48 protein-coding genes (2 of these 48 only partly in view) are annotated in these 55,816 nt (G+C 67.8%); 23 read left to right on the top strand and 25 right to left on the bottom strand.

Going from position 1 to position 55,816, the window contains the following annotated elements; translation table 11 throughout:
* Both pvdN and pvdM read right to left on the bottom strand, forming a co-directional pair.
* Positions 1-994: the 5' portion of a pyoverdine-tailoring periplasmic protein PvdN gene (pvdN, locus tag LJF27_RS25330; RefSeq protein WP_003122677.1), read on the bottom strand. The gene continues 290 nt to the left of window position 1, outside the view; only the first 994 of its 1,284 coding nucleotides appear in the window; its start codon is at positions 992-994; its stop codon lies off the left edge, out of view.
* Positions 995-1,016: 22 nt separating this feature from the next.
* Positions 1,017-2,363, bottom strand: a complete 1,347-nt coding sequence (gene pvdM, locus LJF27_RS25325; protein ID WP_009876477.1) for a pyoverdine-tailoring dipeptidase-like protein PvdM — start codon at positions 2,361-2,363, stop codon at positions 1,017-1,019.
* A gap of 213 nt (positions 2,364-2,576) precedes the next feature.
* Between pvdM and pvdP the strand changes: the two genes are divergently transcribed.
* Positions 2,577-4,223: a pyoverdine maturation tyrosinase PvdP gene (gene pvdP / locus LJF27_RS25320; RefSeq protein ID WP_023116887.1), complete on the top strand. Its 1,647-nt coding sequence runs from the start codon at positions 2,577-2,579 to the stop codon at positions 4,221-4,223.
* 48 nt (positions 4,224-4,271) lie between these two features.
* On the opposite strand, the gene ompQ is transcribed toward pvdP, so the two are convergent.
* The 4 genes from ompQ to LJF27_RS25300 form a co-directional block, all read right to left on the bottom strand.
* Positions 4,272-5,696 (bottom strand): pyoverdine export/recycling transporter outer membrane subunit OmpQ, encoded by a 1,425-nt coding sequence (gene ompQ / locus LJF27_RS25315; RefSeq protein WP_003120134.1) that lies wholly within the window; start codon positions 5,694-5,696, stop codon positions 4,272-4,274.
* 5 nt (positions 5,697-5,701) lie between these two features.
* Positions 5,702-7,693: a pyoverdine export/recycling transporter ATP-binding/permease subunit PvdT gene (pvdT, locus tag LJF27_RS25310; protein WP_003131508.1), complete on the bottom strand. Its 1,992-nt coding sequence runs from the start codon at positions 7,691-7,693 to the stop codon at positions 5,702-5,704.
* Positions 7,693-8,868: a pyoverdine export/recycling transporter periplasmic adaptor subunit PvdR gene (gene pvdR / locus LJF27_RS25305; protein WP_003089547.1), complete on the bottom strand. Its 1,176-nt coding sequence runs from the start codon at positions 8,866-8,868 to the stop codon at positions 7,693-7,695. Before pvdR ends, pvdT begins: the two co-directional genes overlap by 1 nt.
* 99 nt (positions 8,869-8,967) lie before the next feature.
* Positions 8,968-9,963: a FecR family protein gene (locus LJF27_RS25300; RefSeq protein ID WP_003144014.1), complete on the bottom strand. Its 996-nt coding sequence runs from the start codon at positions 9,961-9,963 to the stop codon at positions 8,968-8,970.
* A gap of 160 nt (positions 9,964-10,123) precedes the next feature.
* On the opposite strand from LJF27_RS25300, the gene LJF27_RS25295 reads away from it, so the two are divergent.
* From LJF27_RS25295 to lldA, 6 genes are all read left to right on the top strand, one after another.
* Complete coding sequence (locus LJF27_RS25295; RefSeq protein ID WP_003122684.1) at positions 10,124-10,603, top strand: sigma-70 family RNA polymerase sigma factor; 480 nt, start codon at positions 10,124-10,126, stop codon at positions 10,601-10,603.
* A 116-nt stretch (positions 10,604-10,719) separates the two neighbouring features.
* Complete coding sequence (locus LJF27_RS25290; protein ID WP_003144017.1) at positions 10,720-12,051, top strand: lysine N(6)-hydroxylase/L-ornithine N(5)-oxygenase family protein; 1,332 nt, start codon at positions 10,720-10,722, stop codon at positions 12,049-12,051.
* 122 nt (positions 12,052-12,173) lie between these two features.
* Positions 12,174-14,462 carry an acyl-homoserine lactone acylase PvdQ gene (gene pvdQ / locus LJF27_RS25285; RefSeq protein WP_023116886.1) on the top strand — a complete coding sequence of 763 codons (2,289 nt, stop codon included), beginning with the start codon at positions 12,174-12,176 and terminating at the stop codon, positions 14,460-14,462.
* 180 nt (positions 14,463-14,642) lie between these two features.
* Entirely contained in the window at positions 14,643-14,966 is a 324-nt protein-coding gene (locus LJF27_RS25280) for a transcriptional repressor (RefSeq protein WP_003089535.1), read from the top strand.
* Positions 14,967-15,007: 41 nt separating this feature from the next.
* Positions 15,008-15,928 carry a LysR substrate-binding domain-containing protein gene (locus LJF27_RS25275; protein ID WP_003114511.1) on the top strand — a complete coding sequence of 307 codons (921 nt, stop codon included), beginning with the start codon at positions 15,008-15,010 and terminating at the stop codon, positions 15,926-15,928.
* 96 nt (positions 15,929-16,024) lie between these two features.
* Complete coding sequence (gene lldA, locus LJF27_RS25270) at positions 16,025-17,176, top strand: L-lactate dehydrogenase LldA (protein WP_003104946.1); 1,152 nt, start codon at positions 16,025-16,027, stop codon at positions 17,174-17,176.
* A gap of 66 nt (positions 17,177-17,242) precedes the next feature.
* On the opposite strand, the gene LJF27_RS25265 is transcribed toward lldA, so the two are convergent.
* On the bottom strand, positions 17,243-17,485 hold the full coding sequence (locus LJF27_RS25265) for a DUF1654 domain-containing protein (RefSeq protein ID WP_003089526.1): 243 nt from the start codon (positions 17,483-17,485) through the stop codon (positions 17,243-17,245).
* 294 nt (positions 17,486-17,779) lie between these two features.
* On the opposite strand from LJF27_RS25265, the gene LJF27_RS25260 reads away from it, so the two are divergent.
* The 3 genes from LJF27_RS25260 to LJF27_RS25250 all read left to right on the top strand — a co-directional run bounded on the left by LJF27_RS25260 (position 17,780) and on the right by LJF27_RS25250 (position 21,063).
* Entirely contained in the window at positions 17,780-18,016 is a 237-nt protein-coding gene (locus LJF27_RS25260) for a hypothetical protein (protein ID WP_003104944.1), read from the top strand.
* A gap of 264 nt (positions 18,017-18,280) precedes the next feature.
* Entirely contained in the window at positions 18,281-18,751 is a 471-nt protein-coding gene (locus LJF27_RS25255) for a (2Fe-2S)-binding protein (protein WP_003089521.1), read from the top strand.
* Positions 18,748-21,063 carry a xanthine dehydrogenase family protein molybdopterin-binding subunit gene (locus LJF27_RS25250; RefSeq protein WP_003114512.1) on the top strand — a complete coding sequence of 772 codons (2,316 nt, stop codon included), beginning with the start codon at positions 18,748-18,750 and terminating at the stop codon, positions 21,061-21,063. Before LJF27_RS25255 ends, LJF27_RS25250 begins: the two co-directional genes overlap by 4 nt.
* Before the next feature lie 416 nt (positions 21,064-21,479).
* Here the strand turns inward: LJF27_RS25250 and LJF27_RS25245 are convergent, their stop codons facing one another.
* Positions 21,480-22,685 carry an ABC transporter substrate-binding protein gene (locus tag LJF27_RS25245; protein ID WP_023104368.1) on the bottom strand — a complete coding sequence of 402 codons (1,206 nt, stop codon included), beginning with the start codon at positions 22,683-22,685 and terminating at the stop codon, positions 21,480-21,482.
* 200 nt (positions 22,686-22,885) lie between these two features.
* Positions 22,886-23,527 (bottom strand): LuxR C-terminal-related transcriptional regulator, encoded by a 642-nt coding sequence (locus LJF27_RS25240; protein ID WP_023116885.1) that lies wholly within the window; start codon positions 23,525-23,527, stop codon positions 22,886-22,888.
* Between the two features lie 276 nt (positions 23,528-23,803).
* Here LJF27_RS25240 and LJF27_RS25235 point away from each other — a divergent pair, with 276 nt between their 5' ends.
* Positions 23,804-24,199 (top strand): DUF4280 domain-containing protein, encoded by a 396-nt coding sequence (locus tag LJF27_RS25235; protein WP_003089513.1) that lies wholly within the window; start codon positions 23,804-23,806, stop codon positions 24,197-24,199.
* Positions 24,200-24,221: 22 nt separating this feature from the next.
* Here the strand turns inward: LJF27_RS25235 and LJF27_RS25230 are convergent, their stop codons facing one another.
* The 11 genes from LJF27_RS25230 to tssB all read right to left on the bottom strand — a co-directional run bounded on the left by LJF27_RS25230 (position 24,222) and on the right by tssB (position 36,086).
* Positions 24,222-24,758 (bottom strand): toxin-antitoxin system YwqK family antitoxin, encoded by a 537-nt coding sequence (locus LJF27_RS25230; protein ID WP_003114514.1) that lies wholly within the window; start codon positions 24,756-24,758, stop codon positions 24,222-24,224.
* 10 nt (positions 24,759-24,768) lie between these two features.
* A complete protein-coding gene (gene tssI / locus LJF27_RS25225; protein WP_023116884.1) occupies positions 24,769-26,775 on the bottom strand; it encodes a type VI secretion system tip protein VgrG in 2,007 nt (668 codons plus the stop codon).
* Complete coding sequence (locus LJF27_RS25220) at positions 26,775-26,963, bottom strand: hypothetical protein (protein WP_003104930.1); 189 nt, start codon at positions 26,961-26,963, stop codon at positions 26,775-26,777. Before LJF27_RS25220 ends, tssI begins: the two co-directional genes overlap by 1 nt.
* Before the next feature lie 159 nt (positions 26,964-27,122).
* Complete coding sequence (locus tag LJF27_RS25215; RefSeq protein WP_003122693.1) at positions 27,123-27,695, bottom strand: hypothetical protein; 573 nt, start codon at positions 27,693-27,695, stop codon at positions 27,123-27,125.
* 21 nt (positions 27,696-27,716) lie between these two features.
* Positions 27,717-30,266 carry a type VI secretion system ATPase TssH gene (tssH, locus tag LJF27_RS25210; RefSeq protein WP_023116883.1) on the bottom strand — a complete coding sequence of 850 codons (2,550 nt, stop codon included), beginning with the start codon at positions 30,264-30,266 and terminating at the stop codon, positions 27,717-27,719.
* Between the two features lies 1 nt (position 30,267).
* On the bottom strand, positions 30,268-31,284 hold the full coding sequence (gene tssG, locus LJF27_RS25205; RefSeq protein ID WP_003114517.1) for a type VI secretion system baseplate subunit TssG: 1,017 nt from the start codon (positions 31,282-31,284) through the stop codon (positions 30,268-30,270).
* The gene (tssF, locus tag LJF27_RS25200; protein WP_003104926.1) at positions 31,248-33,041 is read right to left on the bottom strand and encodes a type VI secretion system baseplate subunit TssF; all 1,794 of its coding nucleotides are present in this window, start codon (positions 33,039-33,041) and stop codon (positions 31,248-31,250) included. The genes tssG and tssF overlap by 37 nt, the downstream gene beginning before the upstream one ends.
* The gene (gene tssE, locus LJF27_RS25195) at positions 33,025-33,450 is read right to left on the bottom strand and encodes a type VI secretion system baseplate subunit TssE (RefSeq protein WP_003450950.1); all 426 of its coding nucleotides are present in this window, start codon (positions 33,448-33,450) and stop codon (positions 33,025-33,027) included. Before tssE ends, tssF begins: the two co-directional genes overlap by 17 nt.
* A 12-nt stretch (positions 33,451-33,462) precedes the next feature.
* Positions 33,463-33,960 (bottom strand): Hcp family type VI secretion system effector, encoded by a 498-nt coding sequence (locus tag LJF27_RS25190; protein WP_003089495.1) that lies wholly within the window; start codon positions 33,958-33,960, stop codon positions 33,463-33,465.
* A gap of 73 nt (positions 33,961-34,033) precedes the next feature.
* Positions 34,034-35,518 carry a type VI secretion system contractile sheath large subunit gene (gene tssC / locus LJF27_RS25185; RefSeq protein WP_003089494.1) on the bottom strand — a complete coding sequence of 495 codons (1,485 nt, stop codon included), beginning with the start codon at positions 35,516-35,518 and terminating at the stop codon, positions 34,034-34,036.
* A gap of 22 nt (positions 35,519-35,540) precedes the next feature.
* Positions 35,541-36,086 carry a type VI secretion system contractile sheath small subunit gene (gene tssB, locus LJF27_RS25180; protein WP_003089493.1) on the bottom strand — a complete coding sequence of 182 codons (546 nt, stop codon included), beginning with the start codon at positions 36,084-36,086 and terminating at the stop codon, positions 35,541-35,543.
* 208 nt (positions 36,087-36,294) lie between these two features.
* Between tssB and LJF27_RS25175 the strand changes: the two genes are divergently transcribed.
* The 12 genes from LJF27_RS25175 to zapE all read left to right on the top strand — a co-directional run bounded on the left by LJF27_RS25175 (position 36,295) and on the right by zapE (position 51,075).
* A complete protein-coding gene (locus LJF27_RS25175; protein WP_023116882.1) occupies positions 36,295-36,771 on the top strand; it encodes a hypothetical protein in 477 nt (158 codons plus the stop codon).
* Positions 36,772-36,830: 59 nt separating this feature from the next.
* Positions 36,831-38,162, top strand: a complete 1,332-nt coding sequence (gene tssK / locus LJF27_RS25170) for a type VI secretion system baseplate subunit TssK (protein ID WP_020750612.1) — start codon at positions 36,831-36,833, stop codon at positions 38,160-38,162.
* Positions 38,163-38,179: 17 nt separating this feature from the next.
* On the top strand, positions 38,180-38,938 hold the full coding sequence (locus LJF27_RS25165; protein ID WP_023116881.1) for a DotU family type IV/VI secretion system protein: 759 nt from the start codon (positions 38,180-38,182) through the stop codon (positions 38,936-38,938).
* Positions 38,935-42,750 (top strand): type VI secretion system protein, encoded by a 3,816-nt coding sequence (locus LJF27_RS25160; protein WP_023086222.1) that lies wholly within the window; start codon positions 38,935-38,937, stop codon positions 42,748-42,750. Before LJF27_RS25165 ends, LJF27_RS25160 begins: the two co-directional genes overlap by 4 nt.
* A complete protein-coding gene (tssA, locus tag LJF27_RS25155) occupies positions 42,747-43,847 on the top strand; it encodes a type VI secretion system protein TssA (protein ID WP_003122699.1) in 1,101 nt (366 codons plus the stop codon). The genes LJF27_RS25160 and tssA overlap by 4 nt, the downstream gene beginning before the upstream one ends.
* A 109-nt stretch (positions 43,848-43,956) precedes the next feature.
* Positions 43,957-45,042, top strand: coding sequence for a sigma-54 interaction domain-containing protein (locus tag LJF27_RS25150; RefSeq protein WP_012614153.1), 1,086 nt, complete (start codon positions 43,957-43,959; stop codon positions 45,040-45,042).
* Between the two features lie 235 nt (positions 45,043-45,277).
* Complete coding sequence (locus tag LJF27_RS25145) at positions 45,278-45,544, top strand: hypothetical protein (RefSeq protein ID WP_023116880.1); 267 nt, start codon at positions 45,278-45,280, stop codon at positions 45,542-45,544.
* A 159-nt stretch (positions 45,545-45,703) separates the two neighbouring features.
* Entirely contained in the window at positions 45,704-46,264 is a 561-nt protein-coding gene (msuE, locus tag LJF27_RS25140) for an FMN reductase (protein ID WP_003089470.1), read from the top strand.
* Between the two features lie 9 nt (positions 46,265-46,273).
* Positions 46,274-47,419, top strand: a complete 1,146-nt coding sequence (gene ssuD, locus LJF27_RS25135; protein ID WP_003104713.1) for an FMNH2-dependent alkanesulfonate monooxygenase — start codon at positions 46,274-46,276, stop codon at positions 47,417-47,419.
* Between the two features lie 29 nt (positions 47,420-47,448).
* Positions 47,449-48,633, top strand: a complete 1,185-nt coding sequence (locus LJF27_RS25130) for an acyl-CoA dehydrogenase family protein (RefSeq protein WP_003144042.1) — start codon at positions 47,449-47,451, stop codon at positions 48,631-48,633.
* Positions 48,630-49,760 carry a sigma-54 interaction domain-containing protein gene (locus LJF27_RS25125; protein ID WP_003111445.1) on the top strand — a complete coding sequence of 377 codons (1,131 nt, stop codon included), beginning with the start codon at positions 48,630-48,632 and terminating at the stop codon, positions 49,758-49,760. The genes LJF27_RS25130 and LJF27_RS25125 overlap by 4 nt, the downstream gene beginning before the upstream one ends.
* Before the next feature lie 160 nt (positions 49,761-49,920).
* Entirely contained in the window at positions 49,921-51,075 is a 1,155-nt protein-coding gene (gene zapE, locus LJF27_RS25120; RefSeq protein ID WP_023116879.1) for a cell division protein ZapE, read from the top strand.
* Positions 51,076-51,140: 65 nt separating this feature from the next.
* Here the strand turns inward: zapE and LJF27_RS25115 are convergent, their stop codons facing one another.
* The 5 genes from LJF27_RS25115 to LJF27_RS25095 all read right to left on the bottom strand — a co-directional run.
* Positions 51,141-52,268, bottom strand: coding sequence for a glycerophosphodiester phosphodiesterase (locus LJF27_RS25115; RefSeq protein ID WP_003131579.1), 1,128 nt, complete (start codon positions 52,266-52,268; stop codon positions 51,141-51,143).
* A gap of 177 nt (positions 52,269-52,445) precedes the next feature.
* Positions 52,446-53,099 (bottom strand): methionine ABC transporter permease, encoded by a 654-nt coding sequence (locus LJF27_RS25110; RefSeq protein ID WP_003111646.1) that lies wholly within the window; start codon positions 53,097-53,099, stop codon positions 52,446-52,448.
* Positions 53,083-54,192: a methionine ABC transporter ATP-binding protein gene (locus tag LJF27_RS25105; RefSeq protein ID WP_078465424.1), complete on the bottom strand. Its 1,110-nt coding sequence runs from the start codon at positions 54,190-54,192 to the stop codon at positions 53,083-53,085. Before LJF27_RS25105 ends, LJF27_RS25110 begins: the two co-directional genes overlap by 17 nt.
* The gene (locus LJF27_RS25100) at positions 54,189-54,983 is read right to left on the bottom strand and encodes a MetQ/NlpA family ABC transporter substrate-binding protein (RefSeq protein WP_003115004.1); all 795 of its coding nucleotides are present in this window, start codon (positions 54,981-54,983) and stop codon (positions 54,189-54,191) included. Before LJF27_RS25100 ends, LJF27_RS25105 begins: the two co-directional genes overlap by 4 nt.
* A 31-nt stretch (positions 54,984-55,014) precedes the next feature.
* A protein-coding gene (locus tag LJF27_RS25095; protein ID WP_023116877.1) for an LLM class flavin-dependent oxidoreductase crosses the window boundary here: on the bottom strand, positions 55,015-55,816 show its 3' portion. It continues 587 nt past the right edge of the window; the window shows 802 of its 1,389 coding nt (coding positions 588-1,389); the start codon falls outside the window, past its right edge; it ends in the stop codon at positions 55,015-55,017.

Raw genomic sequence — 55,816 nt, 5'->3', positions numbered from 1 at the left:
CCTCGGCCTTGCCCAACTGCAGGTGCAGCTCGAAGGCCGTGCCCAGGGCCAGGCGATGTTCGAAGGCGTGGTAGCCGCCAGGGGTCATCAGGGTGCCGAAGTTGTCGGCGCGGGAGAAGGTCGGGATGCTCGGCACCAGGTGCTCCTGGAGCTGTTCCGAGCGGGCGATGATGACCCCGGTGCCACGCGGACCGAACAGCCACTTGTGGGTGCCGGCGATGAAGTAGTCGCAGTCGAAGTCGGCGAAGCTGACGTCTTCCACGCCGAAACCATGCACGCCGTCGACCACGTAGATGATCCGGTCCTGCTCGTCGCGCTTCTGGTTGAGTTCGCGCACCAGCTTGCCGATCTCGCGGATCGGCAGCTTCACGCCGCTGCCCGACTGCACCCAGGTCATGCCCAGCACCCGGGTCTGCGGGCGGATCTGAGCGGCGATGCTGGACAGGATCTCGTCGGCGGAAACCCGATGCGGGTCCTTGAACAGCGGGAACTCGCGGACCTGGGTACCCATGCGCTTGTGCCGGTATTCCAGGGTGGTGTAGGTGGAGTAGTGCTCGTGGGAGGAGGTCAGGATCTCCTTGCCCGGCTGCACCAGCAGGCCGCCGTAGATCGCCGCCAGGCCGTCGGTGGTGCTGCCGGTGAGCGCCACCTGGCCAGGTTGCACGGCGAAGTAGCGACCTGCCCAGGCGCGAGCCTCGTCCTCGTATTTCCAGATTTCCTCGCGATGCCAGTCCACCGCTTCGCCCGGGTTGCGGTCGAAGCGGACCCGCAGGCGCTCGATGGCCTCCCGCACCGGCCGAGGGTGTGAGGTGAGGAGGAAGTTTGCGAAGTGCAGATACTGCGGGTCGAGATCGAATTGCTGGCGCAGCGCTTTCCACTTATTGCCGGCGTCGCTCGGTGCGCCTTCGGCGCGGAGCGACTGGGCAGCGGAAAGCAGCGGCAGGCCGGCGGCGAGAATGCCGGCCTGCTTGAGAAAGGTACGACGGTCGTTCATCGGGAGGTCCGTTGCGGCGTGGTCAGGGGGTAGCTGTCGGCTTGGCGCGTTTTTGCACTTCGCCCCAGGCGCGCAGGAAGTTGCCTCCCCAGAGCTTGGCGATGTCGGCATCGGAATAACCGCGGGTGATCAGTTCGGCAGTGACGTTGCGGATTTCGCTGACATCCTTCCAGCCGTCCACGCCGCCACCGTCGTTGAAGTCCGAGCTGATGCCCACGTGGTCGATGCCGACCTTCTTCACCGTGTAGTCGATGGCGTCCACCAGTTCCTTGAGGCCGGCCTTGGGCTCCTCCTCCAGGATGCCGTAGAGGGCGCTGGCGTATTCACCGAAGCGTTGTTCCGGCCAGATGGTGATGATCGGATCGCCCGGCATCAGCGCATAGTCCAGGCCTTCCAGGGGTGGCAGGTCGAAGCGCGCGCGCAGGGCGTTGAGCTTGTCCAGGGTCGGTTTGCTCAGCGGACGCAGGTAGGCGGGGAAACCGACCACCTGGATCACGCCGCCGCTGTCCTTGATCAGTTGCATCTCGTGGTCGCTGAGGTTGCGCTTGATGTCCACCAGGGCACGCGGCGCGGAGTGCGAGGCGACGATGGGCGCGCGGCTGAGGGCGGCGACCTGTTCCAGGGCCTTGGTCGACATCTGCGAGACGTCGATGATCACCCCGAGATCGTTGAGCCGTTCGACCGCCTGCTTGCCTAGCGGGGAGAGGCCGCCCAGGGCATCCGCCGTGTCGTTGAAGAACGGCAAGGGACGGGAAGAGTCGGACCAGTCGTTGTTGCCGACATAATTGAAGCCGAACATGCGCACGCCGCGGGCGGCCCATTTGTCCAGCTGGGACAGGTCGTCGCCCAGCGGGTAGGCGTTGAGCATGCTCATGACGATGGCGAACTTGCCTTCCATGGCCAGGCGGCGGAAGTCCTCGGGGGAGTAGGCGATGCCGACCTGGTTGGGGAAGTCGCGGACCATGCCGGTGAGAATCTTGTAACGAATTTCCTGCTGGTGACGAGCCTCGTCGACGAATCCCGGGGTCGGCTTGTGTGGCGCGTTCGGGCCGTTCCACATCTCCGGCCAGCCGAAGATCGCCAGGGCAGCGCCGGACAGGCGCCCGCGGCCAGCCTTGACCAGATCCAACTGGCCCGGTCCGTCCTTGTCCACCTCGTTGCCGGTGGTGCCGAAGTCCAGCGGCACGGTGATCCGGCTGTCGAAGGAGAGGATGCGTTCGTGCAACTCCTCTGCGTGTTGCATGACCTTGCGCGGGTAGCCGGCGCTGCCCAGCCACTGGGTCCAGGCCAGCCAGCCGCCGGCGGCCAGCAGGACGATGAGCAGTGGCAGGCCGAGGTAAAGCGCCGTTCTTTTGCGAGTTCTAGTCATTGCCGTCCCAGTCAGGTTCGAAATCGGTGGACGCCGGTCGTTCCGCATTGCAGAGCGGGGCACCTGTCAGGGTGGGACGAGGGCAGGGACGGAAAATTTAGCGGGCCGACGAATTCGCCGGGTGCCGCCAGCGACGCCGGCTCCGGTAAATTTGCCGATGGACGGAACGTTCTAGCTGGATAAAGCGAGCTTCATGGCTGAACAGGTAGGACGATGACGGTTTCTCGACGCGGATTCATGGCGGGTTTGGCGCTCACCGGAGCGGCTGCCCTGCCGGTGGCTTACTACACACATCGTCATCTGGCCCGCCTGCGCGAAGACGAGGAGCACCCGGCCACGCCCGGCGAAGCGACGCTGGACCTGGCCGCCACCGAGGCCATGCGCCTGGGCGACCGCCTGCGCGGTATCTGGGACCTGCGCCTGCTCGGCACCGACGCCGGCCTGCCGGGGTTACCGCTGGAGGGGTTGGAGCTGGTGCTCGACGTGGCGCCCAGGGGGCTGGGCCTGATCGGATACCTGGATACTCCGGAGCGCCTGAGAGGGCCGCAGGAACCGCGCTTCCGCCTGCTTGGCGACCTGGTCGGTGCGCGCTCCGCGCGCATCCGCTGGCGCCTGGTGGACGGCAACACCGCCTCGATGACCCCGAGCTACGATTGCTCGGCGGTCTTCGACGAGGTCTGGGACAATCTGGCCAATGCCGGCGATGGCACCCTCAGCGGTCGCATCGAGCGCCTCGTGCGCTCGCCACTGCAAGCGCAGGAGGATTTCCGCTTCGTGGCGGTCAAGCGCCCGTTTCCGCTGGCTCGCGAGCGCATCGGCCTCAACGAACGCTTGCTCGCCTGGCTGATCTCGCCGCAGCATCGCCTCTTCCACCAGCTCTGGCATGCCTCGCGGGACAAGTGGCATCGACTTTCCGAGAAGCAGCGCAACGCCCTGCGCGGCGTCGGCTGGCAGCCTGGCCCACTGGACCGCGAGCGTGACGCCCGTGGTCGTCACAAGGACCGCAATGCTTCCGGTATCGACTTCTTCTTCATGCACCGGCACATGCTGCATACCGCGCGCTCGATGCAGGACCTGCCGTCCTGGCGGCGCCTGCCGCTGCCGGGCGTACCGCTGGCCCACGACCGGGTCGGCTTCCTGCGCTACTTCGACAACCCTGACGGCTGTTCCGTCCCGCCGGCCTGGGTCGCGGTGGACGACGACGAATACACCGAGTGGCTGCGTGGGCTGAAAAGCGCCGAGGGCTATCACGCCAATTTCCTGGTCTGGGAGTCGCAATACCAGGACCCGGAATACCTGGCGAAACTGACGCTCGGTCAGTTCGGCTCGGAGATGGAGCTGGGCATGCACGACTGGCTGCATATGCGCTGGGCTTCGGTGACTCGCGATCCTTCCAACGGCGCGCCGGTGATGAGCGACCGGGTACCATCGGATTTTTCCCCGCGCTGGTTCCGCCCGGAGAACGACTTCCTCGGCGACCCGTTTTCCTCCCATGTGAATCCGGTGTTCTGGTCGTTCCACGGCTGGATCGACGACCGCATCGAGGACTGGTATCGCGCCCACGAGCGTTTCCATCCTGGCGAAGTGCAGCGTCGCGAAGTGGAGGGCATCCAATGGTTCGCGCCTGGTCGATGGGTCGAGGTCGGCGATCCCTGGCTGGGCCCGGCGACCCATGGATGCGGGCTTTCGGATGTCCAGGCGAGCAGCAACTCGGTGGAGCTGGACGTGGAAACCATGAAGCTGGCTTTGCGCATCATCTTCAGCGAAGAAGACCAGTTGAGCGGCTGGCTCAAGCGTGCGCCGCGGCGGCCCTGGTACGCGCGCAACCTGAAGCTGGCGCGCGACCAGCTCAGGCGCTGAACGGCGAAAGAGCGAGTAAGGATGGAGGAGGCCCGCGCAACGCGGGCCTCAGTCTTTCCGCGCGAGACCCTGGCGGTCGCTCTGCCAGCCGCCGCCGAGGGCCTTGTACAGGCCGACCGAGGCCTGCAGGCGGGCCAGTCGCAGTTGCACGGCGGCATCCTGCGCCGCGTACAGCGTGCGTTGCGTTTCGAGGACCGTCAGCAGGGTTTCCGCGCCGGCCTGGTAGCGGCTGTCGGAGAGATCGAAGGCGCGCTGCGCCTGCTCCAGCTCCTGCTGCTGCCAGTGCAACTGGCGGTCGAGGCCGTCGATGCTGTTCAGCGAGCGTTCGGTGTCGGCAAAGGCGGTGAGGATCGCCTTGCGGTAGGTTTCCAGCAGTTCTTCCTGGCGCGCCAGGCTGCGGTCGCGCTCGGCGCGCAGGCGGCCGTGGTTGAAGATCGGGGCGAGCAGGTTGGCGCCCAGGTTGTAATAGGGGTTGCGGAAAGTGTCGGCGGCGCGGTTGGCGCCGGACGACAGCGAGGCGCTCAGGGTCAGCTTGGGGAACAGCGCCGCGCGCGCCACCTGCACGTCGGCCTGGGCCGCGGCCAGTTGCGCTTCGGCGTTGGCGATATCGGGACGGCGGCTGAGCAGTTCGCTCGGCAGGCCCGCTCCGGTCTCCGGCCAGCGCAGGCTGTCGAAAGGCCGCTCGGCCACCTGTAGCGCCTGCACCGGCTCGCCGATCAGGGTGGCCAGGGTAATCAGCGCCTCATGGGCCTGCTGCTCGAGCAGCGGCAGCTGCTTGCGCTGGCTGGCGACCAGGCTGCTCTGCTGGGCGACCTCCAGGGCGGTGGCCGAGCCCGCGGCATGGCGGGTCTCCACCAGGCGCAGGACGTGCTCGGCGTTGTCCAGGTTGAGCCTGGCGATGCGCTGCTGTTCGCGCAGCGCCAATACCTGCAGGTAGCTGTTGGCGACGCCGGAGAGCAGGGTCAGCTCTACCGTTGCGCGGTCGTACTCGCTGGCCTTGAGGCTTTCCAGGGCACTGCGGTAGGCAGCCCGGCGACCGCCCCAGAAGTCCACTTCGTAGCTGGCGCTGAGGCCGGCGGAGAAGGAGTCGACGGCATCGTTGTCGGAGGTCGCGTCGGTACCGCTGTAGCCCGAGTCGCGCAGGAGTTTCTGCCGGCTGGCGCCGAGCGTCGCATTCAGCTCCGGCAGCAACGGCGCGCCGGCGATCACCGCCGAGGCCTGGGCCTGGCGTACGCGGGCCACCGCCGCGCCGAGGTCCTGGCTGTTCAGCAGGGCGCGTTGCAGCAGGCTGTCCAGTTCCGGCGCGCCGAAGGCCTTCCACCACTGGCGGATGTCGCTGGCATCGCTGCGCCCGGCCGCCAGGTAGCGCCACTGGCTGGGCGCGGCCAGGCCGCTGTCGAGGGGCGCCGGCGTGCTGCCGCAGGCGCCGAGCAGCAGGCAGGCGGAAATCAGGGAGAGATTCTTCATGGACATATCCGTCATTGGCTGGCCAGGGCGGCCACCGGGTCCAGCTGGGCGGCCTTGCGCGCCGGCATGAAGCCGAACACCAGGCCGGTGACCAGCGCGCAACTGAAGGCGCCGACGATGGCCGACAGGGAAAAGGCCACCGCGACCTGGCCGAGCAGCAGCACGCCGCCGATGCACAGGGCCAGGGCGATCCCGGCCAGGCCGCCGACCACCGAGAGCATCGCCGCCTCGGTGAGGAACTGGCGGAGGATATCGCCCTGGCGGGCGCCAGTGGCCATGCGGATGCCGATCTCGCGGGTGCGTTCGCGCACGGTCATGAGCATGATGTTCATCACGCCGATCCCGCCTACCAGCAGGGAGATCGCGGCGATCGAGCCGAGCATCAGCGACAGGGTGTTCTGGGTCTTCGCCTCGGCCTGGATCATCGCCGCGTTGTTGGTCAGCTCGTAGTCGCGCTGGCCGCGGTGCAGGCGCAGCATCAACTGGTCGATGGCGCGTTCGGCCTGGTGCACGCGCTGGGCGTCGGCGGCGGCGATGATCACGTACTCGGGGTTGCGCGTGCCGAACAGGCGGATGCTGGCAGCGGAGTAGGGGATGGCGATGCGGTTGTCGGCATCCTTGTCGCCGGAGCTGGAGCCTTTCTCGGCGAGCACGCCGATGACCTGGAACGGCACGTTCTCGATGAGGATGTAGCGGCCGATCGGGTTGGCGCTGCCGAACAGCTTCTTGCGCACCTTGTAGCCGATCACCGCGACCGTGGTGGCGGCGTCTTCGTCGCGCTCGGTGAAGTAGCTGCCCTCGGCCACCGGCCAGTTGAGGATTTCCGGGAAGTCGGTGTTGTTGCCGCCGACGTAGGCGTGGTAGTCGATGTTCCCGTAGCGCACCACCAGCTCGCCGCCGTTCACCGGCATGACCTTCTTCACCTGGGGCAGGGTGGCGATGGCGGCGACGTCGTCGCTGCTGACGATGCCCATCGGCGCGCGCGGGTTCGGCGAGTAGCCGCTGAGATAGATGATGTTCGAGCCGAACGCGCCCATCTGCGCCATCACCTGGCGCTTGCTGCCCTCGCCGACGGCGAGCATGACCACCACCGAGGCGACGCCGATGATGATCCCGAGCAGGGTCAGCGCGGTGCGGAACCGATTGATCCACATCACCCGCCAGGCGGCGCGCACCGCCTCCAGCAGTTCGGCGCGCCAGGCCCCCGAGGGTTCGCTGCTGCCCTCGGCGAGGCGCTGGCTGAGATCGTCGGCCTGCAGGTGGCGCTCGACGCCGGCGCTCGGGTGCGCCGGGCGCTCGTCGTTGGCGCTGTCGCTGACGATCTCGCCGTCACGCACCTCGATGATGCGCTTGGCGCGGGCGGCGACGTCGCGGTCGTGGGTGATCAGGATCACCACGTGGCCCTGGCTGGCCAGCTCGTCGAGCAGCGCCATGACTTCCGCGCCGCTGTGGCTGTCGAGGGCGCCGGTGGGTTCGTCGGCGAGGATGATATGGCCGCCGTTCATCAGCGCGCGGGCGATCGATACCCGCTGCTGCTGGCCGCCGGACAACTGGTGCGGACGGTTGGCAGTGCGCTCTGCCAGGCCCAGGCGCTCGAGCAGGGCCCGCGCGCGGGTGTGCCGCTCGCTCGCCGGGGTGCCGGCGTAGATCGCCGGCATCTCGACGTTTTCCTGGGCCGAGGCGGAGGGGATCAGGTGATAGCCCTGGAACACGAAGCCGAATGCCTCGCGGCGCAGCCAGGCCTGCTCGTCGCTGTCCAGTTCGGCGACGTCGTGGCCGGCGAAGTGGTAGCTGCCGGAGCTGGGCCGGTCGAGGCAGCCGAGGATGTTCATCAGGGTCGACTTGCCGGAGCCGGAGGCGCCGACGATGGCGACGAACTCGCCGGCGTGGATCGACAGCGATACGCCCTTGAGTACCTCGACTTCCGGAGTGCCATTGCCGCCGTAGCGCTTGCGGATGTCGCGCAGTTCGATCAGGGGGACGGGTTGCGTGGCGTTTTCCATCAGCTGTCGCTGCCGTCGGGAGCGGCCATCAACAGGCGGTCGCCTTCCTCCAGGCCGGCAAGCACCTGTACCCGCAGGCGGTCGCTGATGCCGGTCCTGATCTGGCGGCTCTGCGGCTTGCCATTGCTGCCGACCACCCAGGCGACCTGGCCGCCCTTGCCGTCGTCGTGGATGGCGGCGACCGGCGCGGTGAGGATGTTTTCCGCGGTGGCGGCGACGAAGAACACCTGGGCGGTCATTTCCGCCATCAGTTGGTGGTCGCCGTTGTCCACGTCGACCAGCACGGTATACAGCACCACCCGGCCGCTGCCGCTCTGCCCGCCGCTGCCGCTGGTGGGGCTGCCGCCGCCCTGGTTGCTCTGGTCCAGCGGCTTGGGCGGCACCGGGAGGATCTGCCGGACCTTGCCGGTCCAGCGCCGGCCTTCGCCGCTGAGGGTCGTGAAGTAGGCCGGCATGCCGGGCTTGACCCGGCCGATGTCGGCTTCCGAAACCTGGGCCCAGACGGTCATCGGCGACAATTTGGCGATCCTCAGGATCAACGGGGTCTGCTGCTGGGCATTGAGGGTCTGGCCTTCGCGCGCATCGACCGCCACCACCGTGCCGGACATCGGCGCGTAGATGCGGGTATAGCCGAGTTCGGCTTCGTCGCTGCGCAACGAGGCCTGGGCCTGGCGGATCTGCGCCTGGTACATCTCGATCCGTGCCTGGGTGGCGAGCATCTGCGCCTGGGCGCTCTGCACGTCCTCGGTACGCGTCGCGCCGCCGGCGGCCAGCCGCTGCTGGCGCTGGTACTGCTGGCGGGCGAGGGTGTACTGGGCACGTTGCTCGGCCAGCTGGGCCTTGAGCATCTCGATCGAATAGCGGCCGGCATCGACCTTGGCCTGCTGGGTGGAGGGGTCGATCTCGACCAGCAACTGGCCTTCCGTCACATCGTCCCCGGCCTCGACGTGCAACTTGCGGATCTGCCCGGAGGCCTGGGCGCCGACGTCGACGTAGCGCCGCGGTTGCAGGGTGCCGAGCGCCGAGACGCTGCTCTCGATGCTGCCGCGGCTGACGCTCACGGTATCGAAGCTGTTGCTGCGGAACGGATAGGCCTGCCAGGCGGCCAGGGCGATCAGGGGGCTGAGGCAGACTGCGACGAGCAGTGCGCGACGAGTACTACGGGTTCGTCTCATTCGGGAATCCGGCCGGTGCGTGGAGAGACCGCCGCTGTATGTCGGGCGGGCTGGCGCTCCCAGGTATACGAAGGCGGAAGCGGATAATTTAGCGTCGGATCAGAGCTGGGCGTAACGGCTGCTGATGCGGATGCTGCCGTCGTCGCGGTGCTCGAGATCCACCGGCAGGACCTTCGGCAGGGCCTCCACCAGGTTGCGTATCTCGCGGGTGCTGTAGATGCCGCCGATGCGCAGTTCGGCGCTGGTCTTGTCGGTGAGGACCAGCGGATGCTCCAGGTAGCGGTTGATCAGCGGTAGGGCCTGAGCCAGCGGCAGGTCGTCGAGAATCAGGCGGCCTTCGCGCCAGGCCAGTGCCTGACGGGTATCGACCGCCTCGACCAGCGGTTGCAGCAGCCCGGGGTAGTAGCTGGCCTGCATGCCCGGGGTCAGGCTGCTGTCGTTGCCCGAGCCTTCGCTGCGGACCTTCACCGAGCCTTCGGTCACGGTGACGACGACGTTGTCCTGGTACTTCCAGACGTTGAAGCGGGTCCCGGTGACGGTGATCGAACCCTTGCCGGCCCTGACCACGAAGGGGTGGGCCGTATCGTGGGTGACATGGAAATAGGCCTCGCCGTTGTCCAGTACGACGCGGCGGATGTCCCTGAAGTTGGCGAAGCTGAGGTGGGTCTTGAGATCCAGTTCTACCTCGCTGCCGTCGGGGAGGGTGACGTGGCGGATATTGTCCTGCGCCGTGTAGCGTTGATAGCTGGAGGGAATCCAGCCCTGCAACCAGCCCAGGTAGGCCGAGGCGGGGAGCAGGAACAGAGCGAGCGCGGCAGCTCGCGCCTGGTTTCTCCAGTGGCGCCTGCGGGTAGTACGCGGGCGCGGCCAGGCCGGGGCGGCCGCCGGGGTGTCGGAGCGGCGGGGCAGCAATTCGCTGAGTTGCCAGATTTCTTCCATTGCTGCGTATTCGTCGGCGTGCCTCGGATCGCTCGCCAGCCAGCGACGGAACTCGGCACGCTCTTCCTCGCTACAGTCCTCGGCATGCAGGCGCATGCACCAGTGTGCGGCGTCCTGGACCAAGGTGTCGCTGTCGGCGGGGAGGGGTGTCTTCATCGAGGGTTCCGTTTGCGCCCTGTCGTCTCTGTTCGATGGCAAGGCTTTAAAGCTGGATGAGAATTATTATAAATTTAATGATTTCAGGCTGCCAACATCGCCTGTGGGGTTTCCCATTCTGTCAAGGATAGCGCTCACGCGGTAGCGAGCAGGAGTTGTCTTGGAAAACCATTATCGGGAGCTGTTGCGCTTTCTCAGCGCCAGGCTCGGAGACCGACAGGCGGCGGCCGACGTTGCTCACGACGCGTATTTGCGCGTGCTGGAACGCTCCAGTCAAGCGCGAATCGAGCATCCGCGGGCGTTCCTGTACCGGACGGCGCTCAATCTCGCGGTCGACGAGCATCGCCGCAGCCGGGTGCGCAAGGCCGAGCCCTTGCACGTCCTCGACGAGGAGGAGGGTATGTCCGAGCCTTCCCCCCAGGTACTCGAGGACCAGCGCCAGCGCCTCGACCTCTTGACCCTGGCGCTGAACGAACTGCCGCCGCTGTGCCGCGAGTCCTTCCTCCTGCGCAAGCTGGAAGGTCTTTCCCACAACGAGATAGCGGCGCACCTGAATATCTCCCGCAGTCTCGTGGAAAAGCACATCGTCAATGCGATGAGGCACTGCCGCCTGCGCATGCAAGCCTGGGAGTCCAGTTGATCCAGCGCGGTTAAATTTCGTTTCCCGGTCCTCGTTCCTAGTCAACAGACGCCCTTACGGGCCGCTCTTGACCTATCGCTCCCCGGTTTCGGGAGCCTATCCAGAGGACACTGGAAATGACCCAGGCTACAGCAACCGCCGTCGTTCACGACCTTATCGGTATCGGCTTCGGCCCCTCGAACATCGCCCTGGCGATCGCCCTTGAGGAACGCGCGAGGACCCAGGGGGAACTGCAAGTCCTGTTCCTCGACAAACAGGCCGACTATCGCTGGCACGGCAATACCCTGGTCAGCCAGAGCGAGTTGCAGATTTCCTTCCTCAAGGACCTGGTATCCCTGCGCAATCCAACCAGTCCCTATTCCTTCGTCAACTACCTGCACAAACATGGGCGCCTGGTGGACTTCATCAACCTGGGCACCTTCTACCCCTGCCGCATGGAGTTCAACGACTATCTGCGCTGGGTCGCCGGCCACTTCGCCGAGCAGAGCCGTTACGGCGAGGAAGTGCTGTCGGTCGAGCCGATGCTGGTCGAGCGCAAGGTCGAGGCGCTGCGGGTGACTTCGCGCAACGCCGAAGGCGAGGAGCTTGTGCGGACCACTCGCTCGGTGGTGGTCAGCGCCGGCGGTACGCCGCGAATTCCCCTGGCGTTCCGCCACCTGAAGGACGATGGCAGGGTCTTCCACCATTCGCAGTATCTGGAACGCATGCTCAAGCAGCCCTGTGTCAACGGCCAGCCGATGAAAGTCGCGATCATCGGCGGCGGACAGAGTGCCGCCGAAGCCTTCATCGATCTCAACGACAGCTATCCATCGGTACAGGTCGACCTGATCCTGCGCGGTTCGGCGCTGAAGCCGGCGGACGACAGTCCGTTCGTCAACGAAGTATTCGCGCCCGAGTTCACCGACCTGATCTACAACCAGGAAGGCGCGGAGCGTGAGCGCCTGGTGCGCGAGTACCACAACACCAACTATTCAGTGGTGGATATCGACCTGATCGAGCGTATTTACGGCATCTTCTATCGCCAGAAGGTTTCCGGAGTCCCGCGCCACGCCTTCCGTAGCCTGCGCTCGGTTGAGAAGGCCACGGCAGGCGCCGAGGGTATCGAGCTGGCGCTGCGTAATACCGCCAATGGCGAACTGAGCGTGCAGCGCTACGACCTGGTAATCCTCGCCACCGGTTATGAGCGGCAGTTGCATCGTCAACTGCTGGAGCCGATGGCCGACTACCTCGGGGACTTCGAGGTCGACCGCAACTATCGTCTGATCACCGACCAGCGTTGCCAGGCGTCGATCTACATGCAGGGCTTCTGCCAGGCCAGCCATGGCCTCAGCGACACCCTGCTGTCGGTGCTGCCGGTGCGTGCCGAGGAAATCTCCGGCTCCCTGTACCAGCACCTGAAGCCCGGCGCTCCGGCCCGCGCCCTGCACGAGCACGCCCTGGCCAGCTGATCGGCGCTACGCCGCCACGCCCTGTGTTGCCCGTTTCCCCGCCAGGGGATGCCCGGCACGCAGGGCGTTTTCGTTGCATGTCCCGGCCGTTCCGGCCACCACTTTGCAGAGAAACGACATCGATGGGGATGCGTACCGTACTGACCGGCCTGGCCGGCATGCTGTTGGGTTCGATGATGCCGGTCCAGGCCGATATGCCGCGGCCGACCGGGCTGGCCGCGGACATCCGCTGGACCGCCTATGGCGTGCCGCACATCCGGGCCAAGGATGAGCGCGGCCTGGGCTATGGCATCGGCTACGCCTACGCGCGCGACAACGCCTGCCTGCTGGCCGAGGAGATCGTCACCGCGCGCGGCGAGCGGGCGCGCTATTTCGGCAGCGAGGGCAAGTCGTCGGCCGAGCTGGACAACCTGCCGTCCGACATCTTCTACGCCTGGCTCAACCAACCCGAGGCGCTGCAAGCCTTCTGGCAGGCGCAGACGCCCGCGGTACGCCAGTTGCTCGAAGGCTACGCCGCCGGTTTCAACCGCTTCCTCCGCGAGGCCGACGGCAAGACCACCAGTTGCCTTGGCCAGCCCTGGCTGCGGGCCATCGCGACCGATGACCTGCTGCGCCTGACCCGGCGCCTGCTGGTCGAAGGCGGGGTCGGCCAATTCGCCGACGCGCTGGTGGCCGCCGCGCCGCCCGGCACGGAGAAGGTCGCCCTGAGCGGCGAGCAGGCGTTCCAGGTCGCCGAGCAGCGGCGCCAGCGCTTCCGCCTGGAGCGCGGCAGCAACGCCATTGCCGTTGGCAGCGAACGTTCGGCGGACGGCAAGGGCATGCTCCTGGCCAACCCGCACTTCCCCTGGAACGGCGCGATGCGTTTCTACCAGATGCACCTGACCATTCCCGGCCGGCTCGACGTGATGGGGGCCTCGCTGCCCGGTCTGCCGGTGGTCAACATCGGCTTCAGCCGCCACCTGGCCTGGACCCACACGGTGGATACCTCCAGCCACTTCACCCTGTATCGCCTGGCGCTGGACCCGAAGGACCCGCGGCGCTACCTGGTCGACGGTCGTTCGCTGCCGCTGGAGGAGAAGTCCGTCGCGATTGAGGTGCGCGGCGCCGACGGCAAGCTGTCGCGCGTCGAGCACAAGGTCTACCAGTCGATCTACGGCCCGCTGGTGGTCTGGCCCGGCAAGCTGGACTGGAACCGCAGCGAGGCCTATGCGCTGCGTGACGCCAACCTGGAGAACACCCGGGTACTGCAACAGTGGTACTCGATCAACCAGGCCAGCGACGTCGCCGACCTGCGCCGGCGCGTCGAGGCGCTACAGGGGATCCCCTGGGTCAACACCCTGGCCGCGGACGAGCAGGGCAACGCCCTGTACATGAACCAGTCGGTGGTGCCCTACCTGAAGCCGGAACTGATTCCCGCCTGCGCCATTCCGCAACTGGTCGCCGAAGGCCTGCCGGCCCTCCAGGGGCAGGACAGCCGCTGTGCCTGGAGTCGCGACCCGGCCGCGGCCCAGGCTGGCATCACCCCGGCGGCGCAACTGCCGGTGCTGTTGCGCAGGGACTTCGTGCAGAACTCCAACGACAGCGCCTGGCTGACCAACCCGGCGAGCCCGCTGCAGGGCTTCTCGCCCCTGGTCAGCCAGGAGAAACCCATCGGTCCGCGGGCGCGCTACGCCCTGAGCCGGCTACAGGGCAAGCAGCCGCTGGAGGCGAAGACGCTCGAGGAAATGGTCACCGCCAACCATGTCTTCAGCGCCGACCAGGTGCTGCCGGACCTGCTCCGCCTGTGCCGCGACAACCAGGGCGAGAAGTCCCTTGCCCGCGCCTGCGCGGCCCTGGCGCAGTGGGACCGTGGCGCCAACCTCGACAGCGGCAGCGGCTTCGTCTACTTCCAGCGCTTCATGCAACGCTTCGCCGAACTCGACGGCGCGTGGAAGGAACCGTTCGATGCGCAACGTCCCCTGGATACGCCGCAAGGCATCGCCCTCGACCGGCCGCAGGTGGCGACCCAGGTGCGCCAGGCGCTGGCGGACGCGGCGGCGGAGGTGGAGAAGAGCGGGATTCCCGACGGCGCGCGCTGGGGCGACCTGCAAGTGAGCACCCGTGGCCAGGAACGCATTGCGATTCCCGGCGGCGATGGCCATTTCGGGGTCTACAACGCGATCCAGAGCGTCCGCAAGGGCGACCACCTGGAGGTGGTCGGCGGCACCAGCTACATCCAGCTGGTGACCTTCCCCGAGGAAGGGCCCAAGGCTCGCGGGTTGCTGGCTTTCTCCCAGTCCAGCGATCCGCGCTCGCCGCACTACCGCGACCAGACCGAGCTGTTTTCCCGCCAGCAATGGCAGACCTTGCCGTTCAGCGACAGGCAGATCGACGCCGACTCGCAACTGCAACGGCTAAGCATTCGCGAATGATAAGCAATGCCTATCAGATCTGATGGGAAAAAAACTGACGGTTTTTCCGCGCTCGTTCGTCTTTAACCATAGAGGCGGCCCACAGCCGCCCGGTTCCAGGGAACACGTGCAGGCAGCGAGCAGGGATGCTCGGCTTCGGCGGGGACCCGCTACCCACTCGTCCACGAAAGGAGCGTCACGATGACCCATTCGCCCGTCAAACAGATGTTGAAGGAGGCCGGCCTGAAGATGAGCCTGGCCCGGCTGAAAGTGATCGATGCGCTCTGGGAAGCCTCGGGGGAGCAGGGCCGGGTGCCGATCCGCACCCTGCACCGGCGTCTCTCCGAAACCGGTACGCCGCTGTCCCTGGTGAGCATCCGCCAGGTCCTCGGGCGCCTGGTGGAAAGCGGCCTGGTGACCCTCGACGAACAGGATGTCTACAGCCCCGGCAAGGCTTCCTGGGGCGGTGCCGCCGGTTCCGCGGCGCCCGAGCGCCGCGCCGCGGCCAACGAGCAGCGGCTCTGACGCGGTATCCCTGATCTCGGGCAGCGGGTAAAGTCTGCCCCATGCTCAATCCCGACGATTTCCGTTTTCCTTCCATCGAAGCGTTGCAGGCGTTCGAAGCGGCTGCCCGGCTGGGTACCTTCGAGCGCGCCGCCGAACTCCTGTCGATCACCGGCAGCGCCGCCAGCAAGCGGGTTTCCGGTCTCGAGGGGATGCTCGGGGTGAGCCTGTTGCAGCGCGACGGCCGCTCGCTGGCGCTGACCTCCCACGGCCGCGAGTACCTCGAACAGATCGCGCCGATCCTCGCCCAGCTCGCGGCGGTTCCGCTGCATCGTCGCCAGGTCCAGCGCCAGCAGCGGCTGACCCTGCGCACGCCGCCGACCTTCGCCCGGCAGATCCTGATTCCGCGCCTGGCGTCCTTCGCCGAGGCCTGTCCGGAAATCGAGCTGGAGATTCTCCTGTCGAGTCCTTCGGACGGCCAGGACCTGCCGCTGGCCGACGTCGAGGTGCGCGGCGACAGCCATGGCGTGGCGGCCGGCGAGCGGCTGCTGGAGGAGCGCGTGCTACCGATGGCCGCGCCGGGGCTGCTGCTCGGCCTGCCGCGGCCCTGGACGCCAGCCATGCTCGCCGGCCTGCCGTTGCTGCGCTCGCCGCTGGAGCCCTGGCAGCCGTGGTTCCGCGTGGCCGGGCTGGACTGGCCGGAGCCCTGCGCCGGGCCGCGCCTGCTCGATTTGGGCATGACCCTGGAAGCCGCCGCCAACGGCCAGGGCGTGGCCCTCGCGCGACCCTCGCTGGCGCGCGCCTGGCTTGCCGAGGGGCGGCTGGTGGTGCTGTTCCCGCTGCGTTCGGCGCCCACCCACCATTACCACCTGCGCAGCCACCAGGCCTCGCCGGCCAGCCAGCGTTTCGCCGCCTGGCTGGCGGCGATCTGCCGCGAGGCGGTGGTCCAGGGCAGGGAATTCCTTCCGGCGGCGGACGACTGAAACGGCGGAATTTCCTTCCGCCGATGCCGACAATTATTCCGCCTGCGGCGGTACGTCGCGCTCTACCATCCAGCCACCCCCGAAGGAGTGGACTGCATGAGCGTCATCACCGATATCGAAGACCTGCGCCGCCTGGCGCGCAAGCGCGTGCCGCGGATGTTCTACGACTACGCCGACTCCGGTTCCTGGAGCGAAGGCACCTACCGCGCCAACCAGGACGACTTCGCCGCGATCAAGCTGCGCCAGCGGGTCGCGCGGAATATCGAGAACCGCTCGCTGCGCACCCGCATGCTCGGCCAGGAGATGGCCATGCCGGTGGCCATCGCGCCCACCGGGCTGGCCGGCATGCAGCATGCCGACGGCGAGATCCTCGCCGCCCGCGCCGCCGCCGAGTTCGGCGTGCGCTACACCCTCTCGACCATGAGCATCTGTTCCCTGGAGGACATCGCCACGGAAGTCGGCCAGCCGTTCTGGTTCCAGCTCTACGTGATGCGCGACCGCGATTTCATCGAACGCCTGATCGACCGTGCCAAGGCCGCCGGCTGCGACGCGCTGGTGCTGACCCTCGACCTGCAGATCATCGGCCAGCGCCACAAGGACCTGAAGAACGGTCTCTCGGCGCCGCCGCGGCCGACCCTGGCCAACCTGCTGAACATCGCCACCAAGCCGCGCTGGGCGCTGGGCATGCTCGGCACCCGGCGTCGCGGTTTCGGCAACATCGTCGGGCACGTCAAGGGCGTCGACGACATGGGCTCACTGTCCGAGTGGACCGCCCGCCAGTTCGACCCGCGGCTGAACTGGGGCGACGTCGAATGGATCAAGCGGCGCTGGGGCGGCAAGCTGGTACTCAAGGGCATTCTCGATGCCGAGGATGCGCGGTTGGCCGCCGACTCCGGCGCCGATGCGCTGGTCGTCAGCAACCATGGCGGACGCCAACTGGACGGCGCGCCCTCGACCATCAGCGCGCTGCCGGCGATCGTCGAGGCGGTGGGCGAGCGCATCGAGGTCTGGCTCGACAGCGGCATCCGTTCCGGGCAGGACGTGCTCAAGGCCATCGCCCTCGGTGCGCGCGGGACCATGATCGGCCGTCCCTATCTCTACGGGCTGGGCGCGCTGGGGCAGGCCGGAGTGACGCGGGCGCTGGAGATCATAGCCCGCGAGCTGGACCTGACCATGGCCTTCTGCGGCCATACCGACATCCGCGAGGTCGGCCGGGACATCCTGTTGCCGGGAAGCTATCCGCGATAGCTGCGAACGGCGAATGGAAGGGAAGAGCGCAAGCCGCGCGGCTCGACGGCCGCGCGGCAAACAGGATCAGGCGGCGGAACTCCAGCGCAGGACGATGCTGCCGTCGCGCTGCGGGTCGAGCAGCCACTGGTTGGAACGGTCGAAGCTTTCCAGCAGGTGGGCCCAGTCGCCCTCGTCTTCGCCGGGCAATCGGGAAATGCAGGCCTGGCAGGCCTGTTGCGCGGCCGGGGCGTGGATGATGCGCTGGATGCGGGTGTTCAGCAGGTCATAGGCCGTGGGCAGGGCGGGGATCGATGCAGTGTGGTTCATGGGTGCCTCCGCTTGCTTTCTCGGTTATGGGTGGGTGGATAAAGGAACCCTCGGTTCCGGCGAGATACCTTTGTAGCGGAACTCGTGTGAAGAAAGTATTGCAACGTTGTCGCAGGGGCACGCCGCAGGGATGTACGGCTCTTGGCAACGGCTCTGGCGGTAGGCGACACTGCGTCGCGAGGAAAATCGTTGCGCATTGTTTCAATGCGCGGAAAGGCGTTTTTCCAGGGATGGGCTTTGACCGGCACCCAGTGCAAGGCAAGGTGACCGGTACTTCTCGACGGATACGACTGCATGGCGTTAGAACCTTCCGATGTTTTGCTCGAATCGGTGTTTTGTCAGCTGGATGCCGACACCCCGCGTTCCCTCCATGATCTCAAGGGCGACCCCAGGGCCAACCTGCTGGCGATCCGCCTGCTGTTCCGCCAGGGCCGCATCACCGGCGTGCTGCTGGACGACCCCAGCGGTGCCGAGGACCAGCATGGGCCGTTGATCTACCACGCCGAGCGCCTGCGCGTGCGGCGCGGCTAACGCCGTTTCCCCTGGCCGAGCCGCTCGCTTTCCGGCGAGCGGCGAGGAGCGGGCCACCGGGAAGGCTGCCTCGCCCGGGCGATTCCCGCCCGGCTTGGGTATCGTTGAATTCCATTCAACGATACGTTCAGTTCTGCCAGGTTATGCGCCGCAGTCCTCTCGCCAATAATCTCCCTTCAGTCCGATGAGAGACTCGCCGCGCCCATGGGGGCGGCGTAGTCGCCGTGCGACTCCATAACCAGAAACCAGAAAAGGCGTGCACCGATGATTACCCTGAACCTCAATGGCAAGGATCATCAGCTCGATGTCACCGAGGATATGCCCTTGCTCTGGGCTATTCGCGACGTCGTCGGCTATACCGGGACCAAGTTCGGCTGCGGCATGGGCCTGTGCGGCTCCTGCACCATCCATATCGACGGTCAGGCCACCCGTTCCTGCATCACGCCGGTGAGCCTGGCGCAGGGCAGGAAGGTCACCACCATCGACCACCTGCACACCGACAAGGTCGGCGAAGTCGTCCAGCAGGCCTGGCTGGACATCGGCGTGGCGCAGTGCGGCTACTGCCAGGGCGGGCAGATCATGTCGGCCACGGCGTTGCTGAAGAGCAACCCCGCGCCCAGCGACGAGCAGATCGAGGCGGCCATGGCCGGCAACATCTGCCGCTGCGGCACCTACAACCGGATCAAGACGGCGATCCACAACGCCTCCGCCAAGTTGCAGGAGGCCAAGGCATGAAGCGCTCGTACCCCGACGATCTGGTCATCGGCAATCTCAGCCGCCGCGGTTTCCTCAAGGGCGTCGGCGCCACCGGCGTGCTGCTGGTGGCTGCCAACTGGGGCTGGCGCGACGCCCTGGCCGCCGAGAAGAAGGCCTTCGGCGCCGACGCCATGCCCCACGGCTGGGTGGACAACCCGAAGATCTACGTGAGCATCGACCGGGACGGCACGGTCGGCATCGTCTGCAACCGCTCGGAAATGGGCCAGGGCGTGCGCACCAGCCTGGCGATGGTGGTGGCCGACGAGCTGGAGGCCGACTGGAGCCGGGTCAAGGTGATCCAGGCGCCCGGCGACGAAGCGCGCTACGGCAACCAGGACACCGATGGCTCGCGCAGCATGCGCCATTGGTTCGAACCCATGCGCCGCTGCGGTGCGGCGGCGCGACAGATGCTCGAACAGGCCGCGGCCAACCAGTGGAAGGTCCCGCTGGGCGAGTGCCGCGCCGAACAGAACAAGGTGCTGCATGCGCCCAGCGGCCGTTCGCTGTCCTTCGGCGAACTGGCCGAGGCCGCCGCGGGTCTCGAAGTGCCGGCGCGCGACAAGCTGCTGCTGAAGAAGCCCGAGCAGTTCCGCTACATCGGCAAGGACGTGGCGCGCGCCATCGACGGCGCCGATATCGTCAATGGCCGCGCCGGCTTCGGCTTCGACGCGCGCTTCGACGACATGCTCTACGCCGTGGTCGCCCGGCCGCCGGTCTACGGCGGCAAGCTCAAGCGCTACGACGCCGCCGCGGCGCTGAAGGTGCCGGGGGTGGTCAAGGTGATCGAGATCGAGGGCCGGCCGATCCCGTCCGAGTTCCAGCCGCTGGGCGGGGTCGCCGTGGTGGCGCAGAACACCTGGGCGGCGATCAAGGGGCGCGAGGCGCTGGTGGTCGAGTGGGACGCCGGGGTCAACGGCGGCTACGACTCGGTGGCCTACCGCAAGCAACTGGAAGAGGCCGCGCGCAAACCGGGCAAGGTGGTGCGCGACAGCGGCGATGCCGCGGCGCTGTTCGCCAAGGGTGGGGATATCGTCGAGGCCGAGTACTACCTGCCGCACCTAGCCCAGGCGCCGATGGAACCGCCGGTCTCCACCGCCTGGTACAAGGACGGCGCCTGCGAGGTCTGGGCCCCGACCCAGGCGCCGCAAGTGACCCGCGAGCGCATCGCCGAGCGCCTGAAACTGCCGTTCGACAAGGTCACGGTCAACGTGACCCTGCTCGGCGGCGGTTTCGGCCGCAAGTCCAAGCCCGACTTCGTGCTGGAAGCGGCGATCCTGGCCAAGGCGTTCCCCGGTCGCCACCTGCGCGTGCAGTGGACCCGCGAGGACGACCTGCATTTCTCCTATTTCCACACGGTCTCGGTGGAGCGCCTGCAGGCCGTGCTCGGCGCCGACGGGCTGCCGCAGGCTTGGCTGCATCGCTCGGTGGCGCCGAGCATCACCGCACTGTTCGGCCCGGACAGCAAGCACCAGGGCGCCTTCGAACTGGGCATGGGCCTGACCAACCTGCCGTTCGCCATCCCCAACGTGCGCCTGGAGAACCCCGAGGCCCCGGCGCACACCCGGGTCGGCTGGTTCCGCTCGGTCTCCAACATTCCCCACGCCTTCGCCATCCAGAGCTTCGTCGGCGAACTGGCGGCGAAGGCCGGCCAGGACCCGAAGGACTACCTGCTCAAGCTGCTCGGCCCGGCGCGGCGAATCGACACCGCCGAACTCGGCGACAGCTGGAACTACGGCGAGTCGCCGGAGCGCTACCCGCTCGATGTCGGCCGCCTGCGCGGGGTGATCGAGGAGGCGGCGCGCCAGTCCGGCTGGGGCGGCGAGCTGCCCAGGGGCAGGGCGCGGGGAATCGCCGCGCACTACAGCTTCGTCACCTACGTGGCGGTGGTGATCGAGGTGGAGGTGAAGGACGACGGCGCGCTGCTGGTGCACAAGGCCACCATCGCCGCCGACTGCGGTCCGCAGATCAACCCCGAGCGCATCCGCTCGCAGCTCGAAGGCGCCTGCGTGATGGGCCTGGGCCTGGCGGCGCTGGGCGAGATCAGCTTCAAGGATGGCAAGGTCCAGCAGGACAACTTCCACCAGTACGAGCTGGCGCGCATGCCGCTGGCGCCCAAGGCGGTGTCGGTGCATCTGCTCAAGCCGGATGGCGACCTGCCGTTGGGCGGGGTCGGCGAGCCCGGCGTGCCGCCGATAGCGCCGGCGCTGTGCAACGCGATCTTCGCCGCCACCGGCAAGCGCATTCGCGAGTTGCCGATCCGCAATCAGTTGCAGGGGTGGCGGAAGGCCTAGGTCCTTCGTCCTGGTCGTCGCCTGCGTGAGTTCGCGCGAGCGCAGGCGATGGATCAGGTTCTACGCGGAAGTCGTTGTCGAAGAAGAGTTTTCCGTGCCGTCGTCCTTCCCTGGCAGAGGCCTGTCGGCGGATAACGCGGGTGGCCTCGTTCGCCCTGCGCAGCGAAGGCGGCAAGCGGACGCCAGGGCGGACAACGGGTAGCGTTATGCGCCGCCTTGTCGTCTCAACTTAAAGTGAATTCTAGTATTTTATTTATCTTATTAATCAATAAGATAAATCGTTTATTAAAAGTATTTTATAAGAAGTGGGGGTCTTCCCAGCCGCTCCAGGCCGCCTGCTTGCCGTCGAAACCGGATTGGCAATTCTCCAGGATCGACGACCCCGCGTCGTCCGTGCGCGAGGCCGTCATGGCGGTTCAGTAGATCGGCAGGTCCGGTTCGGGCAGGGCGACGATGTCGTTCGCCGTCAGCCCCAGCAGGCTCATCAGCGCCGGGTCGCGCAACGGCGACTCGCCGCGTACCGGGCCGAAGATTTGCGCCATGTGCCTGCGCAGGCTGGCCACCCGTTGGCGATCGGCCATCCAGCGGGTGAAATCGTGCACGTCGACGTTCTTCAGCGACTCCAGTGGCGGCAGCCCAGGCGCTTCGCCGACGTCAGCGCGGGCGCGCCAGCCGCCGTAGCTGGACTGGAACTCGGCCGAGCCCAGGTAGGACAGCAGCAGCTTGGCCGTGGCCGGATGACGGGCGGCCTTGAAGATCGCCGCGCGCTGGTTCCAGACGATGAACGGCTCGTCGGTCGGGATGAAGTAGCCGGCCGGTGTATCGCTGTCGGTCGCATAGCCGGTCAGGTTGCCCAGCGAACCGATGGAGTCGGTGCCCACCGAGGCCGCCGGCGCCGCCGTGCCGCGCAGGAAGTTCGGCTTCTGCGCCGCCAGGGCGCGCAGGAAACCGCTGCCGTAGCGCCGTTCCAGCTTGTCGTAGACGTACAGCACCGCATCGTCGTCATGGGGATAGGTCAGCACCAGCTTGCCCTTGAAGGCCGGCTTCAGGTAATCGGCGAAGCGCGTCGGATAGCGCTCCGCTGGCAGCCGGACGGAAGCGTAGGTCGGCACGAAGGCGTTGTTGTAGGCCGTGACATAGGCGCCGTCGGGATCGGCGTAGCCTTTCTTCTGCCGGGCGAAGCCGACCGGCTTGTAGCGCAGCAGCACGTCGCGGGCCTTCCATTTGTCGAAATCGAAGGTGGTTTGCAGCATCGCCACGTCCGGCGTCAGGGTGCCGGCGGCGAGTTCCTGGTCGATGCGCAGGTCGTGGAACTTGGAGAGGTCCACCGTGACGTCCAGGATCACGCCGGGAAAGCGGCTCTCAAAGGCCGTCTTCAACCAGTCCATCTGGTTCGGCGCGTCGCCGCCGGCCCAGAGCACCACCTTGCCGCCTTCGCCCTGTGCGCGGGCGTAGAGCGACGCGAGCCTGTCGGTCTCGCCGGGAATGACCAGGGTCGCCCCCGCGGTTTCCGGCCCTAGAGCTGGCTTTCGTGGCAATTTTCCCGCCGTTTCGCCGGCGAACGAAGAAGATGCGAAGACCAGAACCCATGCCGCCATCAGCGGCTTCACCCTGTCGATCATGTGCCGTTCCTCTGCTGAAAACGAGCGTCGCCGCTCCCGGTGAGGCCGGCGCGCAGGCGCGCCCCTCATGGATGGGACTGGTCCGCCGCGACGGGCTTCAGCGCCGCGAGGAGACTTCGCGGAAAATCGCGGCAGACTTCTCGTTTCGGCATTCCCGGATGCTTGCGCGGGAACTCCGGGTACGGCCACGTGGAACCTGCCTAGAAGCCGGCCTTCGCCGCCAGCGCCGCAGCGGCCGTCCGCGTGTTCACTTCCAGGGCGCGCAGCAGCGAGGAAACGTGCACGCGCACGGTGAACGGCGAGATCGACAGCGCGCGGCCGATTTCCTTGTTCGACAGGCCATCGGCGATCAGCCGCAGTACCGCTTGCTGCCGTGGGGTCAGGGCGTCCAGGAGGGCGCGTTGCCGACTGCCGGCGCTCGACCCGCCGCGCAGGCGCACCACCGGTTCGCCGCTGCCGAGCGTCTGCAACGCCGTGCCGATCTCCCCGGCCTCCAGGGATTTGCCGAGGTAGCCGTCGGCGCCGGCGGCCAGCACCTCGTCCACCAGACGCGGGTCGTCGAGCATCGAGACGATGACGATTGCGCTGTGCCGATAGGCGCGACGCAAGCGCTCGATGGACTGGGAGGCGGCGAAGCCGGGAAGCAGCAGGTCGAGGACGAAGAGGGCGGGAGGTTCCGGCGAGACGCTCGAGGCCAGGCGCAGCACCTCGTCGAAGCTGCCCGCTTCGCTTACGGCGGCTTGCGGGAGGTAGCGGCGGACGACCCGTCTCAGGCCATCGCGGAACAGGGGATAGTCATCGGCGACGATGACCCGTGCGGGGAGGCTTCTTGTGCTAGGCATTGTCGTCCCGTCCTTGGGGGCGGCCAGGGTACGGCAACCCCTGCATCGACCGGCCGCGGGCCGGCCGGCGAGGGCGCTGCGGGCACCGTTCGATCCGCCGAAAATCCTTTTTCGTCGATCCCTGTCGCGGGGCTCCGCCCCGCATCACAGCGGAATTCTAGCGCCGCTGGCGACACGCATGTCGGGCATTCGTCAGAAAAACAGCAAGCCAGCCCCACGGCGAGCGCGATGGGCTGGTCTATCCTGCTACAACGCCATCGCGCTCGGGAGGACGGCATGGGCTGCCCGCAGGTCTGCGCCGGCGCCACCCTGCAATGCAGCTTCGGGGCGGCGCCGACGGTGCTCAACGTGTTGCCGCAGAACCGCACCCTGACCAGCGGGATGCCGGCGGCGAACATCATGGACCACATCCCGCTGCTGAACATTCCCACCTTCGGTCTCTGCCAGAGTCCGGCCAACCCCGTGGTGGCCGCCGCCACCGCCGCCGCCCTCGGCGTACTGACGCCGATGCCGTGCATTCCCGCCACCGCCAGCCCGTGGATCCCCGGCGGCCCGCCGACCCTGCTGCTGGGCGGGATGCCCGCGCTGGACGCCAATGGCACGCTGATCTGCACCTGGGGCGGGGTGATCAAGATCAGCGTGCCGGGACAGGTGCAGATGCTGATTCCCTGAGCGCCGCCTGGCCGATGCGCGCCTAGGGCTCCGCCAGCCTGGTCCACCACCAGCGCCAGCGCGCCATGGGCTTGCCCTCGCTGTCCAGCGGCCGGCCGTCGTCGGCGAACGGCTGGGCGCCGTCCAGTAGCTGGCCGTTCAGGTAGCGTCCGTCGAAGGCCAGTTGGCCATTGCCATGGAAGCGTTGGTAGACCCCGTCGCGTACGCCGTCGCGGTAATGCTCGCGCTCGGCCACCTGGCCGTTGGCGAAATAGTTGAACGCTTCGCCGTGGAGCAGCCCGTTGCGGTAGTGCGCCTTGCGCTGCAACCAGCCTTCCGCGGCATGGAAACTCGCCGGCCCGTGCAGCTTGCCGTCGACGAAGGCGAGTTGCGCGGAGACCTTGCCGTTGGGATGGAACAGGGTGCTGGCGCCGTGCAACTGGCCCTGCCGGTAGCCGAGGCTGGCCTGCGGCCTGTCGTGCTCGTCGATGCGCAACGGGCCTTCCAGGCTGCCGTCGAGCAGGTTGCCGGCGAGATGGCTGTCGCCACGAACCAGGTCGAGCTTGCCGGATGCCGCCATGCGCTTCTCCTCAGTTGACCTTTACCAGGCCGCCCTTGATGGTCAGCATGCCGCCGCCGTCCACCGTCTGTTCGGCGCCGGCCTTGTTGGTCAGGCTGACGCCGGCATCGTTGGTCAGGCTGGTGCCGGCCTTGTTGGTGAGGGAGGTGCCGGCCTGGTTGGTCAGCGACGTCCCGGCCTTGCTGGTCAGCGAGGTGCCAGCCTGGGCGGCGAGGTCGGCGTCGCTCTTCAGGGTCAGGCTGCCGCCGCTCTGCAGGGCGAGGGTGCCGCTGACCTTGATGGTCAGGTTGCCGTCCACCGTCAGCTCGAAGTTGCCGCTGACCTTGTGGCTGTAGTTGCCGCCGGTGCTGTGGGTCTGGTCGGCGCCCACCGTCACCGTGCGCGTGTCCTTCACATCCAGGCTGTCGCTGCCGGTCTGGATGGTCACCGTGCGCTTGCCTTTCTCCAGGGTGACGGTCTCGTCGCCTTCCTTCACCGTGCGGGTGCGGGCGTTCTGCACCGTCAGGGTCTCGTCGTGGCCGATGCTGGCGGTGCTGTCGTTGAGCACGTTGACGTTGAGGTCCTTCTGCGCCTGGAGGAAGACTTCCTCGGCGTCCTTCTTGTCCTCGAAGCGCAGCTCGTTGAAACCGCCGCCGCCCTTCGACGAGTTGGTCTTGATCCCGGACTGCGTCTGGTTGTCCGGCAGCGCGTAGGGCAGGGCGTTGTCGCCGTTGTAGACGCAGCCGGTGACCAGCGGGCGGTCCGGGTCGCCGTCGATGAAGGTGACGATCACTTCCTGGCCGATGCGCGGCACGAACTGCATGCCGAAGCCCTTGCCGCTCCAGGGCAGCACCACGCGCACCCAGCAGGAGGAGGTCTCGTCGTTCTTGCCGTCGCGGTCCCAGGGGAGCTGGATCTTGATCCGGCCGTACTGGTCGGTCCAGATCTCCTCGCCGGCCTTGCCCACCACCAGGGCGGTCTGGGTGTGCATGCGCGGCTTGGGCGTGACCCGCGCGGGGCGGTAGGCGGTGGCCTTGGGGATCGCCTCGAAGCGGTTGCGGTAGTGCGCGTGGCTGGCGTCATGGGTGACCGAGGTCAGCACCCAGTCGATATTCAGCGAATCGTCGTCATGCCCGCTGAGGGTGAACCAGTGGCCGGGCACCAGCCAGCGGCAGTCGCTCTCGCCGATCAGGCGCGTCTCCTGGCTGCGCAGGCCGTCGATGCGTTGCTTGGTCAGGCTGTCGCCCTGGGCCTTGGCGGTGTAGCCGCCGGGGTGCTGGTAGACGCCGGCGGCGCCGGAAACCGCCTCGGCCTGGGAGTACAGCGAGGTGCCCGGGGTGGTGAACTCGTAGTCGGTGGCGCTGTAGGTCCCGGATACCGCCTGGAGGCTGTACTGCGCCGAACGCACGCCCTGCAACTCGCGCACGCCGATTCCTTGGCCCAGGTAGGCCACTTGCGGGCCGTTGGGAATCGGCGGGAAAGCGTCGTTGCTGTCGGCCAGCACCAGGGTGTGCTTGCCGGCGGCATGGGTGAAGAACCAGAAGATGCCGTCTTCCTCCAGCAGCCGCGAAACGAAGGCGAGATCGCTCTCGCCGTACTGCACGCAGTATTCGCGGGGCTGGTAGCTGCCGCTGAGCTGCAACTGGTAGTCGCTGAAGCCGTGCTGGTCGAAGACCTGGGTGACGATGTCGCTGGTGGCCAGGTTCTGGAACACCCGGTTGTTGCTGGCCAGCGTCAGCCACCAGAGCCAGGGGCGCAACAGCACCTGGTAGCGCTCGGCGCTGGCATCGCCGGGGAGTTGGCGGATCTCCGCGACCAGGCCGTCGAGCGGACGCTGGTCGGCGTCGTTGTGCAGGGTGGCGGTGAGATGGGTGGCCACCGCATTGCTCAACGTCAGCGCGGTGGCGCTGTAGCCGCCGAGCGTCAGGCTGCCCAGCTCGTTCAACGCCTCGCCCCCGGAAAGCGTCTGGGGGTAAAGATCACCCAGGGTGGAGGCGCTGAGGGAGAGGGTGGTATTGGTGTCGGTGGGACGGGGCATTAGTGTGCCTTGTCATGCCAGCCCGAAGGAATGATGAATAACCTCAAGACGACCTTCATCCCGATTTTTCCATCCACGTATAGATCACCGGAAAATGATCGCTCCTCATCGGTTGGCCAAGTATTGTCGAGGAACTCCAGCTTTTCCCAAAAGGCCATCGAATGAGTGGATGTGGATTGGTTGTCCATGTGCTGTACGTTCCAGACCAGAATTTCAGCGCCATAATGGTGACTTGGTCAGAGCTCATAAAGGGGGATGGAGGAGGCTTATTTTGTGGTTATGAAGTGTCAAAAAATAGATATCCCATTACTCGTTTCCTTTTTATTTGAGATGGCGCTAAATTATTCTTAAGGTACTCTCTGTCTTGCTTCCGAAGCTCGAAATCTTGGCGTTAGCACTACATTGCCTTGCGCATCAAAGAGTACCCCGTCTTTATGGTAATTGCCGTCGGCAAATTCTTTCGGTACCGACACCGATGAATTATAGTAATATACATCTATATTGGGGTAGCCCATGCTGTCTCGCATTTTGCTTTTGAATGAAGTAGCAAATTCCGAAAACTCACCCCCTGAGTTACATACGTAGAGCTTGACTCTTCTATGGTTTGCATTTAATCCTGCTACTTTCAGTCTTACTGACAGTTCCCCTGCCGTTAACGCCGGTATGAGCCCGTTCGCAGGAGGGGTGCTCAGGCTGAATATGTAGTCTGAGATGCCTTCGTAACCATGAGCAATCACGTACAGCGTATCGTCATTGTTTATGATATTTAATGGCTTCATGTGCTTAGTGTTGTAAAATAATAGCTTCGGTGGTTCTCTGCCGCGAGGATCCTTTGCCACTTGGGATGCCCAAAGCGTACCCATGGATAGTAGTTCGTTATTGCTTTCTTCGCTTGTGAATGGCACGAATAAATAGTTCATATAGACTCCTCAAATAGGGTCCTACTCCAACACCCACTCCGCCAACTTCCCCGTCACCTGCGCCATCAGCACGTTCTCGATATCCCGCGCGCCCGCCGCGCTGCACTTGGCGAGCACGGCCTTGACGATGGCCGGGTCGAAGTCGAACTGTTTGCCGGTAGCGGCCTTGTAGCGTTCCCGCAGTTTTTCCAGCTTGGCCACGACGATGCCTTCCAGGGTGGCTTCCTCCAGCGGCCGGTAAGGCACCACGGTCATGCGCGCGAGGAACGCCGGGCGGAAGGTTTGCAGCAGGACTTTGCGCAGGCGCTCGTCGAAGGCCGGGGTGGCGACCTGTTCGGCCGGGCTGTCCAGCAGCAGTTCGGCGCCGACGTTGCTGGTGGCGAGGATCACGGTGTTCCTGAAGTCCACCACCAGGCCGGTGCCGTCTTCCATCACGCCCTTGTCGAACACGTTGTAGAAGGCTTCCAGCACGTCCGGATGGGCTTTCTCGATCTCGTCCAGCAGCACCACCGAATAGGGCTTGCGGCGCACCGCTTCGGTGAGCACGCCGCCGCTGCCGTAGCCGACGTAGCCGGGCGGGGCGCCCTTGAGCTGGCTGACGGTGTGGGCCTCCTGGTACTCGGAGAGGTTGATGCTGATCAGGTTGCGTTCGCCGCCGTAGAGGGCGTCGGCCAGGGCGTAGGCGGTCTCGGTCTTGCCCACGCCGGTGGGGCCGGGCAGGAGGAATACGCCGACCGGCTTGGCCGGGTCGCTGAGTCCGGCGCGATAGGCCTGGATGCGCTGGGCGATGGCGCCCAGGGCGGCCTCCTGGCCCATCACCCGCTGGCCCATTCGTTGCGCCAGGGAACGGATGGCGTGGGCTTCGTCGGCGAGCATCTTGCCCACCGGGATGCCGGTCCAGCCGGCGATCACCGCGGCCACGGTACGCGAGTCCACCTGCTCGGGAACCAGCGGGTCGTCCTGGCGGATGGCTTCGAGGCCGGCCGCCAGGCGCGCCAGTTCGGCGGCCAGGTGGTCGATGCGACCGTCCAGTTCCTCGTCGGGCTTGGCCGCGTCGGCGCTTTCGCTGAGGGCCAGCAGTTCGCGGCGGATGTCGAGCAGTTCGCGCACCGCTTCGCGTTCCTCGTCCCAGCGGGTCTCCAGCTCGCGGATGGTCCGGCGGTTATCGCCCGACTCGCTTTCCAGGGCGGTGATACGCGCGCTGTGGTCGAGGCCGGTGGCCTGTTCCCGGCGCAGCCGCTGCAATTCCTCTTCCAGCGCCTGCTCGCGATGGCGCAGGCTTTCCAGCGGCGGCGGCACGTCGTGCTGGCCGAGGGCGACCCGCGCGCAGGCGGTGTCGAGCACGCTGATCGCCTTGTCCGGCAACTGGCGGCCGGAGATGTAGCGGTGCGACAGCTTCACCGCATCGACGATGGCCGCGTCCATGATCTGCACGCCGTGATGCAGTTCCAGCTTGCCGGCGACGCCGCGCAGCATCTCCACGGCGGTGGCCTCGTCCGGCTCCTCGACCTGGACCAACTGGAAGCGCCGGGTCAGCGCCGGGTCCTTCTCGAAGTATTTCTTGTATTCCAGCCAGGTGGTGGCCGCCAGGGTGCGCAACTCGCCGCGCGCCAGGGCCGGCTTGAGCAGGTTGGCGGCGTCGCTGCCGCCTTCCGCGCCGCCGGCGCCGATCAGCGTGTGCGCCTCGTCGATGAACAGGATGATCGGCTGCGCGCTGTTGCGCACGGCGTCGATCACGCCCTTGAGGCGCTGCTCGAACTCGCCCTTCATGCTGGCGCCGGCCTGCAACAGGCCGAGGTCGAGCACCCGCAGGATCACCTCCTGCAACGACGGCGGCACCTCGCCGGCGGCGATGCGCAGGGCCAGGCCCTCGACCACCGCGGTCTTGCCGACGCCCGGCGCGCCGACCAGGATCGGGTTGTTCTGCCGCCGGCGCAGGAGGATGTCGACACACTGGCGGATTTCCCCGTCGCGCCCGACGATGGGGTCGATGCGCCCGGCGCGGGCCTCGGCGGTGAGGTCCTGGGTGTACTGGTCGAGCAGCGGGTCCGGGGCGCTTTCCGGCTTGTCGCCGCCTGCCGCCGGGCGGTTCGGCGCGGGCGGCTGTTCGCGGGAGACCTGGATCCACTCCAGCAGGTTGGCCTGCAAGGCCTCGTGGGGAATCCGCAGTAGCGACGACGCGCTGTTCAGCAGCAGGGCGCGGCGCTCCTCGCGGTCGAGCAGGGCGAGCAGCAGCAGGCCGGAACGGATCTGCGCCTGGCCGAGCACGCTGGCGTGGACCACGGCGTCTTCGAGCAGGCCGATGGTGTGCGCGGACAGCGCCGGAGTGCGGGTATTGCCGGCCTTGAACAGCTCCAGCGACAGGTTGATCTCGGCGACCAGGGCGTCGCGCTCCAGGCCGAAGCGCGGCAGCAGGCAGGCGAAGTCGCCGCCGTCGATGTCCAGCAGCTCCAGCAGCAGGTGCTCGATCTCTACGTAATGATGGGTGCGTTGCAGGCAGCGTTGCGCGGCGCGCTCCAGGGCGCGGCGACAGTCAGGGTTGAGGCGGCCGATCAGGGCGGCGAGTTCCATTTCAGGCTACCTCCGGCTGCCGCAGGTCGAGATCGATGCGCTGCCGCTGGCCGTCTTCGACGCGCCGCAGGCCGGTGTTCCAGCTCAGCCTGGGCGGTGCACCGCGCTCCAGGCGCAGCGGCGCGCCGCCGCTCACCAGCAGGCTCAGGCGACAATCCAGGTCGGGGCCGAAGTACAGCGCGGCGAGGCTGGCCAACTGGCCATGGGCGTCGCCGTCGGGGAAGAAGCGGGCGGCTTCGCGGGCATCCAGCGGACCGAGACTGAGGGCGATGCCGGCGTGCTCGTCCCAGGTGCGCGTGCCGGCTATGGCGTCGCGACCCAGGCGCAGGTTGCGTCCGCCGCGTTGCAGCCGGCTGCGGCTGGCCGCGGGGATTTCCTTCCAGGCGCCCTGGTAGGCGTCCAGCCGTGCCTCCACGCCGAAATGCTGGCGCACCAGGCCGGCGAAGCCGGCCAGGGAGCGACGCCCGCCGGCGAACAGCGCGGTGCGTGCCAGTACCGCGCTGTCCGGCAGCGCCAGGCGCTCTTGCAGGGCTTTCGGCAACAGGCCGCTGAGGGCGCGTAGCTGCGCCTGCACCGGGGTCGCCGCCGGCACCGCGAAACCGAGCGCCACGCGATGCTTGCGCAGCACCCGGTAGAGCAGGCTGAGCAGGCGGTGCTGGAACAGGTCGAGGAACTCGGCGGGGGCATGGTCCTTCTGCCGGGCGCGTTGTTGCAGCCATTCCTGGTAGGCATAGGGCAACGGGCCGTCGGGTCCGCCGAGGCCGAACACCGGGGTGGACAGCACCGGTTGCTGCGGGTCGTCGAGCAGGCTTTCCACCTCGCTCGAGGCGAACAGCGGCAACAGCGGCCCGCGCAGGCGCAGGGCCTCCGCCCGCGGCGCGTTGCCGGTGCCCAGCGGCAACGCCTGGGGACGCTCGCGTTCGAGCAGCAGCAGCGCCTGCAACAGTTCGAAGCGCTGCGGCGTGCGGCGCAGCCGCTGACTCAGAGGGAGAGCGGCGAGCCGGCCTGGGGTTGCCATGTCTTCACCTCCTTGTCGGCTTCCACCAGGACCGTGCGCACGAAGCGGTTGGCGGTGGCATACAGCGAGAAGAACTGCGCCAGCACGGCGGAGAACAGCACGCCGCTGGCGCCGACGAAGTGTTGCGGATCGAGTCGCAGGCGGATTTCCAGGCCATTGCGCCAGCCGCGCCAGGCATCCTCGCCGACGTGCGCCACCACCCGCTGGCAGTCGAGTTGCCTCAGCCCTTCTATCTGCCGGCGGGCGCTGGCATCGTCGCGCAGGTTGTGCAGGGCGAGGATTTCCCGCAGGGCTTCGAGGGCGCGCGGGCCTTCCACCAGCGACAGGTGGTTGAGGGTCAGCTGCGAGACCAGTCTCCAGCGCGACTGGCCGTCCAGGCGCGGCTGGCTCTGCGCGCTGGGCGCGTTGCGCAGGCGTGCGGCGGCGACCGGCCCGGGCCGTTCGAAGCCCAGCGCGGTGCCGGCACCCAGGCGCTCGGCCAGATAGCGATTGGTGCATAGCAGCTCGGCGGTCAGGCTGAAGGCCGGGGCTTCGCGTAACGGGTCGAAGCCGGTATCCACCAGGCTCAGCAGCAGGTCGCTGCCCAGCCGGTTCGGGGTCAGCCCGGCGATGCGCCGGGCGTGCCAGTAGAGCGTGCCGAGGTGGCTGTCGTGGCGGCAGCCATAGTAGGCCGGGACTGGCTGCACGGTGCTCCCGGCCACCGAGCGCACGGCGCGGATGCTATGGATTTCCACGCTGTTCTCGCGGTGACTGTCGGCGACCAGGCGGTACTCGCTGCGGGTGCCGTCCGGGCGCAGCGGCTCCGAGGTCCGCGGAAAGAGGTTGATCGCCGGCGCGCAGCCGAGCTGGAAGTCTTCCGCCTGCAAATGCAGGCGTGCCGTCGGTGCGCGATCGAAGACCAGGTACAGGTAGAGCGTCTGTCCGTCGGCGAGCGCGCCGGACAGTGGCAGGTCGAAGAAGTGGAACTTGTCGGGGAAGGCGAAGTACTCGGCGAGCAGGCGCAGGCCCGGATGTCCGCCGTCTTCCTCCGGCAGCAGCGCCTCGTCGGCGGCGAAGCCGACGATCTCCGGCAGTCCGCGGAGCGCCGCCGGCGGCGTGCCGGGCGCCCCCGCCATGACCTGCACGGTATGCGCGGCGAGCAGGTCGTAGAGGATCGCGCAGCCCATCGGCGAAGCCGCCAGGTGGATGCGCAGGCGCTCGATCGACAGTTCGTCCCAGCGGTACTCGCCCAGGCAGCGCAGGCTCAGGCGCAACGCCGAGCGGGCGGCGCCGACTCCGGTCAGGGCTTGCGCCTCCTCGCCGCCGAGCAGGTTCGCCTCGTCGATCGCCAGCGGCCACAGGGTCGCCTCGGCGCTGCTGCGGAAATGCACGCTGTCGCCGCCACGGGTGGTGACGAACAGCGCGGTGTCGCGCGGCAGCCGGTAGCCCTCGGCGAGGTTGCCCTGGGTCGGGTCCGGCTCGAACTGGACGATCGCGCAGGACGGCAGCGGGCGCAGCGCCAGGGGGTAGAGCTGTTCGAGGAGGGCGTCGCTGAACTCTGCGTAGTCGTCGTCGAGGCGCCGTTGCAGGCGCGCGGTGAGCAGCGAGAAACCTTCCAGCAGACGCTCGACGTGCGGGTCGGGGCATTCGCCGGGAGCCAGTTGCAGGCGCCGGGCGACCTTCGGATAGCGCTCGGCGAAGGCGCCGCCGGCGTGCCGTAGCCAGGTCAGCTCGCGCTGGTAGTAGTCGAGCAGGTCGGCATCAATCGAATCGCTCATGGCGCACCTCAAGGCCATCGCTGCCCTGTTCGATGACGAATAGCGCAGGCGTCAGGCGCGACCCGCTGCGCAGGCGGCCGCCGAGCTGGATACGCAGGCGCTGCGGATTGCCCGGGTCAGGTTCGACCTCGACCTCGGCCAGTTGCAGGCGCGGCTCGAAATGCTCGACCGCCGCCCGCACCTCGCGCGCCAGCTGGCGCCGGTCCTCGGCGCGCAGGCGTTGCACGGCGGTCCAGTCGGCGAGCCCGTAGGCGAGGATGCCGCTGCGCGCATTCGCCGGGCGCCGTGTGTTGAGCAGGCGCAGCAGCTCGCCGCGGACCGACTCGGCCAGCGCCCGGTCGTCGAACGCGGGACGTTCGTCGGCCTCGGCGCTGAGGCGCTCGAACAGCGGCGGCAGGGCTCCGGACATGTCGGCGCCCGGTCACTTGACCAGCTGGTTGGCGGCCAGGTCCCAGGTCGAGGCGGCCGTGCCTTCCTTGGTGCCGTCGTCCTTCTGCGCGGTCAGCTCCCACTTGATCTTGGTGAAGTTCAGCGACAGGGTCTCCACCGGCTTGCCGCCGGCGCCGCCGCTGACGCTGACGTTGGAGAGCACCACGTTGTTCAGGGTGTAGACGATGAAGGGCATGATCTGCCCGTTGCCCTCGGCGGCGTTGCGGCCGATGGTGATGGTCGCCTCGGCGATCGGCTTGCCGGCGCAGCAATACTCGTTGAGGGTCGGGGTCGAGGTGTCGATGAACTTGGTGAGGGTGAATTCGCCGACGTGGGGTTTGCCGGAGGTGCGCTCCGAGTTGCTGACGTCGTTGGTGACCTGCATCGCCACGTTGTGGCTGTAGGACATGATTTCGATCTTGTTTTCGTAGCCGACGAGCAGGCTGTCGCCTTTGATGTCGCTGCCGAAATCGAGAATGATCGCATCCATCGCATCTGACTCCTGGAGAGGGGCTGTCTGGAACGGGAAGGGCGCCCCGCCGGCGCTGCCGGCGGGGGCGGACTCACGCCGCTACCGGCGGCGGCAGGTTGGCGACCAGGCGGATCGACGCGCTGAGTTCCTCGAGCTGGAAGTGCGGCCGGAGGAACACCGTGGCGCGGTAGGCCCCCGGTTTGCCGGCCACCTCGCTGACATCCACCCGCGCCTCGCGCAGCGGGTACTGCGCCTTGATTTCCTGCGGTGCGTTGTCGTTGATCAGCACGTAGTCGGCGATCCAGTTGTTCAGGTAGGTCTGCACGTTGTCGCGGGTCATGAAGCTGCCGACCTTGTCGCGCATGATCACCTTCAGGTAGTGGGCGAAGCGCGATGCCGCCAGCACGTACGGCAGCATCGCCGACAGGCGCGCGTTGGCGTTGGCCTCGTTGGTGTTGTAGAGCCTGGCCTTGTTGGTGGTCTGGCCGCCGAAGAACACCGCCACGTCGCTGTTCTTCTTGTGGCACAGGGAAATGAAGCCGAGATCGTTGAGTTCCTTCTCGCGGCGGTCGGTGATCGCCACCTCGGTCGGGCACTTCAGCGACAGGTCGCCGGAGCTGGTGCGGAACGTGTGCGCCGGCAGGCCCTCGACCGCGCCGCCGCCTTCCGCGCCGCGGATCGCCGCGCACCAGCCGTACTTGGCGAAGGCCTCGGTGATGCGCTGCGCCAGGACCCAGGCGGCGTTGCCCCAGAGGTACTTGGAGTGGTCGGTGCCGTTGACGTCCTCGACATAGTTCATGCCTTCCACCGGTCGCGTCTCCGGGCCGTAGGGCAGGCGCAAGAGGAAGTTCGGCAGCACCAGCGACACGTAGCGCGAGTCCTCGCTCTCGCGGAAGGCGCGCCACTTGATCAGCTCCAGGCTCTCGAAGATCTTGGTCAGGTCGCGTGGCACGGCCAGTTCGGTGAAGCTGTTCATGTCGAACAGGCGTGGGCTGGCGGCGGCGATGAACGGCGCGTGGGCAGCCGCGGCGACGTTCGACAGCTTCTCCAGCAGGCCGATGTCCTGCGGATGGCGACCGAAGGTGAAGTCGCCGATCAGCAGGCTGAAGGGGTGTCCGCCGAAGGTGCCGTATTCCTCTTCGTAGATCTTCTTGAACAGTGCGCTCTGGTCGAATTCGACCGCCTTCTCCAGGTCGTTCTGCAGTTCGTTCTTGCCGACGTTCAGCAGGCGCAGCTTGAGCCGCGCGCTGGTCTCGGTGTTGCTCACCAGTTGGTGCAGGCCACGCCAGGAGGCTTCCAGCTTCTGCAACTCGGGGTGGTGGATGATCTGGTTGAGCTGGTCGCTGATCAGCGCATCGATCTGGCTGATGCGGTCGTTGATCATCGCCACGGTGTCCTTGTCGACGGCCATGCCCTCGTCGAGGACCTGGGTGGCGAATTCCGCGAGCATGTCGCGGGCATAGTCCTGCTGGCTGTCGTCGTGGGCCATGCGGCCCTTGGCGATGATCTCGTCGAGCAGGGACAGGGTCTGGGTCGAACTCTCGCCGGATTGTTCGGCGGCGGATGACTTGGGCATGGCGGCTTCTCCGGGAAGAGGGTCAGGCCGGCTGGTCGGCCGGGGGTTCGCTGTCGCCGGCCGGGGCCGCTTCGGCTTCCGGGCGGGCCGCTTTGATTTCCTGCAGGCCTTCGGTGTTGGCCACCACGTCCTGCAGCAACTGGTCGAGGTCGTCGTTGCCGTCGAGCTTGGTCAGCAGGTCGCGCAGGCGCTGGCGCGCTTCGAACAGGCGACGCAACGGGACCACCTGCTTCACCAGGTTGACCGGGTCGAAGTCCTCGATGTGGTTGAAGCGCAGCTCGACGTTCAGCTTGCTGTCGTCGCCGCTGATGGTGTTGTCGACCTGCAGGGTGGCGCGGGGAGAGATGGAGGAGAGGATCTCGTTGAAGTTGTCGCGGTCGATGTCGACGAAACGCCGTTCGACCAGCTTCGCCGGCGGGGTATCCGGCTTGCCGGAGAGGTCGGCGAGGATGCCGACCACCAGGGGCAGCTCCTTCTTCTCGATGGCGTTGCCGATCTCGACGTCGTAGGTGATCTGCACGCGCGGCGGGCGCACCCGGTCCAGCTTGTGCTGCGTACTCTCGGCCATGGCGGCTGACTCCGATGCAATGGTGGGGGAGCAATGCATCGGGGGGATGCCCTGATCATCGCAGTCCCTTGCTGGATCACAGGCATGACAGGGAAAACGGCGCAGAACCTGTCCTTGGCGATCCCTCTGGTCCGTCACTGGCGACGAACTACAAAAGACGCTAGAACAGGTCTATGGATTTGCAAAATAAAATTTTCGTTGGACTCCCATGAAGCAAGGATGTTTCACCATATGTCGGAAACTCTCCCTGGCGCTGGCGATCCTGGCGCTGGCCGGCTGCTCGTATTTCTTCGCGCCGCGGGTCGAGTTGCAGCGGCTGACCCTGGATGTCGCCGCGCGCGCCAACGACGACTCGCCGATCGCCGTGGATTTCGTCGCGGTGAAGGATGCGGAGCTGTTCAAGGAACTGGCCGGACTGCCGGCCAGCCAGTGGTTCGCCAATCGCGAGCAGTACCGCCGCGACTACCGGCAGCAGTTCGCGGTATGGAGCCTGGAGCTGGTCCCGGGGCAGTTCATCGAGTCGGAGTCCTTCCCCTTGCGCGGCGACCGCGCAACTGGACTTTTGGTCTTCGCCGGCTATAACACACCCGGCGCGCACCGCTTGCGCCTCGACCAGCAGCAGCGCGTCTGGCTGCGTCTGGATACCCGGGAAATGCGACTGGTCAACGATCCCGCCACGCGTTAGCGGAGGGGCAGGCGAGCGACCGTCGTGCACGACAACGTAGGACGTCGAAGGGGAGTCGTATGAGTGTTCTGCCTGACGCGGTGTGCTGGCACGAAGGGATGCAACTGCTTCCCCAGCATTTCCAGTTGCAGGGATTGCGTGCCGAGGCGCTGGCGGCGCGCATCGGACAGGCCTGCAACCCTTGGTTCTGGGGAGTGACCGCCCTGGAACTGGACCCCTCTGCGTTGTGCGCCGGCCAAGTGCGGGTCCTGCACCTCGAAGCGATCCTGCCCGACGGCCTGCCGGTGAGCGTGCAGGCTGGTGTCGACGCGCCGCTGGAGTTCGATCTGGAGACAGCGCTGGCGGCCGCCGAAGGGCCGCTGCTGAACGTCCACCTGGCGGTCAGTCCGCTGTGGCGGGCGGGTCAGTTGCTGCCGCTGAAGGGCCGTCTGCAATCGCGGGTCGGCGCGCCGCTGCCGGACCTGGCCAGCGGCGAGCACCCCGAGCCGATCACCGTCTGGCGAGCGTCGCTGCGGCTGGTCGGCGACGACGGCAAGGCCGACTCCGTGTGCCTGCCGTTGCTGCGCGTGGCGAAGGAGGGCGGCGCCTACGTCAGCCTGCCCTACGTCCCGCCGACGCCACTGATCCTGCCGGAGTCGCCCCTGGGCAGACGCGTGCAGTCGCTTTGCGCGCGGGCCCGGGAGAAGGCGCTGTTCCTCGGCGGGCGCCTGCGCCTGGCGCAGCAGGCGGGCAACCAGGACGACGCGGTGGAAATCCGTCGCCAGCTTGCCGCGCTCTGGACCCGCCTGCCGGAGGTCGAAGGCCTGCTGGCAAGCCGTGCGGCCTCGCCGCTGGCCCTGCACGGCAGCCTGCTGGGCCTGGCCGGTGCCTGGGCGGCGCTCGATCCGCTGGCCGGCGTGCCGGCCTTCGAAGCGCTCGACTTCCTCGACCTGCGGCGTGGCTACGAGCCGCTGCTGGACTGGTTGGAGCGCGCCATCGAGTCGATCCGCGCGGGCTACCGCTGCCTGCCGTTCGAGCAGGAGGAACAGGTATTTTCCGTGCGCCTGCCCGATCCGGCGCCGCGTCAGCGCCTGGTGGTCGGCCTGCGGATGCCCGCCGGCGCCGGCGAACAGGCGGCGGCTGACTGGCTGGAGCGCGCCATCGTCGCCTCCGACCCGCACCTGCCGTTGCTCGCCCGGCAACGCATGAGCGGGCTGGCGCGGCAGCCGATGAATCGCCAGGAACAGGTGGCCTACAGCGTTGGCGACGACACCCGTTTGTTCGTCGTGCAGGGTGCCGGCGACTGGTTCGATGCCGGCCAGCCGCTGCGCATCGTCGCGCCGGTCAGCGGGGTCGCCAGCAGTCCCTGGCAGATCGTGCTGTTCGTCGCCGACGGCAGCGACAACACCTAGACAGGAAGGAGCCGCCAATGCCCGAAGGGAGTGCAGGGCCTTTTTCCCAGGCGTACCAGGAGCAGCCGCTCAGCACGGCATTCCGCCAGGCCTGGCAGGAATGGCTGGAGGCCTGGGGCGCCCTCGACCGGGACGCCCAGGATGTGCCACGGATGGTCGAGCGCGCCCTCGAACTGTCCACCCGCATCACCCGGCGTCTGTGGCGCAGCGCCTTCGCCAGCGTCGGCGACGCGGCGGGCGTGCAGGTCAAGGCGATGGTCTATGCCTTCGTCGCCCTGGTCGACGAGACCCTGGTCTTCAGCGCCTGGCCGGGGCAGGCCGCCTGGCAGGACAAACCGCTGGAGTCGCATCTCTACGGCAGTCGCCAGGCGGGCGAATACCTGCCGCTGGCGATCAAGCGCCTGCTCGACGAACGCGCCCCGGCCAGTCGCGACCTGGCCAACGTCTACCTGCAATGCCTGATCCTCGGCTTCCGCGGTCGCCTGCGCGGGCCGCGCGGCGAGGCGCTGCACGAGAAGTGGCGGCAGGCGTTGTTCGCCTTCGCCTGGCAGCGCGAGGCGGACGCCGCCGACCTCGGCCGTCGCCTTGAGCAGCCCGCCGCTGCGCCGCCACGGCGTCTGCCGGTGCGCGCAGCGCTGCCGGACGGCTTCCGCCTGGGCCTGGCGGTGCTCGGGCTGGTGCTGTTGATGAGCGGTATCGGACACCTGTTCTGGCGCGACATCCAGCACGAAATGGCGGCGGTGACCCACCTGGCCGATGCGGAGCAGGCGCCATGAGCGGCGCGACGCTGTTCATGCTGGTTCTCCTCCTGGTGCTGCTGGCGCTGCTGCTGGGGGCGCTGGGCTGGTGGTGGCGAACCCGCGGTGGTACGGAGATCCGCAGCTTCTACGCGGCGGTCCGGCAGATGGAGCGCGAGCAGGGCTGGCAGGGCCGCTACGAAGCGCCCTGGCTGCTGATGCTCGGCAACGAGACCGAGGGCGAGCAGTTGTGCGCCACCTGGCGCCTGCTGCCGGTGGCGCGTCCGGCCTGGTTCGGCCGCTGGTGGTCGGACGGCGAGGGGGCGATCCTGCTGGTGCCCGAGTCGGTGTTCCTGCCCGACGAGGGCCTGCGCCGGCAAAGCGGCGCCTGGCTGCGCCTGTTGCGTCTGTTCCTGCGCCTGCGCGGCAGGCGCGCGCTGGACGGGGTGGTCTGGAACATTCCGCTGGCGCGGTTGCAGGATGGCGAGCAGGCGGCCAACCTCGGCCTCGCCGCGCGCCGTCGCTACGTGGAACTGACCCAGCGCCTTGGCCTGAGCCTGCCGGTTTACGTGGTGATCACTGGCCTGGAAGACCTGCCGGGTTTTCAGGAACTTCTCGCGGCGCTGCCCGAGGAGGCGCGCGAGCGCGCCCTCGGCTGGTCCTCGCCGTTCGCCGCCGAAGCGGCCTGGCAGTCGCGCTGGTGCGAGCAGGCGCTGGAGGAAATCACCGCCACCCTGACCGAGTCGATCGTCGAACTCGGTACCTTGCGCGGCCAGGTGGACAATGAGCTGTATTGCCTGCCGCCACGCCTGGAAAGCCTCCGCGGTTCGTTGCAGGCGCTGCTCGAACCGGTCTTCCAGGGCAACGCCAGGGGCGAGGCGCCGCGCTTTCGCGGTCTCTACCTGAGCGGCAGCGAGGCGGCGGGCGCGGCAGCCGACGAAGTCCTGCCGGCGGTCGACGCGCCGCGTCGGCGCAGCAGCTTCGCCAGCCAACTGTGGGCACGGCGGATCCTTGCCGAGGAAGGCCTGGCCCAGGCGGTGCCGCGCATCCTCCAGCTGCGTCAGCGCTGGCAGCGCGGGATCGGCCTCGCCGCGTTGTGCCTGTGCCTGCTCTGGGGCGGCCTGATGACCTGGGTCTGGCGCGACGCGCTGCGCGACGCCGGTGAACTGTCGCAACTGCTGCATGGCGCCAGTGAGCGCTACCAGCCGCTCGACGACGACACTCGGCGCGCCGCCCAGGTCCGGCAGAACGTCCAGGCCTGGTGGCAACTGGTGTCACAGGCGCCGCGCTGGCGCTTCACTTCGCTGGCGTTTCCCAGTTCCTGGTTTTCCTCCCTGGATGCACGTATCGACAACGCGTATCGCCGCGTTTCCGAGCGCCTGCTGGTGCGACCGCTGCGCAGCCTGCTGGAAGGCGAGGCGAGCGACCTGCGGGCGATCCGCAGCGATGGCCAACCCGGCCTGAAGGAGGGCGACGACCCCAGCCAGTGGAAGGACTACCTGGCGGCGAAGGACCTGGTCGCCCGCGCCACTACGCTGGAGCGCCACAATCGCTTGTTCGCCCAGGCCATCGACAACCGCAGGACGCCGCTCGACGACCTTCTGCAACTGAGTAACGATGCCTTGGGCAGCAGCTACAACGCCGGCAGCCTGGCGCGCCTGGCCTATTACAACCGCACGCTGTTCGCCGAGCGTCCGGCCGATCTCGCCGCCCTCGACCTGGGCCGGGTCGCCGCCACGGCGGCGGATAACTTCCATGACCTGATGGCACGCTGGCTGAACGCCTACTTCCTCACCGACAGCCTGGAACGCACCGGCAATGCCCTGACCCAGGAACTCGCGCAGCTCGGCCAGGAACGAGACGCCACGGCGGCCCAGTTGCTGGGGATCGGCGAATTGATCAACCACCTGCAGCAACAGGTCAACCGCATCAACCTGATCTGGGGCAATGGCGTCGGCCAGGATCTCGTCCCTGGCTACCAGAACCTGCTCAAGAGCGCCCAGCAAAGCAGCTTGCTGGGAAACCGCGTGGAGGAACTGCAGAACCTCACCGTGCAGTTGCAGCAGCAGTTTCGCAGCGAATGGATCGCGCCTCCGGAGGCTGCCGGCGACGGCCTGCTGGTGAAACAGGGGGCGACGCTCAAGCTGGCCGATGACCTGCTCGGTCTGAAACGCGCCATCGATGACCTGAAGACCAAGGACTTCGTCTCCGTGGCCCTGGCGGACAAGACACTGGCGGACCACTCCTTGCTGAGCATCGACGATATCGGCGTGACTCAGGCGTTGAGCTTCTTCAACGACTTCACCGGCTACTACGAGAGCACCCTGCCATCGCTCAACCCGCGCTATCGCTATTCGGTCCTGCACGCCGCCGCCAGCGCGGCGACCGAGGCCATGTGGCAAAGCCTCGGGCCGCGCAGTCGTAGCCTGGCCAGTCGCAATGCCTCGCGTTTCGACGTGCAGGTCAAGCAGGTCCAGGTGTTGCAGGCGGCGCTGCTGGAGTTGCAGGACCTGCAGGCCGGCGCGCGCCTGCTGCTCAGCCTCAACGCGCTGGCCGTGGCCGATATCGGCCAGGCCCTGCGCGACATCGACGAGCAGGCGGTGCTGCGCGAGCCGGTCGATTTCAGCCGCTGGTCGGGCGCGCCGAATTTCGGCCTGCAGATGTTCCGCGCCCAGGACAGTGCCGAGCTGAAGCAAAGCCTGAACAGCCAGTTCAATGCCATGGCGGCCGTCGCCGAACGCCACGCCCCGGCGCTGGAGTGGTTGCAGGCGCAGCAATCCAGCCTGGCCACCGCCGACTACAACGCGTTCGTGCGCTTCAGCGCGCTCAACGCCGAACTGCAGAAATTCAAGGCCGACAACCCGGCGAGCACCGCGGCGCAGTTGGCGAAGCTGGTGGGTAACGATTTCAACCAGATGGACATCGGCAGTTGCGCCGACATTCTCAACGGCGTGCTCCTGCCGTCCAGCCGCAGCGACCTGGCGACGCGCCTGGTGGACCTGCGCCAGGGCGCGCTCGGGCGCTGCCAGTCGTTGCAACAGCAGCAGGCGGCGCAGGCCTGGAAGGACCTCGCCGACTACTTCAACCAGTACCTCGCCGGACGCTTCCCGTTCGCCTACAGCCTGGAAGCGGCCGATGCCGAGCCGGGGCGGGTGCGGCACCTGCTGCAACTGATGGAGACGCGCTTGCCGCAGGTGCGCGAAGGGCTGGCCCAGGTTCGCTCGCCGGACCTGCCGGCCGCCGAGGACTTCGTCCGCCGCCTGGAGCAGGCGCAGCGCTGGCTCGGCCCGCTGTTCGAGCGCGACAAGTCGGGCCTGCTCGGCGTCGCCCTGGACATCGACTGGCGCAGCGACCGCAGCCTGGAACGCGGCGCCGACCAGGTGATCGCCTGGAGCCTGTACTCGGGCGACCAGGAAAGCCGTTTCCCCGGCGCGCAGGACAAGGGCCTGACCTGGAATGTCGGCGATCCGCTGAAAATCATGCTGCGCTGGGCGAAGAACGGCTCGCAGCGTCCGGCAGACGACCCGCGCCAGGCCAGCCTGGCGGTGGCCGACCTCGAGGCCGGCTGGAGCTACCAGGGCTCCTGGGCGCTGTTGCGCATGATGCGCGCGCACTTCTCCCGGCAGCGCCCGCCGAACGTCGACTACACGGAGTTTCCGCTGGTCCTGCAACTGCCGGTGTATGCGCCCTACAGCCCGGAAAACGAGGCGCGGATGTTCCTCCGCCTGTCGTTGATGAGCCTGGGCGGCAAGACCCCGCTGTCCATCCAGCCGCTGCCGGTGCGCGCGCCGCAATCGCCGTTCGCGACGCTGTTGCCGGCCACCGTCGCCAGCACCGGAGGTACCCCATGACCCTGCCTCTTTCCGGCAACGCCCTGTCCCTGGAAGTGCTGCTCGAACCGATCGACCCCGGACAGGCGTGCGGCCCCAGCCTGCGCTACGACCCGGACTACGACCGCCTGCGCGAGTTGCGCCGGGAGGACGACAGCAGCCTGCCGACCGGCGTCTGGCAAGCGGAGGCCAAGCGCGCCGACTGGGCCGCGGTGGAGCAGTTGGCCAGCGAACTGTTGCAGCGGCGCAGCAAGGACCTGATGCTCGCCGCCTGGCTCGGCGAGGCCTGGCTGCAACGCGGCGGGCTGGGCGGATTGCAGCGCGCGCTGGTGCTGCTGGCGGAACTCTGCGAGCGCTACCCCGAGGAGGTGCATCCGCAAGCCCAGGACGGCGACCAGTCGTGGCGGGTGCCGCCCATCGACTGGCTGTTGCGCCGCTATGCCGAGCTGCTGCACACGCGCCTGCCGCTGATGGGGCAGGGCGCGTTCGCCGAGATCACCCTCTATGCCTGGCAGAGGTTGCAGCGCCAGCAGGTCGCCAGCGGCGACAGCAAGAGCGCCAAGGCGGCGCTGGAAGCGGCGCAACTTCAGCAGAAGAAGCTAGACGAAGCGTTGCGCGCGGAGCCCCTGGTGCAATGGCAGCGCAAGCAGGCCAGCCTGCTCGCCTGCCAGCAGCAACTACAGCGCCTGGAACAGTGGTGCGACCGCTGCCTGGGCGAACTCGCCCCCAGTTGCCAGCCATTGCGCGAGGTCATCGCGCAATGGCTGGCCTTGCTCAAGGAGTTCATCGCCATGCACCCGCAAGCGCCGCTGTCCGAAGAACAGCCCCCGGTCGCGGAGGCGGATGCCAGCGAAGGCGACGCGGACGGCGAGGAAAGCGTCCCGGCGAGCGCGCCGAGCGGGCCGGCTGGCGCGCCGACCAGTCGCGAGGACGCCTACCGGCAATTGCTGCTGATCGCTGACTACCTGGCGCGCACCGAGCCGCACAGCCCGGTTCCCTACCTGATCAAGCGCGCGGTGGAGTGGGGCAACAAGCCGCTGAGCGAGTTGCTGGCGGAGCTGATCAATGCGGACTCGGAGGCGCGCCGAGTCTGGTCGCTGCTTGGCGTACTGCCCTAATGAGCGGGGTTATATTTTTTATTCGAATATATAAATACGAATTCAGAATTTTTTAATCTATGGGTTCCTGGGGCAAGATGGGCGCACATTCCCCGGCTCGGAACCCAGCATGTCCGTCATCACCCATCCCCACGCCCGCGAGCTGACCAAATCGGTGCGCGCCACCGTGCTGGTGTTCAACGACCCCCGTTCCCGCGAGCTGCTGGAGCGCATCGAGCGCCTGGCGCCCAGCGAGGCCAACGCGCTGGTCATCGGCGAGACCGGCACCGGCAAGGAGCTGGTGGCGCGCCATATCCACGCCCTCAGCGGACGCAACGGCGGCCCGTTCGTCGCGGTCAACTGCGGTGCTTTCGCCGAGAGCCTGGTGGAGAGCGAGCTGTTCGGTCACGAGAAGGGCGCCTTTACCGGTGCGTTGCAGAGCAAGGCCGGCTGGTTCGAGGCAGCCAACGGCGGCACCCTGTTCCTCGACGAGATCGGCGACCTGCCGCCGAGCATCCAGGTCAAGCTGCTGCGCGTGCTGCAGGAACGCGAGGTGGTGCGGCTCGGTTCGCGCCGGCCGATCCCCATCGACGTGCGGCTGGTGGCGGCGACCAACGTCGACCTGGCTGACGCGGTGGTCGCCGGACACTTCCGCGAGGACCTGTTCTACCGCCTGCACGTGGCGACCATCCAACTGCCGCCGTTGCGCGAGCGCCGCGGCGATATCCTGCCGCTGGCCGAGTACTTCATCGTCGAGCACTGCCGGCGCCTCGGCTACACCAGCGCGAGCCTGAGCCCGGAAGCCGAGCGCAAGCTGCTCGGGCATTCCTGGGCGGGCAATATCCGCGAGCTGGAGAACGCCATCCACCACGCGCTGCTGGTCTGCCGCAACCGCCTGATCCAGCCGGCCGACCTGCACCTCATCGACATGCGTGCGCGCCAGGAGCCGAGCGGCTTGCGCCGCGCCCCCGAGAGCGCCGCCGGCTCGGCGCTGGAAGCGGCGCTGCAGGCACTGTTCGAGGAAAACCGCGAGGATCTCTACGAGCACATCGAGGAAACCGTGTTCCGTGCCGCCTATCGCTTCTGCCACGGCAACCAGTTGCAGACCGGACGCCTGCTGGGGATCAGCCGCAACATCGTGCGCGCCCGCCTGGAGAAGATCGGCGAGCTGGAAACCTCGCCACGGCACAACGTGGTCTCGCTGGTGGGCAAGTGAGCGGGGCGCTTTACAGTCTTTCACAATTCCCCCACAAAACCGGCAAGAACCCGGACGGCGGCTGTTCTACAACGGAGCGGTGAATCTCGTTGGCCGGACCAGGGACGTCGCCATGCCTCGCTCCGCTCGCCTGTGTCGCTCGCTCTCGGTAGCCGCTTTCCCGGCCGCGCCGAGTCCGCCCGGTCCTCCAGTCACAGCAACCTTGGTTTCCCGACCCGGCGAAGAGGATCGCTGCATGCCGTACTGTTCGCCGGAACCACTCGCCGACCTCGGCCCGCTGCTGGATTGCCTGCGCCGCTGGCCGCGCATCCGCGAGCCGCGGCCTGGGGTGTTCTACCTGGGCGACCAGCCGTTCTGCCAGTTCCATTCGCGTAATGGCCAGCGCTGGGCCGACGTCAAGCGCCGCAAGGGGCGCCTGCCGCCGTTCGTCCTGCCGCCGGGCGACCAGCATTCGGCGCGGGCATTCCAGATATTCCTGCTCCAGGCCTACAAGCTGAACTGAACTGTTGCCCGGGCAACAGTCGGACAGCAGCGCTGTTGCGTGGCTGACAGGCCGAGGCCGGAAACCCGCCGCAACTGCCCGGAAAACGCACATTTCCCCGTTGGTACGGCCCTTGCTCCAGGGCACTGCACCTAGCGCAACAGTCCACAGGGAAATCCCATGACCAGCCCCTTCAAAGTCGTCGCCGTCTCCGGCGGCACCTATCGCCCGTCCCGCACCCTGGTACTCACCCAGGCCCTGATCGCCGAGCTTGGCCAGTCGTTGCCGATCGACAGCCGGGTCATCGAGCTGACCGACATCGCCGCGCCGCTGGGCGCTACCCTGGCGCGCAACCAGGCGCCGGCGGAACTGCAGGCGGTGCTCGACGAGATCGAAAGCGCCGACCTGCTGCTGGTCGCCTCGCCGGTCTACCGTGGCTCCTATCCGGGCCTGCTCAAGCACCTGTTCGACCTGATCGACCTCAACGCCTTGATCGACACCCCGGTGCTGCTCGCCGCCACTGGCGGCACCGAGCGCCACGCGCTGGTCCTCGACCACCAGTTGCGCCCGCTGTTCAGCTTCTTCCAGGCGATCACCCTGCCCATCGGGGTCTACGCCAGCGAGGCCGACTTCGACAACTACCGGATCGTCAGCGAGCCGCTGAAGGCGCGCATCCGCCTCGCCGCCGAGCGCGCCGCGCCGCTGTTCGGCGGACGCTCCGAACTGTTGAAGATCGCCTGAGGTGCGCCGATGAACGTGTTCTGGTTCCTCCCGACCCACGGCGATGGCCACTTCCTCGGCACCAGCCAGGGCGCGCGGCCGGTCTCGCTGCCTTACCTGAAGCAGGTGGCACAGGCGGCCGACAGCCTTGGCTATCACGGCGTGCTGATCCCCACCGGACGCTCCTGCGAGGACTCCTGGGTGGTGGCCTCGGCGCTGGCGCCGCTGACCGAGCGCCTGCGCTTCCTGGTGGCGATCCGTCCGGGAATCGTTTCGCCGACCGTCTCGGCGCGGATGGCGGCGACCCTCGACCGCCTGTCCGGCGGGCGCCTGCTGATCAACGTGGTCACCGGCGGCGATCCCGACGAGAACCGCGGCGACGGCATCCATCTCGGCCACGCCGAGCGCTACGAGGTCACCGACGAGTTCCTTCGGGTCTGGCGGCGCGTCCTGCAGGGCGAGGCGGTGGACTTCCACGGCAAGCACATCCACGTGGAGAACGCCAAGGCGCTCTATCCGCCGCTGCAACGGCCGTATCCGCCGCTGTACTTCGGCGGTTCCTCGGAGGCCGCCCACGAACTGGCCGGCGAACAGGTGGACGTCTACCTGACCTGGGGCGAGCCGTTGCCGGCGGTGGCGGCGAAAATCGCCGACGTGCGCCAGCGAGCGGCTCGCCATGGGCGTACGGTGAAGTTCGGCATCCGCCTGCATGTGATCGTCCGCGAAACCGCCGAAGAAGCCTGGCGCGCCGCGGACAGGCTGATCGAACACATCTCCGACGAGACCATCGCCGCCGCGCAGCAGTCCTTCGCCCGTTTCGACTCCGAAGGCCAGCGACGCATGGCCGCGCTGCACGGCGGCCGCCGCGATCGCCTGGAGATCCAGCCGAACCTCTGGGCCGGGGTCGGCCTGGTGCGCGGCGGCGCCGGCACCGCGCTGGTCGGCGATCCGCGGCAGGTGGCGGAGCGCATCGGGGAATACGCCGAGCTTGGCATCGACAGCTTCATCTTCTCCGGCTATCCGCACCTGGAAGAGGCCTACCGCTTCGCCGAACTGGTCTTCCCGCTGCTGCCCGAACCCTACGCCAGCCTGGCCGGCCGTGGGCTGACCAACCTGACCGGGCCGTTCGGCGAAATGATCGCCAACGACGTGCTGCCGGCTCGCGCCGGCGCTTGAGCAGCCGGGCCCCCGAGGAGAAACCCCCTGTGAATGCGAAGACCCGCCCCGAGGCGCAAACGCCGTTGCAGATCGCCCGGCGCCTGGCCGCCGATTTCGCCGAGAACGCCGCCGAGCGCGACGTCGCCGGCGGTACCCCGAAGGCCGAGCGCGACGCGTTGCGCCGCAGCGGCCTGTTGTCGCTGATCATCCCGCGCGAATACGGCGGCCTGGGGGCGAGCTGGAGCGAAACCCTGCAAACCGTGCGCGAACTGGCCCGGGTCGACAGCTCGATCGCCCACGTCTATGGCTTCCAGCACCTGATGCTGGCCACCGTACGCCTGTTCTCGCGGCCCGAGCAATGGCAGCCGTGGTTCGAGCTGACCGCGCGCAACCGCTGGTTCTGGGGCAACGCGCTGAACCCGCTGGACAACCGTACCGTGGCCCGGCGCTTCGACGGCTGGCGCGAGTTCTCCGGGAAGAAGAGCTTCTGCTCCGGCGCCCGCGATTCGGAGATGCTCATCGCCTCGGCACTGGACGGCGAGGGCGGGGCGCTGCTGATTGCCGCCATCCCCACCGCGCGCAGCGGTATCAGCCTGGGCCAGGATTGGGACAACATGGGCCAGCGGCAGACCGACAGCGGCAGCGCGATCTTCGAGCGGGTGCGGGTGGAGGAGAGCGAGTTGCTGCTCGATCCCGGGCCGCTGAGCACGCCGTTCGCCTGCCTGCGGCCGCTGATCGCCCAGTTGATTTTCACCGAGGTGTTCCTCGGCATCGCCGAAGGCGCCTTCGAGGAGGCTCGCCAGTACACCCTGCGCGAAGCGCGACCGTGGTTCCGCTCCGAGGTCGCCGAGGCCAATGCCGACCCCTATGTGCTGGCGCGCTACGGCGAATTCTGGGTCGGCCTGGAAAGCACCCGGGCGCTGGTCGAGCGCGCCGCGCAGCGCCTCGACGCCGCCTGGTCCAAGGGCCCGGCGCTGGACGCCAGCGAGCGCGGCCAGTTGGCCCTGGCCATCGCCGCCGCCAAGGTCGCCGCGACGCGCAACGGCCTCGACCTGTGCAACCGCATGTTCGAAGTCACCGGCGCCCGCTCCACTCACGCCGCCCTGCGCCTGGACCGCTACTGGCGCAACCTGCGCACCCAGACCCTGCACGACCCGCTGGACTACAAGATCCGCGAGCTGGGCGACTGGGCGCTGAACCAGACACCGCCGCAACCGACCTTCTACTCATGAACGCTTCTACCCGTACTCCCGACCGGCTGCTGACGCTGCCACGTTCGCCGAACCTGGCGACCTCGATCCGCGCCACCGCCCAGGTCTTCGAGGATCCGAAGTCCCAGGCCCTGCTCGAACACCTGCGCCAGGTGGCGCCGAGCGAGGCCAGCGTGCTGGTGATCGGCGAGACCGGCACCGGCAAGGAACTGGTGGCGCGGCATATCCACAACCTCAGCGCGCGGCGCAACGGCCCGTTCGTGGCGGTCAACTGCGGGGCCTTCTCCGAGTCACTGGTGGAAGCCGAGCTGTTCGGCCACGAGAAGGGCGCCTTCACCGGCGCCCTGGCGGCCAAGGCCGGCTGGTTCGAGGAGGCCAACGGCGGCACCCTGTTCCTCGACGAGATCGGCGACCTGCCGATGCCGATCCAGGTCAAGTTGCTGCGCGTGTTGCAGGAGCGCGAGGTGGTGCGCCTGGGGTCGCGCAAGAGCATCCCCATCGACGTACGCGTGCTGGCGGCGACCAACGTGCAACTGGAGCGGGCGATCAATGCCGGGCACTTCCGCGAGGACCTGTACTACCGGCTCAATGTCGTCAGTCTCGAACTGTCGCCGTTGCGCGAGCGACCCGGCGACATCCTGCCGCTGACCCGCCACTTCATCGCCGAATACAGCCGTCGCCTGGGCTACGGCCAGAGCCAGTTGAGCCCGGAGGCGGCGCAGAAGTTGCGTGCCTATTCCTGGCCGGGGAACATCCGCGAGCTGGAGAACGTCATCCACCATACCTTGCTGATCTGCCGCGACGGGCTGATCCGCGCGGATGACCTGCACCTGTCCAACCTGCGCCTGGAGCGTGGCGAGGAGCTGGCGCGCGGGGGCCCGGCGAGCGGCGCCGCCGAGCACTTGTTGCAGCAGGCTTTCCAGCGTCTGTTCGAAGAGCAGGGCGAGAACCTCCATGGGCGGGTCGAAGATGCCCTGCTGCGCGCGGCGTACCGTTTCTGCCACGGCAACCAGGTGCATACCGCCAACCTGCTGGGACTCAGCCGCAACGTCACGCGCACGCGGCTGATCGCCATCGGCGAGCTGGTGGTGAACAAGCGCGGTGGCCAGCGGATCGATGGCGAGCGGGCGGTGCGGTTGTCGATCTGACTTCAGGCGCTCGGATAAGCGCAAGCGGTTATTCGGCCAACCTCCCGCGACTATCCGCCGTGCCGGCGCTGCGGCATTCGCCCAAACCCAGCCGGGCGCAGTAGACTCGGCGCTTTGCGGAGCGTCTGGCTCCGCGCTCTGCGCCAGGTGGAACTGCCCGATGCCCGATACCTCTCCCGATCTGCCGGCCATGTCGCCGCTCGCCGCCTATCGTCAGGCCGTGGAACAGCGCGGTTTCGCTCCCGACGAGGCGCAGCGGCGTGCAGCCGAGGCGCTGGAGCGTTGTTTCCAGGCCCTGCACGAAGCTCACCGCCACGGCGCGATCCAGGGCGTCTACCTGTGGGGGCCGGTGGGGCGCGGCAAGACCTGGCTGATGGATCACTTCTACCAGTGCCTGCGCGTGCCCGCGCGGCGCCAGCACTTCCACCACTTCATGCAATGGGTGCACCAGCGCCAGTTCGAACTGACCGGCACCGCCGACCCGCTGCGCGCCCTGGCCCGCGAGTTGGCGCGGGACGTGCGGGTGCTGTGCTTCGACGAGCTGTTCGTCAGCGATATCGGCGACGCCATCCTGCTCGGCAGCCTGCTGCGCATCATGTTCGAGGAGGGCGTGGTGCTGGTCGCCACTTCCAACCAGCCGCCGGAGCAGTTGTACGCCGACGGCTTCAACCGCGAACGCTTCCTCCCGGCGATCGAGGCGATCCAGCAGCACATGACGGTGGTCGCGGTGGATGGCGGCGAGGACCACCGCCTGCATCCCGGCCGGGCCGAGCAACGCTACTGGGTGGTGGAGGCGGGGCAGGCGGGCGGTTTCGCCGAACTCTTCGCGCGCCTGAGCGCCGGCGAAGTGGTGTCCGCGCAGCCCATCGAGCTGGGGCACCGCCCGCTGGCGGTGCGCCGGCACAGCGAGTCGGTGCTCTGGTGCAGCTATGCGCAGCTCTGCGAGGTACCGCTGTCGGCGCTGGACTTCATCGGCCTTTGCGACCGCTACCGGGCGATCCTGATGGACGACCTGCCGTGCCTGAGCGCCAGCCAGCGCGAAGGCCGCATAGCCCGTGGCACCGAGGACGGCGCGCAACTGGTGGAGGCGGGGGATCGCGAATTGCCGCAGTTGTCGGTGCACGACGACGGCGTGCGGCGCTTCATCGCCCTGGTGGACGAATGCTACGACCGCAAGGTGCCGCTCTACCTGGAGGCCAGGGTACCGTTGGAGGCACTTTATACCGAGGGCTACCTGGCCTTCGCCTTCCGTCGCACCCTCAGCCGGCTGCGCGAGATGCAGCTGGCACGCTTCGGCAGCGACAGCGCCGGCTAGCGCCGCGCCGCCCAAGCGGGAACTGCGGATGGCCGCCCGCGCTCATCCGCCGGCCAGGCCGAGGCTCAGTAGCCGTGCCGGCGCAGCAGCGCGTCCATGTCTTGCGCCGCCGGGCGGCCCTGGAACTTCAGCAGTTCCGAGGTGCGGTTGGTGAAGAAACCGTCGACGCCGGCCGCGCCTAGGGCCTTGAAGTCTTCCGCCGAGTCCACCGAGTAGGCATGGATGAACAACCCGCGCGCGTGGGTCATGCGGTTCATCCAGGGTTTCACCAGGTCGGCGTAGCTCTGTTCGCCGCGTTCGCTGAGGGTCGCCGAGGGCCCGGTGCCCAGCGCGCCGTGGGCCTTGGCCCAGTCCAGCCAGGCGCCGAACTCGGCTTCGGACTTCACTTCCTGCCTGGCGTAGAAGGCCGCCTTGTCGGTTTCCCCGGATTCCTTGAAGGTCACTGGCGAACGGGCTTCCAGGTAACCGTCACCGAGCCACAGCAGGAGAATCTTCGGCACTTGCGGCATGCTTTCTTGCAGCAGTTCCAGGCTGCTCTTCTCGAAGGTCTGCAGGATCACCCGGCCATTGCCGTGGGCCACGTCGACATGCCCGGCGGCGGCGCGCTCGCGAGGTTGCAGCCAGCCGCGGCGTTCCAGCAGCTTGCGCAGGTCGTCTTCGATGCCGGGGAATTGCGCCGGTACCTTGGTCTCCAGGTACAGGCCCGGCTTGTTGGCGCCGCCCTCGGCGATGTCGAGCATCTCGTCGAGGGTGAGGATGCGCAGGCCGACGAAGCCGGGCCGGGCGCGCTCGGGGAAGGCGCGATTGAACCAGGAGCCGGCGTCCAGGCGCTTGAGTTCGGCGAGAGTGAAGCTGCTCACCGGGTCCTTGGCGCGTCCCGGGAAGACCTCGGCGACGTCGGTGGTGCGCTCCAGGGTGTCGTCGTGGAGGGCGACCAGTACGCCGTCGCGGCTGCGCTGCACGTCGGCTTCCAGGTAGTCGGCGCCGAGGTCGCGGGCCAGCAGGTAGGCCGCGGCGGTTTCCTCGGGGGCGTCGTACGAGGCGCCGCGGTGGGCGATGACCGCCGGCCAGGGCACGCCGGCGGCGGCGCTGAGGGCCTTGCCGGACGGCTCCGCGGCCTGGGCGGCGAGCCCCGCCGTCAGGCCGAGGAAGCCCAGGGTCTTGAATGTTCCTTGCCAGAATCTTTGCCGCATGAGGCGCCTTTCCTTCTTTCTTTTTCACGGGATTGCCGACCAGTCTGGCGTCGCCGGATGACCGCAGGACGACAGATACAGGTCTGTCCGGCGCGGGGAAAGATGCGCTGTCGCGGCGACGCTGGTTCCTGTCGCCCTCGGCAAAGCGCCAGCCCTCCCAGGCCGGGAGGGCGGATTCTACAGGCGTTTGTTCAGCAGGCGGGCCAGGCGGTCGCCGCCGAACTGGATCAACGTGACCAGCAGCACAAGGACGATGATCACGGTGAGCATCACCTGGGTGTCGAAGCGCTGGTAGCCGTAGCGGTAGGCCAGGTCGCCCAGGCCGCCGGCACCGATCGCGCCGGCCATGGCCGAGGAATTGATCATGGTCACCAGGGTGATGGTGAAGCCGCCGACGATGCCCGGTCGCGCCTCCGGCAACAGTACGTTGCAGATGATGTGGCGGCGTTCGCAGCCCATCGCCTGGGCCGCCTCCACCAGGCCGTGGTCGACTTCGCGCAGGCTGACCTCGGCGATCCGCGCGAAGAACGGCGTGGCGGCGATGGTCAGCGGCACCACCGCGGCCCAGACGCCATAGCTGGTGCCGACGATCATCCGGGTAAAGGGAATCAGCGCCACCATCAGGATCAGGAAGGGTACCGAGCGCAGCACGTTGACCAGACCGCCCAGGATGCGATTGAGCAGGCGCGCCTCGAAGATCCCGCCCGGCCCGGTGGTGACCAGCACCAGGGCCAGCGGGATACCCACCAGCAGGACGATGGCGGAGGACGCGCCGATCATCAGCAGCGTATCGAGGAAACCTTGCCAGAGCCGTTCAAGCATGGGCGACATGGCCGAGCACCTCCACCTTGTCCGCCACCAGCGCGGCCTTGGCCAGCACGCCGGGAAGCTCGCCGGGCGGCGCGCCGACCTGTAGCAGCAGGCGCCCCAGGGCGCGGCCCTGGATACGCTCTATGCCGCCGTGGAGCAGGTCGACGCGCTGGCCGATGGCCCTGGCGATGGCCAGCAGGTCCGGCACCCGTCGGCTGGCGCCGGTGTACTGGAGATCGAGCAGCACCGGGTCGCCGGCGCCGGGAGCCTGGCGCAGGCGCGCCTGGAGGTCGGCCGGGAGGGCGGCGCGCAGGCTGCCGAGCAGGCTTCGGGTGACGGCATGGCGCGGATCGCCGAAGACTTCCCAGACTTCGCCCTGTTCGACGATGCGGCCGCATTCGAGGACCACCACGCGGTCGCAGATCTCGCGGATGACCGCCATCTCGTGGGTGATCAGGACGATGGTCAGGCCCAGCCGGCGGTTGATGTCGCGCAGCAGCGCGAGGATCGCCTGGGTGCTCTCCGGGTCCAGCGCCGAGGTGGCTTCGTCGCAGAGCAGTATCTGCGGCTGGTGCACCAGCGCGCGGGCGATGCCGACGCGCTGTTTCTGCCCGCCGGAGAGCTGCGCCGGATAGGCGTCGCGTTTTTCCTCCAGACCGACCAGTTGCAGCCGCCCGGCGACCCGCTCCTCGATCCGTGCCCGGGGCACCCCGGCCACCCGCAGCGGCAGGGCGATGTTCTGCCACACGGTCTTGGCCGACATCAGGTTGAAGTGCTGGAAGATCATGCCGATGCGTCGGCGCAGGGCGACCAGGCGCTGGCCGTCGTAGCCGCCGATGTCTTCGTCGTCGATCAGCACCTGCCCCTCGCTGGGACGCTCCAGGCGATTGAGGGTGCGGATCAGCGAGGACTTTCCGGCGCCGCTGCGGCCGATGATGCCGAACACTTCGCCGCGGCGGATTTCCAGGTCGATCTCCCGCAGGGCCTGGACTCCACCGGGGTAGCGCTTGCCCAGGCCGTGGAGACGGATGTGCGGCGTGGAGGCGCGCGTGTCGGGCGCCGTCGGGAACGGTTCGAGGGGCAGCAGGCTCGGGGGAACGGTCATGGCCGTCACTCCCAGCCCGGCTGGTACAGCGTGCCATGGGCCTTGTCCAGCGCGGCGCGGACCACCGGTGAATGCTGGTAGATGTCGACGAAGCGCGCCAGGCGGCCGTCGCGGTCCTGGTAGTCGCCGCGGGTGACGAACTGGATCACGTATTCCCGGTTGTCGATCCCGTCGAACAGCAGTGCCCGGGTCGGGTCGATGGTCCCGGCCAGGCGCAGGTAGTGCGGGTAACCCTGGGCCAGGTCGAAATCGTCGAGGGCGCGCGCCAGTTGCACCGCCTCCAGCTCGGTGATGCGGATGTCCTTCGGGTTGTCGACGATATCGTCGAGGGTCGCCTTGTAGCCGACGCCGTCCCTGAGCTTCAGCAGGCCGGCCTTCTGTAGCAGTTGCAGGCCGCGGCCGCCATTGATCGGGTCGTTGGCGATGGCCACGCTGGCGCCTTCCGGCAACTCTGCGAGGCTGGCGTAGCGCTTCGAATAGAGCCCGACGTTGTTGATGATCCCCGGCGCGAACGGCTTCAACTGGAAGCCGCCTTCGCGGTTGGCGTTTTCCAGGAAGGGCACGTGCTGGAAGTAGTTGGCGTCGATGTCGCCCTGGGCGAGGGTGATGTTGGGGGCGTTCCAGTCGCTGAACTCGACCAGTTCGACCTTCAGTCCCTGCTTGCCGGCTTCGCTCACGGCGACTTCCAGCGGCGGGGCGAAGGCGGCGGTGGTGCCGATCTTCAGCGGGGCGTCGGCGGCCTGGGCCGGGCCGCTGCCGAGGAGGACGGCCAGGCTCAGGGTTTTCAGGGTGTTCAGCATGGTGGGCTCCTGAACGAAAGGGAAAGTGGGGTCAGGCCTGGCGCTGGCGCGCGGCCGGGGGCTGGCGGAAGGCGGCGCCGGCGTGTTCCGCCTGCAGGCGCGCGCGGCCGCCGCCGAAGAGCTTCTCCCGCAGGGTGCCGGGAGCGTAGGCGGTCTTGTAGCTGCCGCGTGCCTGCAACTCGGGCACCACCAGGTCGATGAAGTCGGCGTAGCTCTCCGGCTCCACGGTGCGGGTCAGGTTGAAGCCGTCCAGGCCGGTATCGGCGATCCAGCCTTCGAGGTCGTCGGCGACCTGGCGCGGGTCGCCTACCAGGGTCACGTAGCGGCCGCCCAGGGCCAACTGGTCGAGGAGCTTGCGCACGGTGGAGTCGGTGCGCGCCACGGTGAGGTTCTTCACCACCGACTCGATGGCGTTGTTCTTCTCGTAGCGGATCGGCTCGTCGAGTCCGTAGCGCGACAGGTCGATGCCGCTGGAGCTGGCGAAGTGCGCCAGGCCGGCCTCGGGGCTGGCGTAGCGGCGGTACTCGGCATGCTTGTCGCGGGCCTCGGTCGCGGTGGCGGCGACGATCACGTTGATGCCCATGAAGATCCTGATGTCCTCGGCGCGACGGCCGGCGCCGACCACCGCCGCGCGGATGCGCTGCACCAACTGGCGGGTGGCCTCGCGGGTCTGTCCGGAGACAAACACGCATTCGGCGTGGCGCGCGGCGAAGGCCAGGCCACGCTCCGAGGAGCCGGCCTGGAACAGCACCGGGGTGCGCTGTGGAGAGGGCTCGGCGAGGTGGTAGCCCTCGACCTGGTAGAACTCGCCATGGTGGCGGATCTTGTGGATC

Origin of the sequence: Pseudomonas sp. 203-8 (genome assembly GCF_020708595.1) — a bacterium.
Classification (GTDB): domain Bacteria; phylum Pseudomonadota; class Gammaproteobacteria; order Pseudomonadales; family Pseudomonadaceae; genus Pseudomonas; species Pseudomonas aeruginosa.
This window is presented reverse-complemented; position numbering and strand designations above follow the sequence as displayed.

Excerpts from the sequence above, each read along its gene's own strand:
- pvdM (WP_009876477.1), bottom strand. The coding sequence starts at position 2,363 with ATGACTAGAACTCGCAAAAGAACGGCGCTTTACCTCGGCCTGCCACTG.
- pvdP (WP_023116887.1), top strand. The coding sequence starts at position 2,577 with ATGACGGTTTCTCGACGCGGATTCATGGCGGGTTTGGCGCTCACCGGA.
- ompQ (WP_003120134.1), bottom strand. The coding sequence starts at position 5,696 with ATGTCCATGAAGAATCTCTCCCTGATTTCCGCCTGCCTGCTGCTCGGC.
- pvdT (WP_003131508.1), bottom strand. The coding sequence starts at position 7,693 with ATGGAAAACGCCACGCAACCCGTCCCCCTGATCGAACTGCGCGACATC.
- pvdR (WP_003089547.1), bottom strand. The coding sequence starts at position 8,868 with ATGAGACGAACCCGTAGTACTCGTCGCGCACTGCTCGTCGCAGTCTGC.
- LJF27_RS25300 (WP_003144014.1), bottom strand. The coding sequence starts at position 9,963 with ATGAAGACACCCCTCCCCGCCGACAGCGACACCTTGGTCCAGGACGCC.
- LJF27_RS25290 (WP_003144017.1), top strand. The coding sequence starts at position 10,720 with ATGACCCAGGCTACAGCAACCGCCGTCGTTCACGACCTTATCGGTATC.
- pvdQ (WP_023116886.1), top strand. The coding sequence starts at position 12,174 with ATGGGGATGCGTACCGTACTGACCGGCCTGGCCGGCATGCTGTTGGGT.
- LJF27_RS25280 (WP_003089535.1), top strand. The coding sequence starts at position 14,643 with ATGACCCATTCGCCCGTCAAACAGATGTTGAAGGAGGCCGGCCTGAAG.
- LJF27_RS25275 (WP_003114511.1), top strand. The coding sequence starts at position 15,008 with ATGCTCAATCCCGACGATTTCCGTTTTCCTTCCATCGAAGCGTTGCAG.
- lldA (WP_003104946.1), top strand. The coding sequence starts at position 16,025 with ATGAGCGTCATCACCGATATCGAAGACCTGCGCCGCCTGGCGCGCAAG.
- LJF27_RS25265 (WP_003089526.1), bottom strand. The coding sequence starts at position 17,485 with ATGAACCACACTGCATCGATCCCCGCCCTGCCCACGGCCTATGACCTG.
- LJF27_RS25260 (WP_003104944.1), top strand. The coding sequence starts at position 17,780 with ATGGCGTTAGAACCTTCCGATGTTTTGCTCGAATCGGTGTTTTGTCAG.
- LJF27_RS25255 (WP_003089521.1), top strand. The coding sequence starts at position 18,281 with ATGATTACCCTGAACCTCAATGGCAAGGATCATCAGCTCGATGTCACC.
- LJF27_RS25250 (WP_003114512.1), top strand. The coding sequence starts at position 18,748 with ATGAAGCGCTCGTACCCCGACGATCTGGTCATCGGCAATCTCAGCCGC.
- LJF27_RS25245 (WP_023104368.1), bottom strand. The coding sequence starts at position 22,685 with ATGATCGACAGGGTGAAGCCGCTGATGGCGGCATGGGTTCTGGTCTTC.
- LJF27_RS25240 (WP_023116885.1), bottom strand. The coding sequence starts at position 23,527 with ATGCCTAGCACAAGAAGCCTCCCCGCACGGGTCATCGTCGCCGATGAC.
- LJF27_RS25235 (WP_003089513.1), top strand. The coding sequence starts at position 23,804 with ATGGGCTGCCCGCAGGTCTGCGCCGGCGCCACCCTGCAATGCAGCTTC.
- LJF27_RS25230 (WP_003114514.1), bottom strand. The coding sequence starts at position 24,758 with ATGGCGGCATCCGGCAAGCTCGACCTGGTTCGTGGCGACAGCCATCTC.
- tssI (WP_023116884.1), bottom strand. The coding sequence starts at position 26,775 with ATGCCCCGTCCCACCGACACCAATACCACCCTCTCCCTCAGCGCCTCC.
- LJF27_RS25220 (WP_003104930.1), bottom strand. The coding sequence starts at position 26,963 with ATGGACAACCAATCCACATCCACTCATTCGATGGCCTTTTGGGAAAAG.
- LJF27_RS25215 (WP_003122693.1), bottom strand. The coding sequence starts at position 27,695 with ATGAACTATTTATTCGTGCCATTCACAAGCGAAGAAAGCAATAACGAA.
- tssH (WP_023116883.1), bottom strand. The coding sequence starts at position 30,266 with ATGGAACTCGCCGCCCTGATCGGCCGCCTCAACCCTGACTGTCGCCGC.
- tssG (WP_003114517.1), bottom strand. The coding sequence starts at position 31,284 with ATGGCAACCCCAGGCCGGCTCGCCGCTCTCCCTCTGAGTCAGCGGCTG.
- tssF (WP_003104926.1), bottom strand. The coding sequence starts at position 33,041 with ATGAGCGATTCGATTGATGCCGACCTGCTCGACTACTACCAGCGCGAG.
- tssE (WP_003450950.1), bottom strand. The coding sequence starts at position 33,450 with ATGTCCGGAGCCCTGCCGCCGCTGTTCGAGCGCCTCAGCGCCGAGGCC.
- LJF27_RS25190 (WP_003089495.1), bottom strand. The coding sequence starts at position 33,960 with ATGGATGCGATCATTCTCGATTTCGGCAGCGACATCAAAGGCGACAGC.
- tssC (WP_003089494.1), bottom strand. The coding sequence starts at position 35,518 with ATGCCCAAGTCATCCGCCGCCGAACAATCCGGCGAGAGTTCGACCCAG.
- tssB (WP_003089493.1), bottom strand. The coding sequence starts at position 36,086 with ATGGCCGAGAGTACGCAGCACAAGCTGGACCGGGTGCGCCCGCCGCGC.
- LJF27_RS25175 (WP_023116882.1), top strand. The coding sequence starts at position 36,295 with ATGAAGCAAGGATGTTTCACCATATGTCGGAAACTCTCCCTGGCGCTG.
- tssK (WP_020750612.1), top strand. The coding sequence starts at position 36,831 with ATGAGTGTTCTGCCTGACGCGGTGTGCTGGCACGAAGGGATGCAACTG.
- LJF27_RS25165 (WP_023116881.1), top strand. The coding sequence starts at position 38,180 with ATGCCCGAAGGGAGTGCAGGGCCTTTTTCCCAGGCGTACCAGGAGCAG.
- LJF27_RS25160 (WP_023086222.1), top strand. The coding sequence starts at position 38,935 with ATGAGCGGCGCGACGCTGTTCATGCTGGTTCTCCTCCTGGTGCTGCTG.
- tssA (WP_003122699.1), top strand. The coding sequence starts at position 42,747 with ATGACCCTGCCTCTTTCCGGCAACGCCCTGTCCCTGGAAGTGCTGCTC.
- LJF27_RS25150 (WP_012614153.1), top strand. The coding sequence starts at position 43,957 with ATGTCCGTCATCACCCATCCCCACGCCCGCGAGCTGACCAAATCGGTG.
- LJF27_RS25145 (WP_023116880.1), top strand. The coding sequence starts at position 45,278 with ATGCCGTACTGTTCGCCGGAACCACTCGCCGACCTCGGCCCGCTGCTG.
- msuE (WP_003089470.1), top strand. The coding sequence starts at position 45,704 with ATGACCAGCCCCTTCAAAGTCGTCGCCGTCTCCGGCGGCACCTATCGC.
- ssuD (WP_003104713.1), top strand. The coding sequence starts at position 46,274 with ATGAACGTGTTCTGGTTCCTCCCGACCCACGGCGATGGCCACTTCCTC.
- LJF27_RS25125 (WP_003111445.1), top strand. The coding sequence starts at position 48,630 with ATGAACGCTTCTACCCGTACTCCCGACCGGCTGCTGACGCTGCCACGT.
- zapE (WP_023116879.1), top strand. The coding sequence starts at position 49,921 with ATGCCCGATACCTCTCCCGATCTGCCGGCCATGTCGCCGCTCGCCGCC.
- LJF27_RS25115 (WP_003131579.1), bottom strand. The coding sequence starts at position 52,268 with ATGCGGCAAAGATTCTGGCAAGGAACATTCAAGACCCTGGGCTTCCTC.
- LJF27_RS25110 (WP_003111646.1), bottom strand. The coding sequence starts at position 53,099 with ATGTCGCCCATGCTTGAACGGCTCTGGCAAGGTTTCCTCGATACGCTG.
- LJF27_RS25100 (WP_003115004.1), bottom strand. The coding sequence starts at position 54,983 with ATGCTGAACACCCTGAAAACCCTGAGCCTGGCCGTCCTCCTCGGCAGC.